The sequence below is a fragment of the Acetobacterium sp. UBA5834 genome (assembly GCF_002435675.1).
In the GTDB taxonomy this organism is placed as follows: domain Bacteria; phylum Bacillota; class Clostridia; order Eubacteriales; family Eubacteriaceae; genus Acetobacterium; species Acetobacterium wieringae.
In genome coordinates this window covers 57,672-115,342 of the sequence record NZ_DJGY01000034.1, presented here as the reverse complement: position 1 = coordinate 115,342, position 57,671 = coordinate 57,672, and the positions used below count along the sequence as shown (strand labels likewise).

Below are 57,671 nucleotides of genomic sequence, written 5' to 3'. Positions count from 1 at the left end.
TCACACTATTATTGTCGAAGAAAAAGTTGACACCTAGAAGCAGCACCCCAACAATTACGCCACCAATAATGGCTCCGATCATTCCGATGATCAGGGAGTTCGGTTTTTTTTCTTTTTTCAGATCGTCGTTCATCGTTTCACCTCAATCTTAGTTGAAGTTCTTTATAGATTAATTGCCTCACTCGCACAGCTTCGCTTTGCCACCGAAAGCTTCACATCGCCATCCAATACCACACCGGAAGCAGTAAGAATCCGGGCAGTGGTTTCATAGGCCAACAATGGATAGTTATTTTCCTGACTAAGGTGGGCCAGCACCAGTTGACGGGTCCCTTCCTGCACCAATGCCAAGGCCAGATCTCCGGCTGTTTCATTGGACAGATGACCAAAATCACTTTTTATCCGTTGTTTGAGGTAGAAAGGATACGATCCGGCTTCCAGCATCGAAACATCATGATTGGACTCCAGCACGACCAGATCACAGCCGCATAATGCGCTGCGCATTTCTGGCGTAATAATCCCCGAGTCGGTGGCGATTCCCAACCGGCTTTTGCCGTCAGATATGACAAAACCGGCTGAATCCGCTGCATCATGAGATGTTTTAAAGGCTTCAATTTGAAGATCCTGAATAATAAAAGGCGCTTCAAAATCAAAGATCTTTACATTATGCTCGGCAATTTTTCCCAAGTCCTTTTTCATTGCTGCCCAAGTTTTTTCATTGGCATAAATTGGCAGGTCAAAACGCCGGGACAAGACCCCAACCCCATGAATATGATCACTATGTTCATGGGTCACCATGATGCCACCGATTTCCCGGGGATCTTCTTCAATGGCGTCCATGGCAGACTGGATTCGTTTTCCGCTGAGGCCAGCATCAATGAGTATTTTGGTGCTGTTGTTTGAGACAAATAAACTATTTCCTGAACTTCCACTATATAAACTGCAAAATTTCAATCCTTGCTCCCTTGTTCATTTTAATATCTTGTAAAATTATTCCATTTAAATGCGCCAAGGACCAGCTGAATTGTTAGGATTATCCTAGCGAATGATGCTTAAACCTGACTTAACCTAACTTTACGGGATTTAAGATAGTCATCGTATCGTGCCCCTAAAAACCTCTAAAGGCAAGCTGGATCTTTCTCGGAAACCCGACGAATAACCGCCCCAAGATTTCGCAGATTTTCCTGAAGATTTTCGTAACCCCGGTCAATATGGACAATTTCAGTGATCTTTGTTTCGCCATCAGCAATTAAACCAGCAATCACCATGGCCGCCCCGGCCCGCAGATCCGTGGTTCGGATTTTGGTGGCAGATAAGGACTTGACCCCGGTAATACTGGCGGTTCGACTATTAATGGAAATATTGGCGCCCATCCGTCGTAATTCATCTACATATTTGAACCGGCTTTCAAAAATACTCTCGGTGATGGTGCTGGTGCCCTGGGCAATCGTCATTAAAACCGCCATCGGTTGTTGTAGATCGGTGGGAAAACCCGGATAAGGCATGGTCTTGACGTTGACTGCCTTTAATGGATGTTTTCCAATAACCCGAATTCCGTCGTCCTCTTCCAGAACGATGACCCCCATTTCGCTGAGCTTAGCCGTGATCGCCTCCATATGCTTGGGAATGACATTTTTAATTAAGATATCCCCTTCGGTGGCTGCTGCGGCCATCATATAGGTACCCGTGGTAATCTGATCCGGGATCACCGAATACTCGCAGCCGTGCATTTCTTCAACGCCGACAATCTTAATAACGTCTGTTCCCGCACCCTTGATGTTTGCTCCCATCAAATTCAAAAAGTTAGCCACATCAACGATGTGGGGTTCTTTAGCGGCATTTTCGATAATTGTTTTGCCATCAGCCCGAACGGCTGCCAACATAATATTGATGGTGGCGCCAACGCTGACAACATCAAGAAAAATATGGGCTCCTCTCAGTTCCGGAGCTTCCATTTTTACCTGGCCATGTTCAATCACCACGGTTGCACCCAAGGCCTGAAAGCCTTTGATATGCTGGTCAATCGGGCGATCCCCGATGTTGCAACCGCCGGGCAGGGGCACAATCGCTTTGCGGTATCTTCCCAGCAGCGCTCCCAGCAGATAATAAGAGGCCCGCATCTGGCCGGTTTCCTCTTCATAGTCTGACACATCATAAGAGATCGGTTTTTCGGTATTGATGATTAAGGTATCTTTTTCTCTATATATTTCAGCTCCCAGTTTTTCCAGAATAACAATCATTTTGTTAACATCTTTAATATCGGGAACATTATCTATTTTACTTGAGCAGGCACACAGTACTGCCGCCGGAATAATCCCCAGCACCGCATTTTTCGCCCCGGAGATCGCAACCTCGCCTTGTAGGGGGTTACCTCCTTCTATAATAAAAGCATCCATATTTATTCCTTTCAGTGCAAATGTATATGCAATATCCAATTGGTTATTATATCATAAGTTTCAGTTTTATCAAGAAAAGTATCGATTTTATGCCGTTTTTTTATCAACAAAGCCGTTTTTCTTATACTCTTTAAGAATTCTTTTCCCAGCTTAATGAAAGCAGGAATTCCTCACAAATTATTTTCAATGTGATATAATAGCTTAACACACTATTTATCAAAACTAAAGATTTTTAGTCGTGAGAAAGTATATTAATCCATAACTTGAGGTAACAAATGAATCGTTTTGAATTAGTTTCCAGCCATGATGACTTGGGTGTGACCCCACTCGAAAATATTTTTATTAATCACTATATGCCAACAGCCCGGGGAGACTACGTGAAGGTCTATCTTTACGGCTTAAAGCGATGCTTTAACCAGGGCCTGACCCCCATCAGCAACGAAGATATCGCCAAAGATCTGAATCTATTGGAAACCGATGTGAAAAAAGCCTGGGACTATTGGGCCGCCGAAAAAATCATCGCCATTGAATACACCGGCACCCGGGATGCCCTGGTCCGTTTTTATAATATCACCGGTACCATTCTTTATAAAAATGAGGCGATCCCCGAGACGACCGTACCTAAAAATATCCAGTCTTCCAATAGCATGGAAGACCGGATTCAACGGATGTACACCACCATCCAGGATATGTACGAAAGCCGGACGATCACAAAAAAAGAAACGTTGCTGTTTAAGCGCTGGCTGGATGACTATAATTTTACTCCGGAAGCGGTAATTCTGATTGTCGAATATTCCATTAACATGATCAATAAAAAAGATCGCACCTTTACCCCGACCCAGGTCGTCTCGTATCTGGAAACCGTAGCCAGAAGTTTTTATACGGCTGAGGTTCGTGATCATATCGAAGCCGAAGCCTATATCAAAAACTCAGCGCATCAACGAACGGCCTATTATCAGATTTTCAAATATCTGGGTATCCAGCGAAATCCGATGGTTTCTGAGCGGCAGATGATGGATACCTGGTTTAATGACTATGGTTTTTCAATGGAAATCATTGTCCAGGCCTTATCCCGCACCAACAAACCCAATATGAAATATATTGACGGCATTCTGAAGAATTGGCACGAACAAGGCTTTAAAACCCTGGAAGATATCAAAAATGACAAGCCAAAACAAAAATTTGCTCATAAAGAGTCCCTTGAACCGATGAGCGATGCCCGAAAACAGGCTTACCTGGATATGGAAGTTGATTATGCCGAGGATTTATGGCCGGAACTGGAGATAAACAATGAAGACCTATAATGAAGCCTATGCCCTGCTGCAAGAAAAGCAGCAAGCCTACCAATTTAAACAGCGACAGAAAAAAGCCATTCTTTATAACCAGATTCCCGAGCTTTCTGAACTGGATAATGAAATCAACCGCTTGGGAGTCGCCCTGACCCGGGCCACCATCGCCAAAGAAATCAATAAAACCGCCGCTATCCGCCAGCAGATGAGTGCGCTTGAAGACAGAAAGAAAACTCTGGCCGGAGCAAAGGCCGCCCTGCTTAACCATTCTTATTATTGCTCCCTTTGTCGTGACTCAGGGATTCTCCCCGAGGGAATCTGTGCCTGCCTGAACCAATGTCTGGCTGAACTCAGTTTTTCCAGTTATGATTTAAAAACCCGGGCTCAGCGGGAAACCTTTGAGAGCTTTAACTCTGACTATTATTCCCAACAGCCGATTGGTTCCGGATCAGCCAGTCATCGTTCCAACGCGCTCAGCATTAAACAGAATATGCTCAAATATTGTCAGAATTTTGAAAACATCGAAGACCAGCTGCTTTTCACCGGTCCGCCCGGAGTCGGCAAAACCTTTATGTCCAATTGCATTGTCAATAAACTCACCGAAAAAGGCTACGGGATTGTCTACGTCACCGCCGCCCACCTGGTGGCCAGCATCCAGGATCAACTGTTCCGGGAAAAGAAAACCTCCACTGAGATTTACGAACCGCTGCTGCTCTGTGATCTTTTGATCATCGATGACTTAGGGGCTGAGTTTTCTTCAGAATATAGTCAAAAACAGCTCTACGAGGTGATCGACAGTCGCCTCAACGCCGAAAAAAAGATGATCATTTCCTCTAATCTGACGGTTCTAAAAATCAAAGAGCTCTATGACGAACGACTTTCCTCCCGAATCTGCGGCCATTTTAAAACCATTCCCTTTCTGGGAGAAGACATTCGCATTCTCAAGGCCCGACGGGGCCGTTCATAAAAGAAGGTGTCCGGATCTTAATTCTGGACACCTTTTTATTGGCAGCGTTTCTGATAAATTTGGGCATTTGAGACCACCGCTTCAAACTGATCGGCTAATTCGGCTGGCAACTTTTGCGTTTGCTCCATGGCCAGATAGCCCCCATCCATCAGCGAATCATGAAACATCCGTAGCACATCAATGCGTTCCTGTTCATTAAAGTGCAGCAGAACATTTTTGCAAACGATCAGGCCAAAATCATTGCCAATGCTTCTCAGGGTCAACAGGTTATGCTTCTGAAAACTTACCGCCCCCCGAATCTCATCGTTGAGCCGATAAAAATCCCGGTTTTCGACCTTGATAAAGTATTTTTCAAAAATTTCAGCAGGAATCCGCTGCACCTGCTCCCGGGGATACTCAGCCTGTCTAATAATCTGATCAAACAGGTCGCTGCCATCAATATCGGTTGCTTGAATCTTCACCTTTTCAAAACCACCCTGGTCCAACCGCTCCCGCAACAGCATCGCAAGGGTGTAAGGCTCTGGCCCCATGGCGCAACCGGCATCCCAGATCTTAATCGTCGGCTTCGACCAAAGTTCCGGGATAGCATGGTTGCAGATCAGCTCCAAGGTATGTAAATCTCTAAAAAAATATGTAAATGCCATCGATTCCTCCCGCTTTTTTTCTGGGTGTCAAAAGTCATGAGCACTGGTCTATTCCCACCGCTACCGAAATTAAATCGTTTGACTATTCCGGCTTTTTCATCCCATATATATCATAAATTTCCTGGGTATATGCACCATCTTGCTGATAAACAATCAGGGGGGCATCGGTTTTTAACCCTGGCTTCCCACTTTTTCGCCCCTCAATCAAAACCAGATTCGCCTCTTTTTTTATTGAAGGATATACAAATTGCAGCTGCTTGACCTCGATTTTATAGAGTCGCATCAATGAAATAATGTCGCCTAACCGTTCCGGCCGGTGAACTAGAAACAGACGCCCCCGATCTTTTAACATGCGTTTACTGAAAATGAGAATATCTTCGATGCTGCATAGAATTTCATGTCGGGAAATTGTTTTTGTTTCGCAATTGTTCTTGAGACCATCCTTTGCCCGCATATAAGGCGGATTACTCACCACGACATCATAAGTGTTTGGTAGTATCTTATCACCTGGCGCTTTAATATCACCTTGGATAATCTGGATCTGCTCTGATAAACCATTAAGAGCCATACTCCGCCTGGCCATTTCTACCAGCGGTTCCTGTATTTCCAGTCCGGCGATCGAAGCCGCTCTGGTTTTGCCATAAAGCAACAAAGGAATAATCCCCGTTCCAGATCCCAGATCGATGATATGAGGAGATCCTTTTACTCGGCGTGAAACGAACCACGATAACAAAACCGCATCCATTCCAAAACAAAAAAATTCAGGATTTTGGATTATTTTCAAATTATTTAACCCTAAGTCTTCGACTCTCTCCCCTTTTTTTAAAAAGTTATCCACAATTAACTCCTCCTAATCGTCGTCATTTCAGTGTTTGCGGGATAATTAACAGCTTTATCCACAATTCCATCGATTATATCCACTGTTTGTGGATAACTATTGCGATTTTTCCACCTTTTCCCTGCAACTCCCTAAACTGTGGGATTTTTTGACCCATCATTTTATAATCCATTTGTTGATTGTTTTTCTATAACTTATCCACATATGCACAGCTAAAAGTTGAAACAACTCATCCCCTGATCAAAATCCCAATAAATAGCGGCTTTCAACTTTCAGCTTGAGAATTACACAGGTCAATCACTGTTGATAAAAAATATTTTTTTGTATTTACTGGCTTTTTTCGATTTTCTCTTTAATGTAAGTAAAATCTTTGCTATAATGTGTAGTTGTAGAGGACTATTTCAAATTTATTGTAATGATTCGCCCGCCTCTAAAAGCTCCTTTATCATCCACGATTATGGTGATAAAGTCAATAACCAAAAAATATTGCATTGAAATTATTAGCGAAAGCGATGGATACTTATGAATAATGACAAAATCCAACCCAACAAATTGGATATTATTCTCGAAAAAAAACAGCTTCTGGATGCCACCATTCAGGAATGTGAAATACGAATTGATGCGAAGCTTGCTTCGCTGACTGATGACGGTTTCATTTCCCGTGAAGTCAGCTCCGATGTTTTTGAAGCATCCATCCAGAATCCCTACCACCCCGGAGAACATTTTCTTTCCGGGGTGGATATTTCAGATGATGACGCTCTCGATCAGGCCGTGCTCAATTCCCGTCCTTTTGAAACTCGTACCAACAGACTGGCCTTTGATGGTGATCACCTTACGAATCCATCACCCCCCCCTAAACCAACGGGTGGCTTTTCGACACCCATTGGGGAAATCGAGGATGATGACGAACTGCCCACCCTGTCAAAAATACTGGGTCGCACCACACCATACGCTTTCGAATCGGAACGGACAACTGCGATCCCCAAGGCATCCGTGGTGCCAACCACAACCGAGCTACCGCAGCCAAATACTGTCGATGCCATTCTCAATGCCAGATTTTCGGAAACTGAGCATGCATCACCTCCTGCTGGATCTGTTTTGGATGCCCAAATGCCTACCCAGACGCCCGAACCGGAATTTACCCAACCAATCGCTCCGGAACAACCCGTTTTAGCAACCGAAACGCCAGCTCATAAAAAACCACCACCCCTTCCCAAGAAAACTGAAACGACTCAAGCGAAAACGAGCAAAGAAAAAAAGATTAAATCTGAAAAAAAAGTAAACCAATCCACCCTCAAAAAGCCCAGCCTAACCGACATGGTTCCGCCGCTTGTTTTTTTCTTTATGGGATTAATGGTTTTTGGTACTTTTCTGATTTTCACCGCTTCCGAGTTTACTTTCATTGATTATTGTGTCGTATTTATTTTGTTCACTTGTCTGATCTTTACCATCGCCATGCCGTATGGGGCTAGTATCTTTTTTATGATTCTACTCCTTTGCAGTTATGTGGTATTGTCACTAATTTCTGTTTTCTACCTGGAGATTCCTTTTGAATTCTATCAGGTTGGTTGGCTGCTTGTAATCCCGATGGTATTATTGAGCAGTGCCTTGTTAATCCGAAAGATACGAGAATTGTTCCGTTTTAAAAAAAATCTCGAACAGCAGCTTGCTTCCTATGATAATCTGGAAGAAAGTCCCGGACTGACCATTGAAAAAGCTTATTACAAGGATCTGAAATATGCCATGGAACGGGCTTCCCGGGGCGAAACCATCCTGACTCTGGAAATGATCACGATTCGCCATCTGGATGAACTCAAAACCATGAATGGCCCAAGACTTTGGGATGAAATTCTCTATAAAACCTTAAAAATCATCAAAACCCATTGCTACAGCACGCACCTGATTTATATCCTTGATGGCAGTGTTTTTAGCATTCTGATGGAAAACACATCGGTCAAAAATCAATTGCTGATCAATCAGGAAATCACCGATGCTTTTAATACCCTGATTTTGGATTATGAAAGCATTGAACCTGAAGTGACGCTCAACATCGCTTCGATTCCCTACACCCGGGATATCGCAAATCCCTTTGACTACCGTGCCCAGGTTCTCAGACATCTAAAAAAATAAAGCAGAAACCGTGTGATCGGCTTCTGCTTTTTTAATTCCCCAAAATGATGAAACAAAAAAAGGATATGCCATGACATATCCCTTTTTATTTAATAAACGATATAGGCTTCCAGATTCTGACGACCAAACTGAATACAGGCATCATAGGAATCCATATAAATATCAACAATTCCTTCGGTAACTGCCCCACCCCGGTCTTCCACTGTATAGGTAGTGCCCATGGCTGGGATATAGATTTTGGTTCCAAAAGGCAGACCACTCCAGGCTGCTACGGTGTGATTGGCTGTTGGCATCACCCCTGATGCCGTGGCATTTCCGGTTGCTGTATAAGCCGTACACTGGATCATCATTTTTACCGCCCCTTCAGGAATGGTATTCGTGGCAGTTGACGGTGTCGCCGCTGGCGGCTGAACCACTGGTGTCTGAGTCACAGGCGGTTCCGTCACCGGTGTTTCCACTGCTGCTGGTGCTTCTACCACTGCTGGCGTTTCCACCACCGGAGCGGGAGTCGCCGCAGCTGCCTTTGTTCCTACTTCGACAATTTCGGGAATTGGGGCTGTGACAATCTCATCATAAATCACTTCCCGTTTGACTTCCACCCCATTCTCGTATAGAACCCGCTCAACCTGGCTCGATTCACCATCAACACCAACCTGAACCACCTTTGTTTTACCTACTTCCATCTCTGGATTATCTTTGTTCTGGGTTGTATAGGTAATCACCTGTCGGCTTGGCAGTTCGTCTATCTGAACCCGGATAACCTTGACCTCTTTTACATCTTCCAATGCGGTTGATTGTCCCGGGACCACCCGATCCAGGTCGCCCAGTTCTATATGATACTCTCCCAGTAAATCACCGACAGTTTTTGCTTCAGACTGATAAATAATGGTTTTCCCATCGAACGACAATTCACCACTGGCTTTACTCTTCACTTCGACAGTATCAACAGTAAACAGCACCGAGTTGGTATCCACATTGACGGTATATTGATCCCCCAGTTCAATGCCGTTATCCTCCAGCACTTCACCAACATTCTGGAACATCCCGCCGCTGAGCACTCTTTCCGTGTCATCAACGGTTACCTTGATCTCCTTGGCAAAAACAAAGGAACTGGCCGTTCCCACCACACAGGTGATGATCACGCTGGCCATCCCGATTTTTAAGATCGACTTTTTTCTTTTATGCGGGCTTTTATTCGCTTTTTCTATCATAAAACCTCCCTATCCATTTCAATCGACAGATTGAAACTCCGTTTCGTTACAATTTCTTTACAAATCGATTGTACTTCATTTCCGAATAATTGTCAAGATTAGAATTTACTGATTGACTTTTCTTAATTTTTCATTTAGAATATATCTAATTAAATAAATATAAACCGTTGATGCGGAGATAACGTTGGAAAATGCCCTTACAGAGAGCGAGGTAAGCTGAGAGCCTTGCAGAACGCAATCCTTCAAATGGACCGCTGAGGGCATGGTCAAAGGCTTAGGCCGAGTATTCCATGACGTGACAACTACGTCAGTGTTGAGGAATATGTTGGTATTCTGCAGAGGCAGGTTTGATCCTGCGAAAAAAGGTGGCACCACGAGTCGTTATACTCGTCCTTTACGTTTAGTAGAGGACGAGTTTTTTGTATTTACAGACCCCCTGTCTGTAATGAGTTAATCACAGTAAGAAAGGAAAATACCATGGAAAAGATACCTTATAAGATTTATTTAAGTGAAGATGAGATGCCCAAATACTGGTTCAATCTTCGGGCCAAAATGAAAGAACTGCCGGAGCCTTTTGTCAATCCCGGTACTGGTGAATACTGCACCAAAGACGAACTACTGCCAGTATTCTGTGAAGAACTGGTTGATCAAGAACTCAATACCACTGATGCCTACATTGAAATCCCCGAAGAAATCCGTGATTTCTACAAAATGTACCGGCCTTCACCGCTGGTTCGGGCTTATTGTCTGGAAAAAAAATTGGATACTCCAGCTGAAATCTACTATAAATATGAGGGCACCAATACCTCCGGATCGCATAAGTTAAACTCCGCCGCCGCTCAGGCCTATTATGCCAAAAAGCAGGGACTCACCTCCTTAACCACTGAAACCGGTGCTGGCCAGTGGGGGACAGCGCTTTCGATGGCCTGTGCCTACTTTAATCTGGATCTGTCCGTCTATATGGTTAAGGTTTCCGCCGAACAGAAACCCCATCGTCGGGCCGTCATGGAAACCTATGGGGCCAAGGTTATTGCTTCGCCTTCTGATACCACGAACGCCGGACGAAAAATTTTGGCAGAAACCCCGGACACCAACGGCTCGCTGGGCTGTGCCATCAGCGAAGCCATTGAGGTCGCCGTCACCACCGACAACTGTAAGTATGTGTTGGGCAGTGTCTTAAATCATGTCGGTCTGCACCAATCAATTATCGGACTCGAAACCAAGGCTGCCTGTGACAAGTATGACATTAAACCGGATATCATCATCGGCTGTGCCGGTGGCGGTTCCAATTTACTGGGACTGATTGCGCCATTTATGGCTGACAAAATTGAAGGTAAAAATGACATTGATTTTGTTGCCGTTGAACCGGCTTCCTGCCCCTCATTAACCCGGGGCCGTTATGCCCTGGATTTTGGCGACACCGGGAAAACCACCCCGCTGATTCGGATGTACACCCTGGGCAGCGGCTTCATGCCATCTCCCAATCATGCTGGCGGGCTGCGCTACCATGGCATGAGCCCGATTATTTCCAAGCTTTACCACGACGGCTATATCCGGGCTAAAGCCTATACCCAGAATGAAGTCTTTGAAGCGGCCACCCAGTTTGCCCGGGTTGAGGGGATTTTGCCCGCCCCGGAATCCTCCCATGCCATTAAAGCAGCCATCGATGAAGCCCTGGCCTGTAAAGCGACTGGCGAAAAGAAAACGATCGTCTTTGGTTTAACGGGAACCGGCTACTTTGATATGACCGCTTACATGAACTATAATGCCGGTAACATGACCGACTATGTTCCCACCGATGAAGATCTCCAAAAAGGCTTTGATAGTCTGCCCGAGATTGAACAAAAATAATTTTTAACCAAATAAAGGCCGCCCGACAATGGAAACTTTCCACTACCGGGTGGCCTGTTTTTTAATTATCGCAAACGTCCCTGTTTTCTCAGGGCCGCTTTAACAGTGGGATAGAGATCAAAATCAGTATGCGGTAAAAAACGGGAGGCGTACATTCGGGAGATAAAGTCGGTGGCGGCACCAAATTCCAGATACTCGATCCGTTCCTGGAGCCTCGCAATAGCATCCATTTTTTCCCCATTGATCAACAGAGCATAAGCGCCCTCCAGGGAACTGTTCCCCAAAAACACAAAGCGTTCCCGGGGTAAATCCGGGTAAAGACCGATGGTAATGGCCGATTCCAGATTGATATAGGTTCCAAAAGCACCCGACACATACAATCGTTCAACATCCATCGGCGCCACCCCCAGTCGTTCCAGTAAATAAGCAACCATCGTGCTGGCGGCGGCCTTGGTGTCAATAAACTGACTCATATCCCGTTGGGTAAACAGCAGTTCTTGACCATTTCCGGATTCATCCTGATTGGCGTAGAGCACCCCGTATTCTCCATCACGGCTGACAATCCGCCGGGATTTTTCGGGATTAAAGCGGCCGGAAAAATCGATCCAGCCATTTAACAGCATTTGGGCAATCAAATCAACAATCCCTGATCCGCAGATGCCCAGCGGCCGGTGTCCGCCGATGGTCGTCAGAACAAGCTCATTCTCGGCAATCACAACCGAATCCACCGCACCGGCGGTGGCCTTCATGCCATTTTTGCTGATGCCGCCTTCCAATGCCGGTCCGGCGGCCCCGGCTCCGGCAACCAGAAAATGCCGATTTCCCAGCACCATTTCGCCATTGGTGCCAATATCAATAAACAGACCCAATTCTTCCTTTTCGTGCAGGCCAGCCACCAGTAAGCCGCTGACGGTATCGCCACCTAAATAGTTTGCCACTGAGGGCATACAATACAGATAGCCACCGGCGTTAATACCCAGCTCCCGGGCCTCCAAATATCCGGTATGGTTAAACACCGGTGCAAAGGGATACTCAAAAATCGGCCAGGGATCAATGCCCAACAAAAAGTGAATCATTGTGGTATTGCCGGAAACAACCATGATAAAGGATTCCTGAGCCGTGATCCCAGTGGTTATTTCCAGTCGCTGTAACAGTTCATTAAAGGTGCTGACAGTTGCCTGCTGGACGGCGATGAGATGATCGGGTTTATTCTTGGCATAAAAGATCCGACTGAGAATATCATCACCATACTGGATCTGATGGTTTAAGATACTCTCTTCACCGAGCACCTTGCCGGTATTTAAATCAACCAATTTCATAGCAACCGAGGTGCTGCCCAGATCAACTGCTAACCCAAAATGCCGTTTACACTGATCACCAGCTTCCAGTTGTATCAGCTCCCAGCTTATCCCGTTATTTACCAGGGTCAGGGTGATTTCCCAATTGGCCTCCCGACACAGCGGATATACTTTTTTGAGCAAGCCACGGGAAAAACGCACTGTCCCAAATTCGTGGGTCAATGCGCTAAGAATCCGTTCCTGGTCACCGATAATGTCGCCATTTCCCGGTGGCGACAGTTTAATAAATACTTTCCTGGTTAATGCCTTAATCTTTTGTTCTCCCATGCCCACCTCATTTAAGTTTTTATTTAGTGGCTTCCACTGACGGTTTCATATCGCCAACCATTGATGCCACCCAGATTATAGACGTTCTGATACCCCATTTTGACCATCTGGCTGGCCGCCCCCTGGGATCTCCCACCACTTAAACAATAAACAAAGACGGTGGTGTTTTTTTCCGGTATGATTTCTTCCACCCGCTGAACCTGACTTAAGGGCAGATTAATGCTGCCGGGAATATGCGCATTGGCATATTCCGCTGCTTCTCTGACATCAAGCAGCACAATCGCTTGATTGGTTTCCAATTGTCGCTTCGCTTCATCCGGGGATATTTTCTTAACTGAATTCCGTGATTCTGATTTTCTTGATAATAAGTTTAACATAATAATTACCTTCCTTGAATAATTTATTGGTGTAAATTTTAACGCTTCTTGTTATGATCAGTTTACCCTCTTTCCCCATTTATTTCTGTGATAATGTCACAGAAATAAAATTTAAAAAAATTTTTCAGCCATTAATCAGCGCCTGTTCACGTAATAAACACTTAGCAATATTATTCTGTTTATATTATAATGAGCAAAAGAGGTGAAGAGGATGTATAAGATATTAATAACCGACGATGAAGAAAAAATCAGAGCACTGATTAAAAAATATGCTATTTTCGAAGGCCATACGGCCGTAGAAGCCGCCAACGGTATGGAAGCGGTGGAGCTGTGCCGTAAAGAAAGCTTTGATATTATTATTATGGATATTATGATGCCGGAACTGGATGGTTTTTCGGCTGTCAAAGAAATTCGAAAAAACCAGAATATTCCTGTCCTGATGCTGTCAGCCCGGGGCGAAGAATACGATAAAATTCACGGTTTTGAGCTGGGCATTGATGATTATGTGGTAAAGCCCTTTTCGCCAAAAGAATTGATGATGCGGATTGATGCCATTATGAAACGAGCCGGCCGAGACCAGTCCCAGGAACACGACATCTTTGTGAAGGACGGCCTGACTGCTGACTTTACTGCCCGAAGAATCCTCATTGATAACGAAAATATTGACATGTCGCCCAAGGAATTTGACCTGATTTTTTATATGATCCGCAACAAAAACATTGCCCTGACCCGGGAAAAACTCATCACCGAGGTATGGGGTTATGATTTTTACGGGGATGACCGAACCCTTGATACCCACATTAAATTACTCCGCAAAAGCCTTGGTGACTATGCCAGCCTGATCACCACTCTCCGGGGCGTGGGCTACCGGTTTGAAGGTTAGACCATTGAAAACATCCAGGACATCATCCCCGAAGAAAAACAGCCCCTTTCAGATCAGCGTCAAATGGAAAATCTTTCTCTTCCTGCTTGGCTTTTGCGGCGTATTGCTGATGCTTCTGTGGTTTTTTCAGGTTGTTTTTTTGAATAGTTTTTACAAAGGTATCAAAATCAATGAAATCAAGGCTACTGCCAGCACCATTGAAAAGAGCATTAATGACGAAAATATAGAAACCATCATTTCGACGGTTTCAGAAAACAATGATATTTGCATCAAGGTGTTATCCTCTTCCGGAGAGACAATCTATTCTTCTCATGTTGTCAAGGGCTGTATTATCCACAGTAAACCGGACTTTGATGAAAAAGTCCTGCATACCCAAGTGACTGACAACAATGGTGAATTGTTTCAATACTACAACCACGATGGTTATAATAAAGAAACACTACCGGAAGCGGCTTCCGATTCGGATCCGGCGCTTTCTGAAAACGCTGATGTTCAGACCAAACCGCCAGCCGAGGAAAAAGAGAAGGATAAGGATACGCTTATTTATTCTAAAACCATCGTTGATGACAACAATCAGGAATTAACCCTAGTGCTTAACTCGATGATTTCTCCGGTGAATGCGACGGTCAATACACTACGGGTACAATTATATTATATTACCGGTTTCATGATTCTGTTCTCAGTAATCCTGGCTCTGGTAATCGCCAGATTAATTTCCCGGCCCATCGAAGCCATCAATAACAGTGCCAAAATGCTGGCTACCGGCGATTATAGCACCCGGTTCAAAGGCACTGGCTATAAGGAAATTGCCGAGCTCTCGGATACCCTTAACTACACTGCCCGAGAACTTTCCAAGGTTGAGCTACTGCGTCAGGAGCTGATTGCCAATATCTCCCACGATCTGCGCACCCCGCTCACCCTAATCAGTGGCTATGCCGAAGCAATGCGCGATTTACCGGATGAAAACAATGCTGAAAATGCTCAAATTATCGTCGATGAAACCAAACGCTTAACCACCCTGGTTAACGATGTAATGGATATCTCCAAGCTGCAAACTGGCAATTTAAACATTCATCCTGCACCTTACAACTTGACTACCAGCCTCGGCGACTCGATAAACCGGATGAACAAACTAATGGAAATGGAAGGCTATACCATCGAATTTATCGCCGACCAGGAGGTCAATCTCGTAGCCGATGAAACCCGCATCTCCCAGGCATTTTATAACCTGCTGACCAATGCCATCAACTATACCGGCGAGGATAAAAAAATTACCGTTACCCAATCCATCTTCCCAAATCCGGCTGATGATCTAACCGACTGGGTTAAGATTGAAGTGTGTGATACCGGCGAAGGGATCGCCGAAGAAGACCTCCCCTATATCTGGGATCGCTATTACAAAGTCGATAAAACCCACAAACGGGCAGTCACTGGCACCGGTCTGGGCCTGTCGATCGTCAAATCGATTCTGGATATGCACCATGGTAATTACGGCGTCACCTCCAAACTCAATGAAGGCTCGGTTTTCTGGTTTACCCTTAAAATTTAACCCGCAAGCAAAAAAGATGCACCTTTGGTGTGTCTTTGATGTTGTCGATAACTACCGTACCGACCAATTGTTAATCTGTTGTTCGCTGCGGAATCGGACAGGCGATGCCATGTCCGCTCCGATGCGTAGGGTCTGACCCCTAGGTCACAACATGATCTAACAATTGTCGGTACTGGGTTATCTCTTTTGACAATCTGGAAGATGCACCTTTGGTGTGTCTTTTTTATTTTCAGAACGTTCACAAAAAAAACACAAAGTTAACAAACGCTTAACAAACTGCTGGCGTATACTTTAGAAAAGCAGCGATAACGCAGAGAAATAACTATAAACGTTACGGAGGTAATACCATGATCACCAAAACATTTAAACGCTATGAAAATAAATATCAATTGAATGAAACTAAGCTCAAACAGCTGATGCCAGTTCTGCTGACGCAGATGAAACCCGACGCCTACACATCCCAAAATGGCAGCTATTCCATTTACAATATTTATTATGATACCGATAACTACGACATTATCCGTCACTCTCTTTCCAAGCCCTATTACAAAGAAAAACTCCGTCTGAGAAGTTATTCCATTCCCAACTCCCCGGAAGATCAGGTTTTTCTGGAGCTGAAAAAGAAAATCGGCGGGGTTGTTAATAAACGGCGGGCTACCCTCAGTCTCAACGAAGCTTCCCGTTTTATTTCAAAGCTCCAATACCCCCGGGAAATCAACACCATGAATCAACTGGTGTTGGAGGAGATTGAGTATTTCCTGAAAAATCATCCGGTCACCCCCAAAGCCTACATCGGCTATGAACGGATTGCCTTTGTCGGAAAAAACGACCCCGAACTCCGGGTGACCTTTGACTACAACTTAAAAAGCCGCCAGCATTGTCTCTCTCTGGAAAAAGGTGATTTTGGCAATTTGCTCATCCCCGCCGATCAATACTTGATGGAGATTAAGATCCTTGGAGCCATCCCCCTCTGGCTGACTCACGCTTTAACCGAACTTGATGTTTACAGCAGCAGTTTTTCAAAATACGGAAAAGCCTATAAGGATTATCGCAAACAGAGTATCGGTAAGCTGATTCCGCTACCCATTTATACCACCAATCAATTGACACCCTGTGTTAATAACTAAAAGGAGACTTACATGATTGAATCACTTTTTTCTACTACCCTGACCGAAACCCTGACCATCCAAACGGCTCTAAGCGTTATTTTTGCAGCATTGGCCATGGGCTTGTTTATCAGCTTTGTCTACACCCGCACCCGGGGCAAAGACGGGTATTCCCCTGGTTTTGTGGTTACCCTGATTATGCTACCGATGATTATTGCCATTATCATTTTGTTAGTCGGCAACAATGTTGCCCGGGCCTTCAGTCTGGCCGGTGCCTTCAGCCTGATCCGCTTTCGTAGTGCCCCTGGCGACCCTATTGATATTTCCTATGTATTTTTTACCCTGGCCGTCGGCCTCGCCTGTGGCATGGGCTATATCCTCTATGGCGCCATCTTTGCCGTGATTCTCTGTACCGTCATGGTCATCCTAAACATCACCAAATATGGCAAACCCAAGGTCAAGAACATGCAGTTAAAAATCACGATTCCTGAAGATATTGACTTTCAGGATTGTTTTGATGACATTCTTAAACACTATACTGTCAGTCATAAAATTCAACGGGTCAAAACCAGCGATTTTGGAGCATTATTTGAAATCATCTATTGCATCTGTCTGAAGGACGATGTCAATCAGAAAGAATTTATTGATAAATTACGCTGCCGTAATGGCAACCTGAGCATTGTCCTCAATACCGAAATCATAGATGAAAAAGTTTATATTTAATACTTCAAATTTGATTCAAATCGAAAACGACAGAAAGCGATATTTAAATCATTTTCTCGTCGTTTTCGTTTTTTATTCCAATCATTGAGAGGTCACTGGCAGATCAGCGCAATTGTTCACGTTATCATTCGTAATAAGATGTACTCTATTGACTTTATTCCCGTTTGATTTATAATGGTAAAGTAAGTTTTTTTATCAGTTCATCTGGATAGGGTTGTTTTCAATGGCGAGAACAACCGTTAAGTTATGCCTGCTGCCTGATAAAGATAAAACTAATTTTCAAGGGGGAAAATTTATGAATCTTCAACAACCGAATGGCAATGATGCCACAGGTACTTTCAACCGATCTAAAAGTGTTGTCCCATGCTCCGGACTCTGTTCACGCTGTGTGGACGGCTGTCGCGGAAATTGCGAAGTTTTCAAGGCCACTTTCCGAGGCCGGGAGCTGATTTATCCAGGTCCCTTCGGCGATGTCACCGCCGGTGGTGATAAGGATTATCCGGTCGATTATTCTCATTTAAATATTCAGGGTTATGCCCTGGGTGCCAAAGGCTTACCCAACGGCGAAGTGGGGACACCCGACAATACCCGCTTCCCCAACGTCAGCACTGAATGTGCCTATGGTTGGGACTCTAAAGTGGCCATGAATGTTCCAATCTTTACCGGTGCTTTGGGATCAACTGAAATTGCCCGGAAAAACTGGGATCATTTTGCTGTGGGTGCGGCCGTTTCTGGCGTAACCATTGTATGTGGCGAAAACGTCTGTGGGATTGACCCACGTCTGGTTCTTGATAAAAACAACATGGTTATTGAAGCACCCGACATGGATCGCCGAATTGAAGCCTACAAACGATATCACAATGGCAAGGGTGAAATCCTGATCCAGATGAACGTCGAAGATACCCGTCTCGGTGTTGCAGAATACATCATCAACAAACACCAGATTGAAACCATTGAGCTGAAATGGGGCCAGGGTGCCAAATGTATCGGCGGTGAAATCAAGGTTAATACGATCGAACGCGCGATGGAGCTGCAGCGACGTGGTTACATTGTCACTCCTGATCCAATGGATCCCGTGATTCAGGCCGCCTTTAATGACGGTGCAATTCACGAATTTGAACGCCACAGCCGGCTGGGCTTTATCAGCGAAGAAAGCTTTATGGCCGAAGTTGAGCGTTTAAGAGCCTTAGGTTATAAACGAATTACTTTAAAAACCGGCGCTTACGGTTTAAGAGAACTGGCGATGGCAATCAAATGGTCTTCAAAAGCTAAAATTGATTTGTTAACCATTGACGGTGCTCCTGGCGGAACCGGAATGAGCCCATGGCGAATGATGGAAGAATGGGGGATGCCTTCTATTTACCTGCATTCAGCCGCCGTTGAGTTTGCTCAAATTCTGGAAGCTCAGGGCGAGCGCGTTCCTGATCTGGCTTTTGCTGGCGGATTCAGCAGTGAAGACGGTGTTTTCAAAGCATTAGCACTTGGTGCGCCTTATGTCAAAGCCGTTTGTATGGGCCGGGCGCTGATGATTCCGGGAATGGTTGGTAAAAACATCGAGCAATGGATGAAAGAAAACAACCTGCCCAAAACAGTCAGCGAATTCGGTTCCACAGCAGAAGAAATTTTTGTCTGCTACGAAGCTGTCAAAGAAATCGTCGGTGCCAAAGAAATTAAAAACATCCCCTTAGGCGCCATTGGGATCTACAGCTACTCTGACAAAATCCGGGTTGGTTTACAGCAGTTAATGGCTGGGGCCCGATGCTTCAATACCGACAGCATCACCCGCAACGAACTGATGTCCTTAACAGAAGAATGTGCCAAGGTCACCAAAATTCCATACCTGATGGACTGTGGTCGGGAAGAAGCCCTTTCTATTTTAAGAGGCTAAGCATAATTAACTGAATGATTTTATCAGCCGTCTGAATTTTTCTTAAAAAAAATTCAGACGGCTGTTTTAATTTGCTATTTTCCTGATCCTTATGTAAAATAAAAGCAATAATTTAATTGGCAATTACGAAACTGCCGTGAGCTTTGCGCACAGTTTCGCACGAAACAATTTTTACACTGTACGGCGGACAGTTCTCTGAACTGTTCGCCTACACGTTACAAAATTGTTTGTGGAAACCGCACCCAAAGCAACCATTGTTCGATGATTTCTATTTCGCAATTGCCTAAATAATTTAATACAAGGAGATCACTCATGGGATTAAAAGATCTATTTAAAGATGTTACCGATCTGGCCAAGGAAAGTATTGATTCAATTCAAGCCGATTTAGCCCTTAAGAAAGAAGAACAGGAACGGTTAAGAGCAGAAATGGACCAACGGATTAAAAGCTATACCGATACCCTGGTGGAACAACTTATTAGTTCGACTGATACTTCGGCCCAGCCCCTGATCAATGCCGATGATGATGCGCTACTCAGCTTTACCAAAAATTTTAGCGAGAAACTGTTAATGCCTGTAAACAGTCCGGTGTCAACAAAAATCAATCTCCACCCCGATGAAGAAAAAGCCCTGAAGAATGTAACCAAAACCTTCCCCGGTTATAACATTCAGGAAAAGTTCCTGTTTCAATTCAAAGATGGCAAGGGACAAACCCTGCTACTGACCACCAGTAACCTTTATTTTAAAATTCTTTTCCCTGAAAACCCGTCCTTTTTTGCGGTGGGCTCAATCCCCCAAGAAAAACTCTTTTGCATCACCATCAATCAGGGCGATGCCCACTGCACCCTGCTGGTTAACGGCATCACCTTGATCACCACTCCAGTGGAAGAAATTAAAACCATCGACATCCTCACCCTGACAGAATACTTAAAGCGCCTGGGCAGTAACGATTTTGTGATTGATGACAATCAGATTGATGCCTTCATCACTGCCAAGCTCGATCCCACGACCCGGGAAATTGTTGCGGGTTTTCTGGAACCGGAGGAAAAGCTGGTCTATTTTGCCTGGGGACTGGGTAGCCTGGTTGCCAAAAAGTTCATCACCTGCACCAGCCAAAAAATTGTTCTTTATGATCGGGAATCAAGTTCTAAAAAAAGTTTTCCCTACGACCAGATCGTGTCACTGACCACCCAGCCCAGTACGGTTTCTTTTCTGGACTTGTCACTGACCCTGGGCATGAACCCCAATGACACCGAGATCAAAACCATTGATGCCATCGAAACCATCAGCATCCTTTATGCCCGGGAAGCCGAGCGGGTCATCCAAATTTATCAGGCCCATAAGCCAGACGCTGCCACTGCAACAACCCCAGAGCAGGCCCCAACTGAACCAGGCCAAACCGAAACCACCGAGCCGACAGCCGAAGACCCGATTGCGATGATCGAAAAACTGGCCGGTTTAAAAGAAAAAGGCATTATCAGCGAGGAAGAGTTCAATCAGAAAAAGCAGGAATTGTTGGTTAAATTATAAGCTTGTCTCCGCTTTATTTTGATGCCACCTAAAAAACCGAGAACCGCACTTTTACGTGCGGCTCTCGGTTTTTTTGATTTTTAAACTATTTCGGTTAACATCGTCAAGCAACCATTCCCAATAACAGTTTGCAGGCTAATTACAGACCAATGTTGATTTTCACCGCTTAGTACTTATCCATTTCCATCGCATCCAGTATAATCTGGGGCTGATTCGACTCTACTTTAGCACGGTTATTAATCGGAGCGGTGTTTTCTTTTTGGCGCTGGGACTGTTCCTTAAGCTTAAAGGCTCCAACCATGGCCTTAAGCATTTCGGCCTGACCGGTTAATTCTTCGCTGGCGGCAGCACTTTCTTCTGCTGTTGCCGAATTGGTTTGCACCACCTGAGAAACCTGTTCAATCCCCTGAGTGATCTGGGCAATTTCTGAGGCCTGATCATTGGACGCCTGGGCAATATTGCCCACCAGGCCGGTTACCTTCTCAATTTCATTTAATATTTCTCGCAGGCTTTCCGCCGTTTCATCAGCAATCCTTGTCCCAACCTCGACCCGTTCCATCGAACCTTCAATCAGTCCGGTGGTTTCCTTGGCAGCTTCGGCACTGCGGGCCGCCAGAGTTCTGACTTCTTCGGCAACAACCGCAAAGCCTTTGCCATGTTGTCCGGCCCGGGCCGCTTCGACGGCCGCATTCAAGGCCAGGATATTGGTCTGGAAGGCAATATCATCAATAACCTTGATGATTTTTGAAATATTGTTTGATGATTCATCAATGTCACCCATAGCCGAGATCATTTTGCTCATCTGTCCATTCCCCACCTCGGCATTTTTACGAACTCGCACCGCCAGCTCGTTGGCCTCATTAGCCCGGCTGGCGTTTTGTTTGGTTTCACCAGCCACTTCTTCGATGGAAGCAGTCAGTTCCTCGATCGAGCTGGCCTGCTCGGTGGTTCCCTGGGCCAGCGCCTGACCACCATCAGAAATCTGTCGGGCGCCAATCTCCACTTGGGCAGCAGCCACATCGATATCGGACATGGTGCTACTCAAGCTGGCACTGATGCCATTTAGGGCTTCCTTAATCACCAGAAAATCCCCGGAATAGGTGGAGGTGATCTCCTGATCCAGATTTCCCCGGCTCATTTCTGCCAGCGTAATGGCAATCTCATCGACATAACGTTTCAGATTCGCAATGGTCTGATTCATCGCTTCTTTAATGATGGCATGGTCGCCCTGATAATCGCCGCTCATTTGAGTATTGAGATTTCCGGCTGCCAATTCTTTGAGCGTTTCGGAGGCCTCGTTGATGGGATGAATCACGGCATCCAGGGTCTGGTTAAAGCCAGCAATGACTTTTTCGTACTCCCCATTAAATTTTGTCTGATCCCCTCTAAAACTCAGATCTCCCTTAACGGCAGTGACCGCCATTTTTTGAGTTTCAGCCACCAGTAGAACAATGTTCTCCATCATTCCAATCAGACTCGGTATCAGGGTATCCTCATCACTTCGTTTACCGATGGCTTTTAGTTGCTGTAAGTCACTGAGTTCACCGGCCTCAATATGGTTGGCAATCGCAACAATTCGAACCAGCTGATCATGAACGGCATTAATGCCATTTCCGATCTCACCATAAATCCCCAGGTATTGATTCTCAATTTTTTGACTGAGATCATTCTGGCTCATCAATCCCAGGATCCGGTTGCCCTCCTGAAGTGCTCCCAGTCCTTCAATGCAGGCGTTGATGCTTTGTTTCAGCTTATCAAAATCACCCTGATAGGCTTTATTGATTTTTTCGGGAATTTCACCCTGACCAATACGGTTGACATATTCAGCAGCAATGTTTAAGGGTCCCACAACCGCATCCAGGGTGGCATTCACCCCTTTTACAATATCCCGAAAGCCCCCGGCAAATGCTTCAGCATTGCCTCTGGTTTCCAGTTTTCCCGCCACGGCTGCCTGAGACAATCGGGTTGCCTCGACGATCAAGTCGCGAATCGTCTTAATGGTTTGTTTCAGGGCTGGGGTGATTTCATCCAGATCATCTTTTTCTTCCAGATCAGCCGACACATCCCCAGCTGAGATCTGGTTCATGGTGCCAATCACAACGTTCTGAAGATCATCGGCAAACTCATCCATGGCCATCGCCATTTCGCCAATTTCATCCTCGGATTCCAGATTCAGGCGAATCCCCAGATGCCCCTTACCCATTTCTTTAATCATATGGTTGACACTGGCAATCGGCTTTGTGATGGATGTCGACAGTTTGTATAAAATAAATCCCAAGACCAGAAAGACAAACAATCCCGCCAGGGCGATCAACAGAATATTTTTGGTGATGGCGGCTTGAACACTGGCCATGGAATAACCGATGTTCAAGGCCCCCTGGAGTTCGCCATTGATGACAACCGGATATATCACATTATAAACATTGGCGTTTTCCGTTTCATTAAATAATTCCTGCGCAATCATTTCACCATCAAGAGCGACCGTTTTTATAACTTCATCATCCTGATAGCTTTTGCCTATATTGTCTTTGTTGCTGTCTGCCACCCCGACTAAATCTTTATCAATAAAACTGGCATAAACAATGTTTTCATCCGCTACCAATTCATCAATCAACGCCTGGTAGCCGAATTTTTCGGTCAGTTCCAGCACCCGATCGGCTGATACCCCAGCCTGCACAAATTCGCCGGTATTGCTCCTCACATAACCATACTTAAATAAGTTTCCCGTTTCGCTGTCGGCCCGGATTTCTTCCATCAGTTCCGGAGCCCCGCTGACCATAAACTCATGGATGGGATGATCTGCCGGTACAGTCCAGCCCAGATATTCACCATAGGCGGCCGTAAAAATGGTTCCTGCCGGATTATAGAGGTAAATGGGATTAATCCCGGTTTGCTGGGATAACTGGGTTAAGTATTCGTCGTTGACCCGATCACGGTTGGCAAAAATAATATTTCCGACACTGCGAATCTGCGCCTCCAGCATTTCATTCATGGTTTTAACAGCTTCGGTATTATCCTCGATCCGACTGACAAAACGCTGGGATGACGAAAAACCATTTTCCCGCATCTCCGCCAGTAAGCTGTCCCGGGTCAAATACGATGAAATTGCCCCAATCATCAAAACCCCGATAAGCACGCAGATCAGCGGCACAAACAGCAGTTTTACTTTAATCGACTTTCTTTTCTGGTTACTTCTTTCTTCCATCTCCGATTACCTTCTTCTTATTTGATTATTTCATCCGATCATTGATCGTTTCGGGACACAATTTAATTGTTTTTCTCGCTGGCAAATGCCTTGTAGATGGCCACACACATCATGATAATAATCAGTAAAAACGGCAGGGCCATAATGATTGAGGTATTTCGCATGGCAACCAGGCCACCACTAAAGAGCAGAACGATCGCCATCAGGGAGAGCAGCGTCCCCCAGATAATTTTAATGCGGGTGTCCGGGTTTAAATCGCCATTTCGGGAAAACATCCCGATGACAAAGGTGGCGGAGTCGGCAGAGGTCACAAAAAAAGTAATAATCAGAATTGTTGCCACAACGGAGATTATGCTCCCCAGCGGCAAATGGGCCAGGGTCGCAAACAAGCCGATTGTCACATCACTCGTCACTTTGGCGACGATATCAACTCCGTCAAAAATTTCAAAATACAAGGCCGTTCCGCCAAAAACCGTAAACCAGATACAGCAAAAAATCGCTGGTAGAATAATGACGCCTAGAACAAATTCTTTCACTGTCCGACCCTTCGATATTCTGGCGATAAAGGTTCCCACAAAGGGGCCCCAGGACAGCCACCAGGCCCAATAAAAAATTGTCCAGGTACCAATCCAGGGATCTTTTTCAAAGGGTGATAAGGCCAGACTCATGGGCAGCAGGTTCTGCAGATAGCCGCTGAGACTGACAAAAAAAGTATCAAGAATAAACACGGTGGGGCCAAAGATAAAAACAAACAGCAAAAGCAACACGGCAATAATGATATTGGTGTTGCTGAGTATTTTTATTCCCTTGTCCAGGCCGGTGGTTGCTGAAATCAAAAACATAATGGTGATCACAATAATAATAACAACCTGGGTCGTGATATTGTTGGGGATATTAAATAAGGTGTTTAAACCGCCGTTAACCTGCAGGGCACCCATTCCCAGCGATGTTGCCACCCCGATTACGGTTAATATCAGCGCCAGGATATCGATTACATGACCAATCGGCCCCTTGCTTTTTTCTCCTAAGAGGGGGTAGAGGGTGGAACTGATCAGGCAGGGCATTTTTTTTCGGAAGGTGACATAGGCCAGAGCCAGTCCGACAATCGCATAGATCGCCCAGGGATGAAGTCCCCAATGCAAAAAAGCGTAGCGAAACGCCATCATCGCCGACTGATTTGAAGACGGTTCGATCCCCATCGGTGGTTGGGCATAATGAAAAACCGGTTCGGCGACGCCCCAGAAAACCAGGCCAATCCCCATCCCAGCGCTAAAGAGCATGGCAAACCAGGAAAAGTTGGAATACTCGGGACGGGCATCGTCATCCCCCAAACGGATTTTTCCAAAGCGGCTAAAGGCCAGAAAAAGCGAAAAAGCCAGAATCCCCAGCACCGTTGCCAGGTAAAACCAACCCAGATCATTGGTGATTATTCCAAACAACTGACTGGTAGCGCCCAATAATTGCTCCGGGAATAAAAAGCCAAAAATGAGAAACAACAGAATGAGTATAATTGAAACGTAGAATACCATCTTGTTCACTTCCTTTTGATGCCAGAAAGGTGCCAAAATTAAAATCATTCTGGCACCTGTTTCGGCAATGTTAAATTATTTTATCATAGTTTTTAAGAATAATCTAGGCTAATAATTGTTTACACAGTTCAACCGCTTCATCAGCTGTTTCGGCCCAGCCATCAGCGCCAATGTCTTCGCCCCATTTAGCACTGGTCGGGCCACCGCCGATAATAATTTTGTACTTGTCACGAAGATTATTATCATTGAGGTACTCAACCAATGTTTTTTGCGATTTCATGGTGGTGGTCAGCAGGGCGCTGGCAGCGATAATTTTTGCTCCCACTTCGTCCGCTTTAGCCACAAAATCTTCGGCTTTCTGATCGATCCCAATATCATAGACTTTAAAGCCAGCCGAGGTCAGCAGGGCTCCGACAATATTCTTGCCGATGTCATGAATGTCCCCTTCAACGGTTCCCAGTACAATTTTACCCTTGTCTTCATAACCGCCTTCGCCTTCACCGGCAGCCAGCACTTCTTCAAGAACATCCATCCCGGCTTTCATGGCATCTGCCGCCATCATAACATCTGGTAGGAACGCTTCGCCATTTGTCCAGGCTTTACCCACTTCTTCAATCCCCCCGATAAAGCCCAGCTGAACGGCCTGTACCGGGTCTACTTTTTCAGCGATGACTCGTTCAGCCAACTCAACCGCTAAATCTTCATCACCATCCACAATTGCATCTTTAATTTCATCAAAAATTGTACTCATTATTCTTCTCCTTTTTACCTTTATTATTGTTATTTAATCAATTCTTTGGTTCGTTTTTCAATAAATGCTTCAATTTTGGCTTTCACGTCAGCATCCAGTTCTGGAGCAGTGTAATTTGCCAACACTTCCTGCCATCGGGCTTTGGCTCGCTGGTTGGTATCCAACCCATCTTTGGCCCACGCATCAAATGACTGTCTGTCACTTAAGGCTGGTCGGAAGAATTCGGTTTTAAAATTCTTACGCGTATGTTTCTGAGTCAGGAAATGTCCGCCTGGTCCTACAGTCTTAATGACGTCAAAGGCCATTTTTTCATCGCTATCACAATCAAAACCTTTTAGGTAGCGCAATACCATACCGGCGATTTCATCATCTACCATGAACTTTTCATAAGACATGGCCATGTAATATTGCAGAATCCCGGCTGTATGTAACACAAAGTTGACGCCGGTGGTGCTGGCTGCAAAGAGAACCATCATCGATTCATAACCGGCCTGGGCATCAACGGTTTTAGCATCACTCAAACCGCCGCCCCCACGACACGGAACACCATAGAACCGTGATAACTGGGCACTGGCTGATGCGAACAAGGCATTTTCCGGATTACCAATTGATAATGAACCGGTTGACATATCTGAGGCGGTAGAAGTTGATCCATAAACAACTGGAGTCCCGGGGTTGATACACTGAGCCAGGGTAATTCCTGCCAGAACTTCCGCATTCTGTAATGATAGCGCCCCTGCCATGGTAGCTGGTCCGGTTGATCCGGCCATTACCAATGAAGCAATAACCATTGGCTGTCCCGTTTCAGCGTAGGCCATTAAACCACCCAGCATTCGATCGTCATATTTAAGCGGTGTCACCGAGTTGATCAGGCAGATCAGAGCCGGTTTTTCTTTGATCACATCCAGTCCCCCATGAAGAATGGCGGTCATCTCGATGGAGTCTCTGGCAAATTCATAGCCAGATGAGCTACCCATAAAGCACTTGTCCGAATTGGTGATATGGCTGTAAGCCATTTTAAGATGACGGATGTCATCGGGCACATCAGTCGGTTCAACAACTGTCCCGCCGGTCATATGGATATTTTTGCTGGCACCAGCCAGTTTTACAAAATTATCATAGTCGGCCATGGTCGCATCGCGTTTACCACCATCTGCATCATAAATAAAGGGAGCGCCATAACCCGGCATGTAAATGGTATTACCATCGCCACAAACCAGATTGTGTTCAGGATTACGGGCATGCAGGGTAAACTGAGCTGGGGCCTTTTCAACCATTTCTTCGACAAAGTCCGGTTCCAGAAAAACGCGGTGTCCTTCGACCCGTTGACCATGTTTTTTGAAAATTTCAATGACCGGATCATAGGAGAACTCAATTCCAATTTCCTTTAGAATCTTCATACTGTTCTTGTGAATCTTGTTAATTTGTTCATCCGTTAATACATCAAATTTTGGTAACATCTAAAATACCTCTTTCTTTATTTATTCTTGACCTTCCACAGCCTGTTGTGCGCTGCCAATGTTGTTCAATTCGTTACTGTTTATCAGTCCCTGGGTTTCATTGTAGTCGGCCTTCAACGCTTTTAATATACTGACGCACATGACCAGCATGACCAGCATATAGGGGAAGGCGGCAACAATTGAAGCGGTTTGTAAAACTTTTAATGCTGATGTTCCACCAACCAGAATCAGCACGATGGTAATGAGACCCTGGGCAATCCCCCAACCGCCGCGAAGCTTTTTATCCGGATCCATATCGCCGCCGGAAGTCAGCATTGCCAAAACGTAAGTGGCTGAATTGGCCGCGCCAACAAAACAGACAACAATCAGGAAGATCGCCAGGATCGAGGTGATTCCGTAAGCTGGCAGCTGTTGCAGCAATGCATAGAGTCCAGTCGTATAATCTGCACCGACGGCAGCTTCAATGGCGCCATTGGTTATTGCGTTTAAATTAAAGGCGGCACCACCATAAATGGCAATCCAAATCAGTGAAAAACCGGAAGGCAGAAGGGATACCGCAATAACAAATTCTCGGATCGTACGGCCTTTCGAAACCCGGGCGACAAACTGTCCTACAAACGGTGCCCAGGCAATCCACCATGCCCAATAGAAGACGGTCCAGCCGTTAACCCACTCAACATTTCCCATCCAGAAGGTTTGTCCCACCAGGTTTTGCAGATAGGCGCCCAATGAATTGGTAAAATTATTTAAAATATAAACACTGCCACCAAAAACAAAGATAAATACCATAAAGGCGATTGATAGCCAGATTTTAATATCTGCCGCCAACTGCATGGCTTTATGCAAACCGGAAACAGTCGCCAATGTAAAGATGGCTGTCATAATTGCAATGATAATCGAAATGGTCATTGGTGTCGCTTCAATGCCCCAGATGTAGTTAAGTCCAGTAGCAATCTGGCTTGATCCAAAACCAAGGCTGGTTGCGACCCCAAAAATAGTGGCAAAAACAGCCAGAATATCAATTGTTTTACCAATCGGTCCTTTTACCTTATCACCAATCAAGGGATAAAAGGCCGAACTGATCAGAAATGGCATGCCTTTTCTGAATTGGAAATAAGCCAGACCTAAACCACCGATGGCAAAAATGACCCAGGGGTGCAATCCCCAGTGGAAGAATACGATTCGCATCGCCAGCTCCTGAGCCGCCTGCGTTCCGCCTTCACCCATTGGCGGGGTCAGATAATGCATAATCGGTTCGGAAACCGACCAGAAAACCAGACCAATCCCCATTCCGCCTCCGAACAGCATCGAAAACCATTGAAAATTCGAAAACTCCGGTTTGTCGTCATCTTTTCCCAGTTTTATTTTTCCAAAGGGACTGACCACTAAACCGATGGCAAAAACGATAAAAATCCCCACCGCTACTAAATATAACCATCCAAAATTCGTTGTAATGATTGCAAACAGCTGATTAAAAACGGCGCTTGTGCCTTCAGTAAAAAGTAAGCTTAATAATACAAATACTAATGCAATCCCCGCAGAAACATAGAATACGGTTTTATCCTTCATCTTGGCTGCTGGTTTTTTTTCTTCCATCACACGTAATCCTCCTTCTAAATTTGTTTTTAGAAATTTTTTAGAATATTTTCATCAGTGGTGTTTCCAGGGTGCCCAGTTTTGTGCCGGTAATCTTATTGCAATAGGCCATCATCGCATCCGTAGTAGCAGCTGCCTGATATACCCAGGCGGCATTAGCCATTGGTCCGTATAAAATAAAATCGGCGCCATGGGTCAATGGGAAGGTAAATACCGAAGCGCCTGCCGCTTCAAAATAAGGGCTGCCTTTGGAACGCATTTTTTTCCAGAGATATAAAGCATTCGAGGAGGCACAGCCACCCGGCAAACCATACTGTTCTTTAATATCGCGAATCGCCATGGCAGTCCAGCTGCTGCTGGCAACATCCAACACACCGGGGTCAATCAGGAATTGTTCCACGCCAGCTCTTTTTGCTTTGGTCAGCAGGCCCTCATGCTTTTCATCACCAACCAGCAATTTTACCCGTTTTGCCGGTTGCAGACTTTTCTTACTAAAGGCCAGAATAACAGCTGTTTTAACACCACACTCTTTTAACACTTCCAATTCTTCTTCGGTGCAGCTTTCTTCCAGCGAATTATAAATAATTCTGCTCATGGCAGCTTCATCTTTAGCAAAGTGTTTAAGGGTATCCATTCGAACTTCCGGACTGGGACTATCCAGTAAAATTGGTGAAGATGTATTCTTTAATACAAACTCGACATGTTTGGTCAATGCCACCTCGGTGTCGCCAAGGACATCCACAATTCTAGGATTGCCAGTTTCTGCTGACAATTCCGCTTCAGCATCCAGTAAGGCTTTGGCTGCATCTTCATCAAAGACACCTTTTTCTGAATCCTTAATAATTTTATGCCCCCGATAAAAAATACTGCCAATTAAAACCGTCGGATACTCCCCCGGTTGTCCACCAATTTTGGTGCCATTAATGTCGTAAACAAATTGATCTGTAGTAAATCTAAACATTTTGTACTCCTTCTAAAATAAAACTTAATAATTGCGAAATTCACAAACAAAAAACAAATCGCCCTTCTCCCCTAATCATCAGACCTTATGCGATGGCTTCTGTTTTTCTTTCTCGTAGTCGTATCGATTACAACTGCTTTTTTCTCCTTTCTCATATATTTACGAGATGTCGTGTTTGATCTGCCAATATGTATCGCAATTATCGTGCCAAAACAGCAAAATACGTTATATTCTATTTATAGCCATTTTTGACCATTCGTAATGTATTCTTTTTTTCAGAAATGAAAAGCGACCCGTTTATTTTTCATTTTTGAAAAATCCCGATAATTTTCTTTTTCACTTGAATAACAGACGATTTTGATTTATCATCAGTTCATCGATGAAAACGATTTGTATCAGGCGGTACTTTCCCGGCACGATAAAATCGCACTAAATAATAAGGAGAACATATCTTAGGATATGTGATAGGAAAATAATGATTACCAATGCATTTAATCACAGTCCGGAATATCAGGCGTATCTGAAGACCCTCTCCAGCGAATTTTTTCTGGATATTCTGGAGAATAGTTTTATTGAGGTGACTGTTACCGATAAGGATGGCAATGTTCTCTATGCCAATCCGGCCTGTCTGGAATACCATGGCATTTCCGCCGAAAAAATGTGGAAGTTAAATTTCTTGACTTCGTTTCAGGGCTTCTGGACCCCTCCTTCGACGGCAACTGCCATCAAAAAAAAACACACCATCATCTCCCGCCAGCGTTCCCTGCTTACCGATGAGGAACACATCACCATCACCACCCCGCTTTATAATCCCGATCACGAGTTGGTGATGCTGGTTTACAATACCTTAAAACGGGAGTCGTTTGTGGAATTTGACCTGGACTATCTGAATCCTGAAAAAGAAACCGATGACGATAACGAACTCAAAGCGCACAAAGGTTCCCGTGAGGAACGAACCAAGGCCAGCAACAACATTGTTGGCCGCAGCTACATCCTCTACCAAACCCTGCATAAACTGAAGAAAGCGGCCAAATCCGATATCCCGATTCTGTTATTGGGCGAAAGCGGGGTAGGTAAGAGTCTAGTTGCCAAGTTTATTCATGATTGCAGCCCCCGGAAAACCAACCCGTTTATTTCGATAAACTGCGCTTCCATTCCTGATAACCTGATTGAAAGCGAGCTCTTCGGCTATGTCCCCTATGCCTTCACCGGTGCCAGTCCCAAAGGAAAAAAGGGTCTGGTGGAAATGGCTGATAACGGCACCCTGTTTCTCGATGAAATCGGCGAATTGCAGCCCAATATCCAGGTTAAACTACTGGATTTTCTGGAAAACAAACGCTTCACTTCGGTCGGTGGCTTGGAATCCAAAACCGTCAATACCCGGATTGTCACCGCCACCAACAAGAATCTGGAGGATCTGGTCGCTAAAAACAGCTTCCGGGAAGATCTCTACTGGCGAATTAACGGCATCACCCAAACCATCCCCTCACTTCGGGAACGACGGGACGATATTTTTCCGATTGCCCAGTATTATTTGAAAGAATACAATAAAAAATACAATCAGAACAAGGTTTTCTCAAATCCGGTAATCGAATCGCTGATTCAATACGACTGGCCGGGAAATGTCCGGCAATTGAAAAACGCCGTGGAGCAGATGGCAGTAATGAGTCTTGGCAGTGTTATCGGCATTGATAAACTGCCCGAACAACTGAGTTCCTTTTTCGCCAATGAGGGAATTAAAAAAAGACAGGTCATTTTTGATGACCTGGTTGAGAATTACAAACGGGGACTGATTGAAGATTATTTTGAGATCTACGGCAACATCAATGACCTGGCCGATTCTCTGGGGTTAAGCCAGACGACAGCTTATCGCCTGGTGAATAAATACATCAAAAAATAACAACACCATAAACAGGGGGGCTGAAAAGCTCCTTTTTTGGTGTTGTATTTAAGTGGGCCGACCCCACCAAGTCACGGTTTAATATGCTGTTTAAAATACCAGGGAACGATCCTTTGACCAGAACGATTTCTTATCCCAACTAAACTCGACATCGGCATGAATCTCGGTAAAATAATTCTGGATCAACCCATTCAAAACATCCAGGTTATCAAACCGATTATCTTTATCCATCGATTCAATCCACATGCTCTGCCCGCCGCAGGCATCACTCAAGTGCACCTTATACGCCAAATCCCGTTCTGTAATACGCCTATTTATCTCACTGATATTATCCCAGGTAATAATCATCTCCTGACACTCCTTCCCATAATGATTTCTTATAAGTTCATCTACCCATAAAAACTGCTTTTATTCATAAAATTTTTATTGCCAATTCTTTTTTTAGCTGACAAATGGCCGACTGGTCGATCCTGGTGCCGCCGCACCTTTAGGGACAATGCGAATTTCGATCGCCTCCAGTCGCAGAGACTTTCCCTGAGTTCCGGAGCTACCGCCATTTTTGGCCCAATCCAACCAGCCGTAATTCTGGCTGTGAACCCGATAATAGACATCGTAGCTGGTTGCCGCAGCGCCGGTCAAACGAATTTGAATCGCCTCCAACCGCAGGGATTGGCCAAAGGTTCCGCTGGTTTGACCATCTCGCTTAAAACCCTGCCAACCAATGTTCTGAACATGGGTCTGATACTCAATACCGAGATCATTGCCCAGATTATTCATTTTTATCTCAATTCCCTCCAATCGCAGGGATTGGCCTGATGTACCACTGCTCTGACCGTCACTTTTCCAGTCCTGCCAGCCGATATTCTGGACGTGGGTACGATAGGTCGACCCCACTGTGTCACTTGAATGAATGGCTGCCACCGCCAAACCCAACTGAATCAACCCACTACCATAGTAAGGATCGCTACCGGTTGTTCCCAGATCCAGGGCTGTACTTTTTAGAAGCGTTTCAACCGCTTCGGCATCGAGACTGGCATCCGCTGCCATCAATACTGCACAGGCGCCAGCCACAATCGGACTGGAAAAAGACGTACCACTGGCATATTCGTAGCCGCCACTTCTGGCGGTGGTTAAAACGGATTGGCCTGGGGCCACCAAATCCACCCGATCATTATACTGAGAAAAGGAAGCCCGGTTGTTATCCTTGTTTGTAGCACCTACCGATATAACATGGTCATAAGATGCCGGATAGGCATATTGTCCCACCCGGGAATTCCAGGACTCACCTTCGTTACCTGATGATGCCACCACTATTTTACCGGCGCTGACCGCCTCACTAACTGCTACCGCCAGTGAAGAAAAGGTTCCGTATCCGCCAAAACTCATATTGATGACCTTTACCTCCGGCCGCTCTGCAGCCGAAAGAATGGCAGCGCAAATATAGGCCACATCCAGCTGAGTATCCCCGCTATACATCCCCCCGGTACGGTAAGGGGCAATTTTAATATTGGCCAAACCGGAAATTCCCGCTGTGCCAATTCCATTATTGGTAACCGCCGCAATACACCCACTGACAGCAGTACCGTGGCCAGCCAGATCCACCACGTTTGTCTTGCCGGTCACAAAATCATACCCGGCCACCGTGTTGCCAATCAGATCCGGATGATTGACATTTAATCCAGTATCAATCACAGCCACTACCACCGGGTCGGCATTGGATATCTGGTTCCAGATCTGATCGGCACCGATTCGTTGAAACTGCCAGGCCGAACCATTGGTCACGTAAGGATCATTGGGCAATGATGTCACTTGAATTTTGTCGTTTTTATCCACCGTCAGGACATTGGGATTCTGGGCCAGATCAGCCATCAGCGCATCCACATTTGTTTTATCACTGACTTCGATCAGATCAACCCGGTTCGATAGCTGCTCTCCAGAAGCCACCTCCTCGGTAGTCAATGCCAGCTCTTTAACATTGTCTTCACCACTTTTGGCGTAAACAATAATGATTTGCTGCTCCAGATTTTCGTTGGTATTCACTTCCGGCAGCTGTTCCATGGTTTCAATCTCGGTAGGTTCCCCATCACCGGATTCCGCCCCGTCACCCCCTGGCGCACTCATTTCCACTGGCCTTGTCGTCATAATAGACTGAACTGCCGGATTAACTGAATCTTCTGCGTGGCTCGTCGCTGGAAACAACAAACAAAAAACGGTCATGATTGCCAATCCTCGTTTTAATATGCCAAATCTCTTATTCATGATGTCCTCCTGCGCTGTTTCTGGCGTTGGTTTTGTTTACATTATCATTCATGATGTAATCCTTTACTCTTCTAATACTCATGCCATTTAGGATATATTACTATAACATAAATACTTTATTTTCTGCATCATTTCAGACAATGCTTAAAGATTTTAATATTATATTTGCTTAAACGGAACGATTTCTTTTGTAAATCAAACATCATAAAATTATTCCATATATTTTTAACATCACTTACTCTTAATACTGTCTTAAAGCGCCTCACATTATTGAAAGGGTCGCCAAAAAAAGAATCTACATCCATAGACTTTTCTTCATATCATTTTGTTTCTTAATATCTTATAACCAGCTTTATGTCAGCCTCACAATAATCCGATGCAGTACATCCACCGTTTCTTCCAGGTTTGTTGAAGCATCTTTGATATGATGATAAACTTCCCGTTTCTTTAGAGCCTCCATGGGGTCGGTTCCAGCAAATACAAACACCATGCCATCCATATAGAGTTTTTCGATTTCCCGGTGGGTCGCTCTCATTTTGCCCACCGCTTCCTCAGATTTGCCATGGTTCTTTTTAAGATCTTGAACCGCCTCAGCAAAAATTTCCACGCCTAAGTTTAACTGTTCCACCATACTGATGATGGTTTCATTGGCTTTGACATCAAAGGTTTTCATGGAAATCAGCGTTGACTGCGCGTATTTAAGAACCCGGTTCATCCCTACCGATATTGAGTAGATATCCCCCCGGTCAAAAGGCGTTGCAAATGCTTCCGTCAGATTTTTTTCCATTTCCATCCGGATTTCATCCGCTTCCTTTACATATCGGGTCAATGCTTCACAATCCGATTCTGCTGAGCTTTTCAACCAATCATATAAGGCACCTACCCCCAATGCATTGCTTTGGGCCTGCATAAACAGCATCTGATGAAAATGATATTTTATTGGAAAAATCCGATCAATTATATTTCTTTTCTCCATTATGTTTTTCTCACTTTCTAAATCACATTAAAAATAACTGTTGTTATGGTATAAATAAAGGCGGATACCAAAGCCGACAAGGGAATGGTAATACACCACGCTACCAGAATTTCTTTAACGATACCCCAATGAACCATTTTATATTCATCGCCAGCACCTACTCCCATAATCCCACCAACGACAACATGCGTTGTTGAAACCGGTGCCCCAACCAGGTTTGCCCCTAAAATCGAACTTACCGAGGATAATTGCGAATTTAAGCTATGCAGCGGTTTAATATCAAAAATGCCCCGTCCCAGCGTCTTCATGATACTCCATCCACCCAGCAAGGTGCCCATGAACATGACAATTCCACCACTGACCCGAGCCCATAGCGGTGCCGAATGAACAACCGTGCCGCTCCAGGCGGCCAGAGCCAATGTGAATAGCCCAATAATCTTTTGGGTATCATTGGACCCATGGCTGTAAGCAAGACCCGCCACGATGAACCACTGAATTTTATTGATCCGCTTATTGATGGAAACCCTGGCATTACGCAACAGCAGCTTTGTCATTTTTTCCAGAAAAAAGGCAATCGCAAAACCAATAACCGGAGACAAAAACAAGGCCATAATCACTTTTACAATACCGGTGATTTGGTGGCTGTCACCAATCAGCTCTGCCCAGCCCCATAAAATATGTTCATAACCAGAAGATACAATCACAGCACCAATGATTCCGCCGATGAGTGCATGGGTGGAACTGGAAGGCAACCCCAATTTCCAGGTTATTAAATTCCATAAGGTCGCTCCGAAAACTGCCGCAAAAAGAATCGTCAATAAAGCAGCATCGGTTGGCAGATCAATCAGCTCTGATATCGCATCAGCCACCAGATTCCCGCCGACTACCGCCCCAATCAGACCAAAGATAGAGGCGACCGCAATGGCTTGTTTCGGGCTGGCGGCTCCACAATTGATAAAGGTTGCCACCACCGAACTGGCATCGTGAAGCCCATTTGTCAATGCAAAAACAAGGCCGATTATAATGACTAAAACTAATATGATTGTGGCACTTACTGATATCATTTCTCCACTCCTGAAATCTTGCGAACATTCAACCTAATTTTATTTTTATTACCATATCAGCAGCCGGATAAGATGCCATAGTAATTACCCGATAAAAAATATCTCAAGCTGCCAAAAGACAGTTTGAGATATTGTTCTCATTAATCAAAAAACATCACATTACTGGTGGTTCCATCCGTTAGAAAGACTGCCTGAAGCATGGTTCCATCCTGGTTAACCCAAACCCTTATATAGCTAACCTTATTATCTTCAAAGGGAATCTGCGTTGCACTGGTTTCGGTCCCATCGCCGCCGAGGATCTTTTTGACTTCGTCGTACGTCGCTCCATCAGGAATACTCTCTGCCTGCGCCTCGGTTACCGGCTTTGTTGTTAGAAAAGCCAGATCTTCGGTCATCGGATAAAACAAGGTTTTACTGGTAGCCAATCCATTTTCGTCAAACAAAACACTCACCCCAAAACCGGTGTTATCATTCACATATGCAAAGCTGTTTTTCATTTGGGCACTTTCGGTCGGAAGCACACCCAATTCGGCATCGACCTGTTCCTTGTTCTGATCTAATTGCACCTTATCATAAAACTCATAAACGGTATCTCTTGAAACATTAGATTGACCGGTAGTACTGCCACTATTTGTATTTCCGCCGCATCCTACCAGAACGGACACCAATATCATCACGACGCCCAACACAAGCAATAACTTAAGTCTATTCATTCCATAACCCTCGTCTTTCTTAATTTCAGGATTGAATCAGCTTCAAACTTTCGGCTGTTAGTTAATTATATAATTTTTACCCGAATATGTACATCTTAAATCTTAATTCGCTTCTTTTTATCTTTTTGTCTTGTTATCATTTCAATAACTCAGCACAGTCTCCATACAAATAAATTAGACATGGACGACGTTTCATTTTTTATGCTATTATATCCTTATACTACAAAAGAATGAGGACAGCCACCATGAATACCAGAGATAAAATCTATAATACCGCCAAACGGCTATACCTGGAAAACGGTTACGCCAACACACCAAACACCATGATCGCCAAAGAAGCTGGAGTCAATCTGGGTTTGGTCACCTATTATTTTAAAACCAAAGACATTATCGCCAGTGATATGCTCAATTACAATTATGAGATGCTCTATTCGCATTTGCTTAAGTATCTCCCCACGGATGATGAATTGTTACAGTTAATCACCTTTTTTAAATTACATTTTAAGCTGACCGGAATTGACCCGCACTATGACCGCTTTATTTACGAAATGAATAAATTCGATTTACTTGAAAAAGCCACCCGGGATGGCAATCTTTATGAACTATATAAAACATTGGTTGCCCAGAACAATCAAATTGCCAGCTCCGACAAAGGTCTCACCCTGGATTGTGCTGTAACTGCCTCTTTTGGAGTAATTCGGGCCTTAACCATGAAGCAGTACGAAAAGGAAATCCAAATTTCAAAAGAAGAAATTTTCGATCTCTGTATCAATCAGATGTTTTACTCGCTAAAAATTGATTCGAATCATTTGCTAATTAAGTCTCTAATCAGCTCAGCCAACTGTACCATTGATCGATTGCTCGAAGAATATCCCCAATTAACGCAAGTAAAAAATTATTTGTATATCGAAGATGCCGCTATTGTTCGCAAACAATAGCGGCATCTTTTATTTTTTGTTTTATTGAGATATTAATCGTTTTCTTAAGGCTTTTTTTGGTTGTTTATTTTTATTTTACGAATTTAGTTGACTTTTTGCGATCGATCATATATATTGTAATTGCTCGCAAGCAATTACAATATTGGTTGTAAACGTGTTCGTTTTACTCATCACTTTAATGTATTTGACGATTCGCTTACGCACACACGTAAGCATCGCTAATAAAAACACCACACAAGGAGGAAAATATGTCAAAAATTCAAGAAGTCAAAGCAAAGGTCGAAGCTGGAAAATCAAAACTGGTCCCCGGACTGGTACAGGAAGCACTCGACGAAGGCAGCTCACCTGCAGAAATTCTCCAGGCCATGGTTGATTCCATGGGCATCGTTGGGGACAAATTCTCATCCGGCGAAATTTTTGTCCCGGAAATGCTAATTGCTGCCAAAGCCATGTCAAAAGGCGTGGAAGTATTAAAGCCACTGATGGCTGGCGATGGTTCCACCTCGCTGGGCACCTGCATCATCGGTACGGTTGCCGGTGACCTTCACGATATCGGTAAAAACCTGGTTTCGATGATGATTGAAAGTGCTGGTTTTGATATGGTTGATTTGGGCGTTGATGTCCCTGCTGATACCTTTGTTCAGGCGGTTAAAGACAATGCCAATGTCAAACTGGTGGCCTGTTCCGGTCTATTGACCACCACCATGCCAGCCTTAAAAGAAGCAGTACAGACCATTAAAGCCGCTCATCCGGAGATGAAAGTGATTGTTGGCGGCGCCCCGGTCACCCCGGAATATGCTGCTGAAGTCGGTGCTGATGGTTATGCCCCTGATGCCGGTAGCGCTGCCGTTAAAGCGAAAGAGCTGGTTACCGCTTAAATTCATCCTTCTTAAAAAATTAATTACAACAATTCCAAAAACCTAACATTTCCACCATTCTATTAAACATACCAAAATTTCAGGAGGTATTATTATGTTAACAAAACGACAAAACTTAATGGAAACCATCAAAGGCGGAAACCCCGATCGCTTTGTCAATCAATACGAGTTTATGGATCTGATCATGGAGGCTCCCATGGATTTACCGCTGGCACCTGCTCCTGGTACACGAGTAAAAAACAAATGGGGCATCACCTTCGATTGGCCTGCCGATCAAATCGGTTCATTTCCCATGCATGATGACGAACACAAGGCCTTAAAAGATATCACCGATTGGAAGAACCAAGTCAAAGCTCCGGCCATTGAAACCTCAGAAGAAGCCTGGGCTGCTGCCGTTGCCCATGCCAATTCAGTTGACCGCAACGACAAATTTGTCACCGCATTTTGTGCTCCTGGTATTTTTGAAATGACCCACCATCTGATGAGCATGGAAGATGCTCTGATGGCTTTGTACGAAGAACCCGAAGCCATGAAAGAACTGATCGATTATGTTGTTGAGTATGAATTGGCTTATGCCAATGAATATCTCAAACATATTCAACCCGATGCTTTATTCCATCATGACGATTGGGGCAGCCAAATCTCTACATTTATCTCTCCGGCAATGTTTGATGAGTTCATTCTGCCTGCCTACAAGAAAGTCTACGGCTTCTGGAAAGCCAATGGTGTTGAACTGATTGTTCACCACAGTGACTCCTATGCTGCGACGCTCGTTCCAGAAATGATCGAAATGGGTGTTGATATCTGGCAGGGCGTTATGACAACGAACAACGTGCCAGAATTGATCAAAAAATACGGTGGTCAAATTTCGTTTATGGGCGACATTGATAGCGGCCGGGTTGATTTCCCTGGCTGGACCCGTGAAAAAATTTATGAAGATGCGAAAAAAGCCTGCGAGGAATGTGGCAAACTCTATTTTATACCAAATTTAAGTCAAGGATTAAATATCAGCTCGTTCCCTGGGGTTTATGAAGCTACCAGCGAAGTGATCGACCAACTCAGTAAAGAAATGTTTTAAAATAGAAAAAATAAATTAGCTCTATCGGAAGCAAACTCAATGGGTTCTGTTTCATGATAGAGCTATTATTATTGAATAAAATCTTAAAAAAACATTTATCCCGAACCCATACATCGTTGAGATTTAATCAACGTAATCTGTAAATGAATACAGGGCTTAACTGTGCGGTTTTGGCATACAATTGAACGCCATTCAAAAACACTGATTGCATTAATTTGCAAAATACATTATAAAAAAAGCGCCATTTATTCGATTTGATCAATAAATTTTTGTGGTAATTATCTGTCTTTATAGTATAATTATAAGACTCCATCTTGTCTATAACAATCGGGGATTTTTTAAGCTTAATATTTTACTAATATTTCTTTCGCTGACGATGGATACTTATAATATATATAGAAGGAAATAATAAATTCCCGTTTTATAATAATAAATACTATTGAATGTTTACTCAACCAATAGTATTCTGGTCATAACAAAAGATTTTTCTGAGGAAGGTTAAAATGCGTATGAAACACACTAGTTTACCACCAAAGCAGGGACTTTATGATCCCGCTTTCGAACATGATGCCTGTGGTATTGGAGCGATTGTCCATATCAAAGGAAAAAAATCCCATGATATTGTAAAGCAGGCCTTAACAACACTTGTCAATTTACAACACCGTGGCGGTCGGGGCTCCGAACAGAACACTGGCGATGGTGCCGGAATTCTGATCCAGATCCCCCACCAGTTTATGGAAAAAGCTTCGATTAAAGAAGGCTTTACTCTGCCCCAACCTGGCGACTATGGTTTGGGGATGTTATTTATGCCCACCGATGTCAATGAAAGAAACCAATGCGAAAGAATTCTGGAAGACATTATCATCGAAGAGGGTCAAACCCTGCTGGGCTGGCGTGATGTTCCGGTGGATCTTTGTGATCTGGGAAAAACCGCCGTTGACAGTATGCCTTTCCTCAAACAGGTGTTTATTCAAAAAGATGCGGCTTTAACCGATACCATGGATTTCGAGCGCAAGCTTTACACCATTCGAAAACAGGCTGAAAAGAAAACAAAAAAAGCCGGACTATCCTTTTACGCTGCCAGTTTTTCATCCCGTACCATCGTCTATAAAGGGATGCTAACCGAAGATCAGGTCGGTCAGTTTTATCTGGATTTACAGGATCCCGATGTGACCACTGCCATTGCCATGGTTCATTCCCGTTTCAGTACCAATACCTTCCCCAGCTGGGAAAGAGCGCACCCCAACCGCTATGTGATCCATAACGGTGAAATTAATACCCTTCGAGGCAACGTCAACTGGATGTACGCCCGTCAATCCCTGCTCCAAAGCGAGCTTTTTGGCAATGAGCTGGAAAAGACCTTCCCGGTTGTTGATGTCGATGGTAGTGACTCGTCCATCTTTGATAACACCTTTGAATTTTTGAGTCTGACCGGACGTTCTCTGGCTCACAGTGCCATGATGATGATCCCTGAACCCTGGGCCAAGCACCAGACCATGAGTCCTGAGAAAAAAGCCTTCTATAATTACCACGCCAGAATGCTGGAACCTTGGGACGGACCTGCCGCCATTGCGTTCACCGACGGTGTTCGCCTGGGTGCCGTTCTTGACCGTAACGGCCTCCGTCCTTCCCGCTACTATGTGACCAAGGACGACATGGTTATTCTTTCCTCAGAAGTCGGTGTTTTAGACATTCCCCCTGAAAACATTCTTTGCAAGGAGCGTTTAAAACCAGGACGAATGTTGATGATTGACACTGAAAAAGGTGAAATCATCAACGATGAAGATCTGAAACACGCCGTTGCATCGCAACAGCCTTACGCCGAATGGCTTGAAAAACATAACATCCCGATCACCAAATTACCAGAACCAAAGACAAAGTATGTCACTGATAAGGCAACCCTGATTCAGCGTCAAAAAACTTTTGGCTACACTTATGAAGATTTAAAAGCATTGATTATCCCAATGGCTAAAGACGGTGTTGATCCGATTGGTGCAATGGGTAACGATATTCCACTGGCCGTTTTGTCCGATAAATCCCAGGTTCTGTTTAATTACTTTAAGCAGATGTTCGCTCAGGTAACCAACCCGCCAATTGATGCCCTGCGGGAGGAATTGATCACCGGAACGGAAGTCTATCTCGGCGGCGAAGGTAACCTGATTAATCCATTGCCCGAAAGTTGTCACCAGATCAGTCTGGATATGCCGATTCTTAGCAATGAAGATCTGGAAAAAATCCGGCAGCTTAATGATCCCCGAATTAAAACCATTACCTTATCCACCTTGTTTGAAAGCAATACCGGTGGTGACGGTCTGGAAAAAGCCCTGAACGACATTTTTGCTGCCGCTGATCAGGCAATTGCTGACGGCAATACGATCATTGTCCTTTCTGACCGGGGTGTCAATGAAAAAATGGTTCCCATCCCATCGGCACTGGCGATTGCTGGTCTCCATCATCATTTGGTTAATAATCTGACCCGAACCCGAGTCAGTTTAGTTGTCGAGTCCGGCGAACCCCGGGAGGTTCATCATTTTGCCGTACTGATCGGCTATGGCGCCACCGCTGTTAATCCCTATCTGGCTTTCGAAAGCGTTGCTGATCTGATTGATCGTGGCATGTTAACCGATGTAGCCTATGAAAAAGCGGTCAAAACCTATATCAAAACCGTCAGTAAAGGGGTCATCAAGGTTCTGTCAAAAATGGGTATCTCAACCATTTTAAGTTATCATGGTGCCCAAATTTTTGAAGCCGTGGGGATCAACTCCGAAGTTATTGATAAATACTTCACTCGAACCCCTTCGCGAATCGAAGGGATTGGCATCAACGAAATCGCCCGGGAATCACAAATGCGTCATGATGAGGCCTACCGTAATCCCTTTGGCGATGCCAATGCGCTGGAATCCGGCGGTAATTTTCAATGGCGGGCCGATGGTGAATATCACACCTATAACCCCGAAGCTGTTTATAAACTGCAAACTGCCTGCCGAAACGGTGATTATCAGACCTATCAGGAATACACAGCTCTGATTAACGAACAAAGCCAACGAACCTGTACGTTAAGAGGCATGATGACTTTTAAAGATCTTGCGCCGATTTCCATTGATGAAGTTGAATCCGTCGAAAGCATTTGTACCCGCTTTAAAACCGGAGCGATGTCCTACGGTTCATTAAGCAGCGAAGCCCATGAATGTCTGGCCATTGCCATGAACCGGATTGGTGGCAAGAGTAATACCGGTGAAGGCGGTGAAGATCCCGAAAGACACATTCCTCTGCACAATGGCGATTCCCGACTCAGTGCCATTAAACAGGTGGCGTCCGGTCGCTTTGGAGTGACCAGCCACTATCTGTCCAGTGCCCAGGAAATTCAGATCAAAATGGCCCAGGGTGCAAAACCAGGGGAAGGTGGACAATTGCCTGGACGTAAAGTTTATCCCTGGGTTGCCAAGACCCGCTATTCAACACCTGGTGTCGGCTTGATTTCACCACCGCCACACCATGATATTTATTCCATCGAGGATTTAGCCGAGCTGATTCATGACTTGAAAAATGCCAACCGTGAAGCCAGTATCAATGTCAAACTGGTTTCTGAAGTTGGTGTTGGAACCATTGCCGCTGGTGTTGCCAAAGCAAAAGCCGATGTGATTCTAATCAGTGGTTACGATGGCGGTACTGGCGCCTCACCGCGAACCAGTATCCGACACGCCGGTTTACCCTGGGAACTTGGACTGGCGGAAACCCATCAGACGCTGGTACTCAATAACCTGAGAACCCGGGTAAAAGTTGAAACGGACGGTAAACTGCTTACGGGTAAAGATTTAGCGGTGGCAACCTTACTGGGCGCTGAGGAATACGGCTTTGCGACTGCACCACTGGTTATTCTTGGTTGTGTTATGATGCGGGTCTGCCACCTGGATACCTGCCCGGTTGGGGTGGCAACACAAAACCCTGAGCTACGCAAGCGATTCACGGGTGATCCTGGTCATGTTGTTAACTTTATGAAATTTATCGCCCAGGAACTGCGGGAAATCATGGCCGAACTCGGTTTTCGAACCATTGATGAAATGGTTGGCCGTTCCGATAAACTGGAAATGAACAAAGCCATTGATCATTGGAAAACCAAAGGGCTGGATTTCTCCAGTATTTTATACCAACCAGCCATTCCAGAAGGCGGCGGTTTATATTGTCAAATCAAGCAAAACCACAATATCGAAAAATCCAAGGATCTAACCGAACTCCTGGCACTCTGCCAACCTGCTTTGGAAAAAGCTGAAAAAGTGGTCATTAACACCACAATTAAAAATGTCAACCGGGTTGTCGGTACCATCGTCGGAAATGAAGTTACCAAACGCTATGGTGAAGCTGGTCTTCCTGAAGACACCATCACCATTAACCTCAAAGGTTCTTCCGGACAAAGTCTTGGTGCCTTTATGCCCAAAGGCATGACCATCAAGCTGGAAGGTGATGCCAACGACTATTTCGGTAAAGGCTTATCCGGTGGAAAAATGGTCATTTATCCACCTAAAGAAGCGACCTTTGTTCCAGAAGAAAACATCATCGTTGGAAATGTCGCCTTTTACGGCGCCACCGAAGGCGAGGCTTTTATTCGAGGTGCCGCCGGTGAACGTTTCTGTGTAAGAAACAGCGGTGTTACTGCCGTTGTTGAAGCAGTGGGCGATCATGGTTGTGAATACATGACCGGCGGAAAGGTCGTCATTCTGGGAAAAACCGGGCGAAATTTTGCCGCCGGAATGTCCGGTGGAATTGCTTATGTGCTGGACTTGGATGAAAACTTCTGTGAATCCTGCAATGCTGAAATGGTTGATCTGGTAAAAATCACCGATGCGGTCGAATTGGCTGAGCTTAAAGAGTTGATCATCAAACACCATGATTATACCAACAGCTCACTGGCTCAAAAAATCCTGGATGACTTTGATCACTACGCAAAACAATTCACCAAGGTTTTACCTCGAGATTATAAACGGATGCTGGATGCCATGGAACGGGTTAAAGCCCTCGGTCTTACCGGCGATGAGGCCTTAATGGCGGCTTTCGAAGAAAATAACCGGGATCTGTCCCGGGTAAGTGGAAACTAGAGAGGAGGTAAACAATTATGGGAAAATCAACAGGATTTTTAGAATATAACCGGGAAGTGCCCAAGGATCGGGAACCTCTTGAACGGATTAAAGACTGGCAGGAATTTCATTTAGAGCTGCCGGAAGAAAAACAACGTCTTCAGGGCGCCCGCTGTATGGATTGCGGCGTACCCTATTGCCACTCTGGCATGATGATTGCTGGCGGTGCCTCTGGCTGCCCAATTCATAATTTAATCCCTGAATGGAATGATATGATTTACAAGGGGTTGTGGAAAGAAGCCCTGATTCGACTGCTTAACACCAATAATTTCCCTGAATTCACTGGCCGGGTTTGCCCGGCTCCCTGTGAAGGGGCCTGCACCGTCGGCTTAAACCAACCACAGGTAACCATCAAAACCAATGAGTGCACCATTATCGATCATGCTTTTAAAGAAGGCTGGATTACGCCAAACCCGCCAAAACTGCGAACCGATAAAAAAATCGCCGTGGTGGGCTCCGGACCAGCTGGTCTGGCCTGTGCGGCGGAACTCAATAAAGCTGGCCATAATGTTACAGTTTACGAGCGGGCCGACCGGATTGGGGGACTGCTGATGTATGGTATCCCCAACATGAAGCTGGATAAGATTGCTGTCGTTCAGCGTCGGGTTGACCTGATGACCGCCGAAGGAATCAACTTTGTCACCAGTACCGAGGTCGGTAAAGACTACGCCATTGCCGATTTAAAAGCCGATTACGATGCGGTGGTTTTATGTGGTGGCGCCACCAAACCCCGGGATCTGCCAGTGGAAGGCCGAAATCTTAAAGGCGTTGATTTCGCAATCAACTTTTTATCAGCCAACACCAAAAGCCTGCTGGACTCCAACCTGACTGATGGTAATTTTACCTCTGCCAAAGACAAGCATGTGGTCATCATCGGGGGTGGCGATACTGGTACCGACTGTGTTGCCACCTCAATTCGTCATGGCTGTAAAAGTGTGCTGCAATTGGAAATCATGCCCAAACCGCCGACCTCCCGAGCAGAAACCAATCCCTGGCCGGAATGGCCCAAAACCTACAAGCTGGATTATGGTCAGGAAGAAGCAGTGGCCCTGTATGGCAGTGATCCCCGCCAATACTGTACCACCACTAAAAAAATTGTCGGCGATGCCGAAGGCCATGTTATAGAAGTCCATACCGTCGAAATTGAGTGGATTGCTGATGAAAACGGACGGATGACCATGAAGGAAATCCCCGGAACTGAAAAAATTCTGCCTGCAGATCTGGTTTTACTGGCGATGGGCTTTCTGGGACCGGATGACCTGCTGGTTGACCAACTGGGTCTGGAACGGGATCCCCGCTCCAATGTCAAAGCCGATTACGGTGTTTACCAAACCAGTGTGGACAATATCTTTGCTGCCGGTGATATCCGTCGAGGCCAAAGTCTAGTGGTCTGGGCCATCAATGAAGGCCGTGAAGCCGCCCGAGCCTGTCACAATTATTTAACTAAAAAATAAATTGCTCCATAACGCATCTAAAACAGCCACAAAATCCGCACTGGATCGTGTGGCTGTTTTTTTAGGTTCATCTTAATCTTTGGGTGAGTGTTTTAGACAATCACAATCTCACCTTCCAATATGCCGGCACTGTTTTCTTTTTCAAAATAGTTAAAGAGAGTCGTTCGGATGTCCTGAACCACTTCCAGGGTGTAGCCTTCCAATCCATAGTCGGCCATATTTGTTGTGATCCGATCAATCTGATCCGGGCTATAAACTTCCCCAATCAAATCCAGTCGCAGATTTTTTCTTTCCGGGTCAATGGTTGCTCGCATGGTGGTGGTTGTCGACGAATCGACTTCAGCATTCACAAATGATTGAACCTTACCCGTAAGATGCTGGTTCAGTATCGAATCAATCGACACATAGATTGCGGAAACCGCTGCCGGAATGGTGATCAGAATCATCCCAATAATGATCCCCCGCTTTAAAATTTTATTGAAGCGCTCTTTAACCACCGCAGCTTGCTTGAGCTGCAACAGCTTACAAAAAGCAAAGGTTGCCAGCATAATAAAAAAAGCATTAATCAGAAATAAATAAGCCGCCGGGAAAATATAATCCGGGTTGCTGTTGGCGATGCCATAGCCAACGGTACACATTGGTGGCATGAGTGCAGTGGCAATGGCAACACCGGGAATGACATTGGTTTTTTCTTTTCTAGTTATTCCGATGACCCCGGCGGTTCCACCAAAGAAGGCAATCAGCATGTCAAAAAAAGAGGGCCCGGTTCTGGCGATCAATTCACTGGTAGCCTCATGAATCGGGGTCAGCGAGAAATAAATGGAAGCGCCAATCAGGGCAATAATAATCTGAATCATAAAATTAAGGGCGGCGTTTCGTAGCAATAACCCGTCATAGGTCGCCAGACTATAGCCCATGGCAATGATCGGATTCATCAGCGGTGATATGAGCATCGCTCCAATAATAACCGCCGTTGAATTGGTGTTTAAACCAACCGAAGCGACAATAATGGCACAGAAAAGAATAATCAACGGGGCACCCTTTAGCTTCACACCAGCTACAATACTTTCGTGGATAGCATCGGCACCCATCTGATCGGATCGGATATCAAATAAACCATTTTTAAGATAATCAATCATGCTAAATCTCCCAATCTCATTTGCTTATTGTCTTTTATTACCCAATCGAGCATTAAACAAACCTCACTTTTTTATGATTATCAAAAAACTGACTTCTAAACTCCACCCATTTTCTGGCGCTCATTTTTATAGATCCGTCCAACCACAAAAAAGCTGAAAGCCGATTCCACAATTAATTCTGTAGAATCGGCCTCAGCTTACAATCTCAGTTGTCATTTTTTGGGACTCACCCCTTTCTGCTTATCAAAAATCTTCCGCTTCGCATTTCCAATGTAAATAGTTCACTTGCTCCAGGGATTATCTTACTTTTTATTTCGCTTTTACGATCCTTTTCTGCCGTTTTTGCATTGGGGATTTTTTATGAAATAAATTTCTGAACAATCTGTTCTCTCGTCCAAATTTCTCCCGTTTGTTACGCTGAATTTCAATTGAAAATCATCTTCTCTTCTCACGTTGATTACCTATTCTTGATCTATTATTTTTATTATGAACACATCGTTTTAATGTGCTGATCATAATGTCAATACCGATCGCCAATAAATCTGACTGTGATTAACGATGTACTCCTCAATTCTTATGACTTTAAGAATTTTTCCACCGTAGAGTGTAAGATCGAAAAATCAGTTCCTTGAAGTTTATCTCTGATCTTCTTTCAATCTGATAAGCTTCTCCCTGATTTTTTCATTCAGTTAAGTGATTCTTTACTTTTCAATGATCCTGTCATTAAATTGGAAAAGGATTTGGTTGATCCTTGATTCAATTATATTGTATCATGTTTATGGCAAAAGTAAACAACTACACTGTAAACGTTTGTAACTCTTTTGTAAAGAATTAATCTGGCTTTATTATGCCATTTTTAAAAATAATGCTTAGATTTTTTTTTTAATATTCATCGCCTTTTGTTAATAAATTCCTTCATTATGGGTATTAAATAAATGGCTATTCTTTCAAAGAGAGGTGTTGTAATGGTAAGAGTTGAAGACATTAGTATGAGCTACCAAGTTTATGGATCCGGATACCCTCTGCTTTTAATAATGGGTTATGGTGGAACCATGAACCTGTGGGAGGAACGGTTTTTACGTTCGCTGTCAAAAAAATACAAGGTGATTGTCTTTGACAACCGCGGCATGGGTGAAACCAGTTCAGGTCATAAGCCTTTTACAATTGAACAGTTTGCTGAAGACACCTATGAAATGCTGGTTGCATTAAAGATAGAAAGTGCCCATGTGCTGGGATGGTCCATGGGGGCATCAATTGCTCAGGAGTTAGCCTTAAGGCATCCTGAAATTGTTAACAAACTGATTCTATACGCTTCACTTTGTCATCCGGAAATCTTTCCTCCTGAACCAAAGGTTCTTTTCCGGCTTGAAAACACACTGGGAATTCCCTCTGAAAAAGGTTATGAGTGGCTGCGACTGATCTTCCCTCCTGAGTGGATAAAAAATAATCCGGATCGCATTCGGGAAATATTTCATCGCCCGCTGGGGGTTATGAATCCTGATTCGATCCTGAAACAAGCTGATGCGATCAACAAGTGGGAAGGTTCCTGTAATCGCATTCCTTTTCTAAAACACGAAACTCTGGTTATTGATGGTAAAGACGATTTGATTCTCCCTTCCGAAAATGCCGAATATCTGGCCAGTCGATTGCCGAACTCCAAGCTCATTTTGATCCCCGAAGCAGGACATGGCTTAATGTTTCAAAAACCGGATAAATTCACGTTAATCATTAATCTATTTCTTGACTGATACAACCGGTTCGTCCTTTAAATTTTGCAAACTCACAGCAACGCTGTTCCATAATAGATAATTCATTGCATGACTTGAGGCTGGTTTCTAAACGAAGAGACCAGCCTTACTTATATATCTTTTTTTCTGGCTATCGGTTTATGCTAAAGATTTCCTCACAGACCGGATTTTTCTGCATAATTCCAACAAATAACGAAACAATATCGGGATCAAACTGTGAACCCGCATTTTTCTGAATTTCAGCTAAGGCATTTTGGCAATTTGTTGCTTTTTGGTAGATTCGGTTCTCAGTCATTGCATCATAGGCATCTGTGATTGCGATAATCCGTGACAACAGCGGAATCTCTTCTCCGACTAGGCCTTTCGGGTAACCACTACCATCCCAATGCTCGTGATGGCAAAGAATATACTCAGCGATCGATACCAGCTCTGGTGAAGCGCAAGCAATACGATAGCCAATTTCTGGGTGCTTTTTCATTTCAATCCATTCTTTTTCAGTCAGTTTTCCAGGTTTTGCCAGAATCCGATCATCAATTCCGACCTTGCCAATATCATGAAGTGTCGCCAGTAATTCCAGATTGTCCAGTTCGATTTGGGAAAGATTGAGGGCTTGACCAATCATTCGCGACAAAGCCGCCAAGCGTTCAGAATGCTCCTCGGTTTCATGGCTTTTTTCATACATCGTCGCTTTGATTGAAGCAATAATAGCGCTATGTGAGCTGCGTTGCTCCAGTAGTTTGCGCTGGTTCATGTATAATTCAGCTCTTTTGATGGTTTCCTTCAAATCGCCATGGGGTTCTTCTTTTGTTCCCGAACCCAAGGCCACATTAATATGAAATGCCTCATTCAAAATCCGCCGATTATGTTCAGCAAAACTTTGCTTTATTTCTTCCATCTGTTTCAGCGCCGCTTCCCGGGATGTTTTTGGCATCAGGATGCTAAATTCATCACCTCCGGTTCTGGCAACTATTTCACCCTTCTGACAACTGTTTTTCATGATCCGGGATGTTTCAATGATCATCCGATCTCCAGCTTCATGGCCAAAGGCATCATTCATCAGTTTAATCCCATTGATGTCACCAATTATAATTGAAATCGGCAACTGTTCATTGATGTTAATCCGCTTTTGCTCTTCCTCCCAAAAGAGACGATTGTACAACCCCGTCAGATGGTCATGATAACTTAAATATCGGTATTTTTGCTCACTGGCTTCCAGACTTTTTTGGGATCTGATGATGATTTTTGCTTGTTTCTCAAGCCCCTCATAAATGATTTGGATAACAAATAACAAACCAATTCCCAGGATCTGACTGCTGATGGCAACGATCGGCCATCTTGATCCGTAATCAGCAATGGCAAATTCATTGAAAAAACTGCTGAACAACAGCACTGTAATAACCAGAAAAGCAAACAGATTAAAAGCAATAAATTTCAAAACCCATTTTTTATCCAGCAGCGACCCGGATAACACCAGCACCACTGTTACACATACCATTCCGGCTCCCATGGGTCCAGCCACAATCAGCACCAGCACACTGGCAAAATAGCCGGTCAGCAGGAAAAAGAGTTTTTTGATTCGAAGATTGATCTTATGATTAAGCAGAACAAAGACGGAGACAAAATACAGTAAAAACTCCATAACCGATACCACATACTTGCCTTCCTCATAAAACAGATAGGCACCGTAAAAGAACAGAATCGGCCCCAACAGAATAAAATAGAAGGTAATATCATAAAATAAATGATTCTTTAGATAATTGAGATCCCGATCTCGATTCCCCTCTCCGTTGTTTTTTATATTATAAGTAATGGCTCTCAGGTTTTTTAACCGCATTTTTATGAAGCCCATCATAACAGCAATCTTTTGTCTGATTATCTGATTCATCCTTCATAACCCTTTCAACACATACTGGAACTGTCATATTTCTATAGATATAAATGCTTAGTAATTTGATACCCCCTGTTTATACGTTTAGTCACCTGCCTTTTTAAATATCCCATTTCTGATCGTTTTTAAGCATTAAAAAACCGCCAATTGTTCATTGACAGACAATTGACGGTTTTTTATTTACTATACTTTTTCAGCAATGGTTCGAATTAACTCTTCTGAAGCTTTCCATCCCAGGCAGGAATCAGTAATGGATTTGCCATATACCCCACCATCGACTGGCTGGTTCCCTTCTTCAATGTAACTTTCAATCATCAGACCCTTCACATACTTTTTCAAGCTGGCGTCATAATGACGATTACGCAGGATTTCCCGGGCAATTCGGGGCTGTTCACAAAAACGCTTGTTGGAGTTGGCATGATTCAAGTCAATGATAACGGCCGGGCAGGAAAAATCCCGCTTTTCATATAACTTAATCAGATGCATAATATCTTCATAATGATAGTTGGGATAGTTGCGTCCATGCTGATCCACCGATCCGCGCATAATCGCATGGGTCAGCGGATTTCCATTTGTTTTTACTTCCCAACCCCGGTAGATAAAGGTGTGCCCTGCCTGAGCGGCCTGAATGGAATTCAGCATTACTGTAATATCACCACTCGTCGGGTTTTTCATTCCCACCGGAATTTCCAGACCCGAGACCGTTAACCGATGTTTCTGATTTTCCACCGATCGGGCCCCGATCGCCACATAACTGAGCAAATCTTCCAGGTAGGCATAGTTTTCGGGATATAACATTTCATCCGCACAGGACAAACCTGTTTCTTCAATGGAACGGATATGCAATTGGCGAATGGCTTTAATCCCCTCAACCATGTTTGCCTCTTTGTTTGCATCCGGTTGATGAAGCATCCCCTTATACCCTTCGCCGGTGGTTCGTGGTTTATTGGTATATATTCGCGGAATGATGATAATCTTATCGGCCACTTCCTTCTGAATTGCACTTAAACGATTCACATAATCAATCACGGCTGTTTCATTATCTGCTGAACAAGGCCCAATGATTAAGATGAAGCGATCGTCCTTTCCTTCAAACACATCTCGGATCATCTGATCCCGCTGGGTTTTTATTTTTTTGCCCGTTTCAGATAAAGGCATCATTTTCAAAATTTCACTGGGTGAGGGGATTTCCTGGATCAACTCAAAACTCATTTGTTACTCCCTTTTTCACAATTTTTCGCCAAAATTTACCCCGATCTGACCGCTGCCGGTAATTCTGACCGTTGTATCGACACTTTTAGTTTGTATTTATTATAGTGATTAATGCTCCAACTGACAAGGATTATTATTGATTCCCTGCGCATCCCAGATTGGAGGGTTTTCTGGAACCATTTTTTGATTGTTATTGGACATGACGACTGCCACTCGAAAGATCTGATCATCTGCTTCAAATCGAGCTTCGCCGTCATACTTTTGGGCAATGGCCGTCACCGACACAATTCCAATACCTGATGACTGCTCTCTTTTCCGGGAAAGGAAAGTGCCGTTTTTCATCGGGATTATCCCACTAAAGCGATTGTCCACCGTAATATATAACTTGTTGCCAATAAACTGCGATGCCAGTTTAATCATCTTTTCCCCTGAGGTGATTCGCCGGTTGGCTTCCAGGGCATTTTCCAGAACATTTCCAAAAACCACACATAAATCCGTTTCATCAATTTTTAAATCCTGGGGCACCATTGCTTCAATGGTAAAATCAATCGCTTCGAGCTTACAAATATTGGCGTAATAGCCTAATATGGCATTAACGGCATCATTGCTACAATACAAAATATCTGCGATGCTCAAACGGTTCCCCAGTAATTCGGCGATGTAGCTTTCGGCCTTGTCTCCATTTTTTTGTTGGATTAATCCCAGCACCGCATTTAGATGATGCCGCAGGTCGTGCTCACCTTTGCGGGTCTCTTCAATACAGACCCCAAATTTCTTGTAATATTCAGACTGAAACAGCAATTGTTGTTTGATGACTTCATTACTTTCAGACAGAATCATGTTTTTCTGTGTTTGTTCCAGCATTTCAATGACTACATAATAAATCAGGTAAAATCCTAAAAACGAGACCAGATTAAACACCAGAAACTGCCATTGGGCAATCAAAGCGGGATTCATAGCGGCAAAGGCTAGGCTGATAATATAATAAACCATCGGAATAATCCAAAGGTATCCCCATGCCTTGTTACGGGTCGTCATCACCTGAGCAACTTTTTTTCTGAAGAAAATCCATACCAACGGATAAGTCAGGGCCAGGATCGCACATTGAAACAGATTAAAATAAAAAGAATAGGAGGTTTGAACATAAACCCGGTGCAATCCATAAGTCAGATAGGCAACCTCCAGAAACTTGGCCATATTGACAATAAAATCGGCATAGCTTTTAACCAGCAGGCCGACAAACAGAAGTTTAGCGGGGGTTCCTCGAACCATTGCCGTATAAACTCCGAGGTAGAGCAACAGAAAAAAAACACTGTGGAAAAAACGCAAACTGTTCCAATCCGGTACCCACTCAATGATCACGATCACCGAGATGATGTTTAAGACCATACACAAGGTTCCCGCTACGATCACCGTTTTTTTCGAATACCGGAGCTGCTTCCAGACTGGTATAAAGGCTAAGATAAAATAGGGGCCGATCGACAAAACAATTCCCCAGATAATATTCAAATTACTGGTTGACACTGGATTCACCTCTGACTTTTGCGAAGATAAAGTCCAGATACTTTTGGCGGACCGCTACGCTGCTGCTGCGGGGGATTCCCACCCGATCACCATTCTTCATAATGAAATCAGTGGTGGTGTAATCCTCAACCTGATTCATATTAATGATGCTGCAACGGTGGCAGCGCAAAAATGGTGTGCCGCCTAGCATATTTTCCAACTGAGATAAGGGCAAATAGGTTTTAATTTCTTCCTGAGCTGTATGAATAACCGAAATCTTATTAAACACCTCCACATAAATAATATCTTTAAGACGGATGGCAACTTCCAGTTTTCCATTGGGAATGCGAATCGCTTGTCCCCCCTCCGCCAGCACTACCTGACAACGATCTAATGCTTCAAAGATTTTTTCTTTGGTGATGGGCTTGATGATGTAATGCTGGGCTTTTAACTCAAAGCCTTCGATGGCAAAATCTTTGCTTGAGGTAATAAAAACCATTTGGCAGTCTTCACCTGAATTTCGCAGCCTTTTCCCAATTTCGATACCGTTGCCTTCTTCTAAATAAATATCTAAAAAGACGATGCTGAATGAATTTGGCTGGTAATGGGCCCAAAAATCCACCGCCGTCGAAAAAAAAGAGATTTCGAAATCACAGCAATTAATGGCACTGTATTCTTTTAAATACCACTCAATTCTTTCCTGGTGTTCCTGTTCATCTTCACAAACTGCTATATAAACCATGCTGTCCTCCATCTGACCGTTGATTCATTAACTGTTTTTTGATAATTTTATCATATTCAATCCGATTTCACAATTTATTTGCAACTTTCCAGACAGCGTGAAACGGCTATTTTCACCGTGAATTTGAATTGTTATCACATTTGTTTGCTGTTATGATTGTCTTATGTTAAATTTATTTATGAGGTGAAAAGTATGAAAAAAATGAAGTTTTTCAGTATCCTAATGGTTTTTGCTCTGTCGCTGTTTATTTTTACCGGCTGTAGCGGTTCATCATCTTCTGATGATTCCGATGATGCCACCGTTTATTCTCAGGATTTTACCATTGTTAATGACACCGGGATCGAGATTTACGCAATCTATGTTTCTCCCACTGGTGAAGCCAGCTGGGGTGATGATCTCCTGACTACTGATACGTTGCCAAGCGGAAGTTCAACGGACATCGTTTTTGATACCGAGGTTGAAGAACAATACTGGGATTTGATGGTTGCCGATTCGGCAGGTACCACCGTTGAGTGGTCGAACATTGATTTGTTCTCAGTTTCCGAAATTACCTTAAAAATTGAGAACGGCAATCCCACGGCTACCTTTAAGTAAAATTCAAAACCCGCTGAGAATCAATAAAAATTCTCAGCGGGTTTTTTAGTTCTATTTTTGAGTCGTTTTTCTTAAAACATTAAGGCGCTCATTTTATCAATGGCTTCATCGTTTGATTCATAAACACCTGGGAAGCAGCCAAAATTCAAACCATGGCTGGCCCCCGGAATAAAGTAGAGTTTACCACATCGTTCGCAGGCTTCCTTTGTTTTTTCAAAAACAATCTCCGGTGTCCAACCTGGGAAGTCAATGACACCACTGTCAATATCGCCCATAAAGGAGATTTGACCACCATATTTTTTGATCAGTTCTGGCACATTATTGGTTGTCATAACCCCCTGCCAAATGTCGATTCCCATTTCAATCATCGCTGGAACCAGGTTGGCGGCATAGGAATCGCTATGATGAACAATCAACTCTACCCCGTTATCCTTGTAAAAACCATAGATTTTTTTATAAGCCGGAACAAAGAACTCCTCAAACATTTCCGGTGATACAAACGAAGAACGTTGGCTACCCCAGTCATCATGATGGAAAATACAATCGGGATGGAGGCGGCTAACCATTTCTTTGGCATAAGCCAGTTCATACTCAACCAGATAATCAATCAGATCATGCATCGCTTCGGGTTCTTCATACAGGGCCATCAAGGCATCTTCCATGCTCATCAGATGATGGGTCATTTCGAAGATTCCCGGCGCTACAAAGGCAGTTACAAATTCTTCATTGCGATCGACGGCATTCGCATGAGCAACCGCTGCTGCCCAGGCTTCATCTGACGTTTCCACCGCTGGTGCTTTTACCTGACTGCGCCAATCGGTGATATCTTTTAAAACCTTGTGCGCATCATCATGAATCGGAAAACCACCCAATTGACCTTCCGGCCAGGTAAAGGTAATTCCCCAGCCATTTTTTATTGTCTGTCCCGGCCCGCACATGGCTCCGATGGGCGCTTCCATAATCAAATTCATAAACTCATATTGTTTTACAAAGCGATCGGGATTTCCACCTTTAATGGTTTCCAGTAAATTCTGTCTTTTTGTCAGCATTCTAATACCTCCTAAAATTATATGGATCGTTGTGAACCTGCCTTGAGCAACGCCCGCTTGTTCTTTTAAACCGATACTGTTATGCGGTTACCAATTCTTTGGCTTTAACTGCCGCACTTCCGGCATCAGGAGCATAGCCATCAGCACCAACTTCAGTTGCGTACTCTGGCGTAACTGGCGCCCCACCAACGATTACTTTTAAATCCGGATACGCCATTTTAATCGTCTGAACCGCTTCTTTCAAGGCTGGCATGGTCGTCGTCAACAGACCGGAACAGGCTACCAGCTTGACATTTGCATTATCCTTTACTGCTTGAACAAAGGTATCAGCCGGGACGTCAACGCCCAGATCGACCATATCAAAACCGGCACTTTCAATCATCATCGAAACCAGGTTTTTACCGATATCATGAAGATCACCAGCCACCGTTCCGATAACACAAGTACCCAGCGAAGCTGAACCGTCACCAGCCATCAGCGGTTTTAACACTTCTACACCTTTAGACATGGCTTTAGCGGCAATCAGCATTTCCGGTACAAAGATTTCCCCGGATGAGAATTTATCCCCGACCACACCCATTGAATCCACCATGGCCTGAAGAATTTCTGCCGGTGCACTGCCTTCATCTAGGGCTTCCTGAACCAATACCGGAACCAGCTTTGACTTTCCAGCTTCAACCTTTGCTTTTACTTCTTCGATTTTTGACATTTTTTCCTCCAATTTTAAAATCGATTTATGATATCTGGATGATATCGGTTATATTAACGATTCCACGTGTGTGCGTGTAATCCCTAATTTCTGATACGATGACGTAACGACTGATGCTAGTTTTACAACTGTTAAGTTCTCAAATAGCCGTTATCTCGGGAATGTGATAGCGATTACATCGCTTGACTGGAT

At 44.3% G+C, this 57,671-nt stretch carries 44 protein-coding genes (1 of these 44 only partly in view); 18 read left to right on the top strand and 26 right to left on the bottom strand.

The annotated features are described in order from the left end of the window. From B3F51_RS07555 to B3F51_RS07545, 3 genes are all read right to left on the bottom strand, one after another. Positions 1 to 133 carry the start of a S1C family serine protease gene (locus B3F51_RS07555; protein WP_286946406.1) on the bottom strand. 971 nt of this gene lie to the left of the window's left edge, so 133 of the gene's 1,104 nt are visible here — the first part of the coding sequence; it begins with the start codon at positions 131 to 133; its stop codon lies beyond the left edge, outside the window. 29 nt (positions 134 to 162) lie between these two features. After that, complete coding sequence (locus B3F51_RS07550) at positions 163 to 951, bottom strand: MBL fold metallo-hydrolase (protein ID WP_286946403.1); 789 nt, start codon at positions 949 to 951, stop codon at positions 163 to 165. Positions 952 to 1,115: 164 nt separating this feature from the next. Then, positions 1,116 to 2,393: a UDP-N-acetylglucosamine 1-carboxyvinyltransferase gene (locus B3F51_RS07545; protein ID WP_148638385.1), complete on the bottom strand. Its 1,278-nt coding sequence runs from the start codon at positions 2,391 to 2,393 to the stop codon at positions 1,116 to 1,118. 275 nt (positions 2,394 to 2,668) lie between these two features. Between B3F51_RS07545 and B3F51_RS07540 the strand changes: the two genes are divergently transcribed. Together B3F51_RS07540 and B3F51_RS07535 are read left to right on the top strand one after the other, a co-directional pair. Next, positions 2,669 to 3,697 carry a DnaD domain protein gene (locus B3F51_RS07540; protein ID WP_070370222.1) on the top strand — a complete coding sequence of 343 codons (1,029 nt, stop codon included), beginning with the start codon at positions 2,669 to 2,671 and terminating at the stop codon, positions 3,695 to 3,697. After that, positions 3,684 to 4,649, top strand: coding sequence for an ATP-binding protein (locus B3F51_RS07535; protein ID WP_286946402.1), 966 nt, complete (start codon positions 3,684 to 3,686; stop codon positions 4,647 to 4,649). The genes B3F51_RS07540 and B3F51_RS07535 overlap by 14 nt, the downstream gene beginning before the upstream one ends. A gap of 35 nt (positions 4,650 to 4,684) precedes the next feature. Here the strand turns inward: B3F51_RS07535 and B3F51_RS07530 are convergent, their stop codons facing one another. Together B3F51_RS07530 and B3F51_RS07525 are read right to left on the bottom strand one after the other, a co-directional pair. Beyond that, positions 4,685 to 5,293, bottom strand: a complete 609-nt coding sequence (locus B3F51_RS07530) for a CheR family methyltransferase (RefSeq protein ID WP_286946401.1) — start codon at positions 5,291 to 5,293, stop codon at positions 4,685 to 4,687. 82 nt (positions 5,294 to 5,375) lie between these two features. Then, entirely contained in the window at positions 5,376 to 6,131 is a 756-nt protein-coding gene (locus tag B3F51_RS07525; protein WP_286946400.1) for a tRNA1(Val) (adenine(37)-N6)-methyltransferase, read from the bottom strand. A gap of 522 nt (positions 6,132 to 6,653) precedes the next feature. Here B3F51_RS07525 and B3F51_RS07520 point away from each other — a divergent pair. Further along, positions 6,654 to 8,261 (top strand): hypothetical protein, encoded by a 1,608-nt coding sequence (locus tag B3F51_RS07520; protein ID WP_286946399.1) that lies wholly within the window; start codon positions 6,654 to 6,656, stop codon positions 8,259 to 8,261. An 89-nt stretch (positions 8,262 to 8,350) separates the two neighbouring features. Here the strand turns inward: B3F51_RS07520 and B3F51_RS07515 are convergent, their stop codons facing one another. Next, positions 8,351 to 9,472 carry a 3D domain-containing protein gene (locus B3F51_RS07515; protein WP_286946397.1) on the bottom strand — a complete coding sequence of 374 codons (1,122 nt, stop codon included), beginning with the start codon at positions 9,470 to 9,472 and terminating at the stop codon, positions 8,351 to 8,353. A gap of 477 nt (positions 9,473 to 9,949) precedes the next feature. On the opposite strand from B3F51_RS07515, the gene B3F51_RS07510 reads away from it, so the two are divergent. Next, complete coding sequence (locus B3F51_RS07510) at positions 9,950 to 11,323, top strand: TrpB-like pyridoxal phosphate-dependent enzyme (RefSeq protein WP_286946395.1); 1,374 nt, start codon at positions 9,950 to 9,952, stop codon at positions 11,321 to 11,323. A 65-nt stretch (positions 11,324 to 11,388) separates the two neighbouring features. Here B3F51_RS07510 and B3F51_RS07505 read toward each other — a convergent pair whose 3' ends face one another. Next, complete coding sequence (locus B3F51_RS07505; protein WP_286946394.1) at positions 11,389 to 12,948, bottom strand: ASKHA domain-containing protein; 1,560 nt, start codon at positions 12,946 to 12,948, stop codon at positions 11,389 to 11,391. Positions 12,949 to 12,971: 23 nt separating this feature from the next. Further along, positions 12,972 to 13,325, bottom strand: a complete 354-nt coding sequence (locus tag B3F51_RS07500; RefSeq protein WP_286946392.1) for a rhodanese-like domain-containing protein — start codon at positions 13,323 to 13,325, stop codon at positions 12,972 to 12,974. Between the two features lie 211 nt (positions 13,326 to 13,536). Here B3F51_RS07500 and B3F51_RS07495 point away from each other — a divergent pair, with 211 nt between their 5' ends. The 6 genes from B3F51_RS07495 (at position 13,537) to B3F51_RS07470 (ending at position 21,001) form a co-directional block, all read left to right on the top strand. Continuing rightward, the gene (locus tag B3F51_RS07495; RefSeq protein WP_286946389.1) at positions 13,537 to 14,208 is read left to right on the top strand and encodes a response regulator transcription factor; all 672 of its coding nucleotides are present in this window, start codon (positions 13,537 to 13,539) and stop codon (positions 14,206 to 14,208) included. 139 nt (positions 14,209 to 14,347) lie between these two features. After that, on the top strand, positions 14,348 to 15,757 hold the full coding sequence (locus B3F51_RS07490; protein WP_286946387.1) for a sensor histidine kinase: 1,410 nt from the start codon (positions 14,348 to 14,350) through the stop codon (positions 15,755 to 15,757). Positions 15,758 to 16,104: 347 nt separating this feature from the next. After that, on the top strand, positions 16,105 to 16,884 hold the full coding sequence (locus B3F51_RS07485; RefSeq protein ID WP_148638371.1) for a polyphosphate polymerase domain-containing protein: 780 nt from the start codon (positions 16,105 to 16,107) through the stop codon (positions 16,882 to 16,884). A 12-nt stretch (positions 16,885 to 16,896) separates the two neighbouring features. Continuing rightward, the gene (locus B3F51_RS07480) at positions 16,897 to 17,586 is read left to right on the top strand and encodes a DUF4956 domain-containing protein (RefSeq protein ID WP_070370233.1); all 690 of its coding nucleotides are present in this window, start codon (positions 16,897 to 16,899) and stop codon (positions 17,584 to 17,586) included. Positions 17,587 to 17,881: 295 nt separating this feature from the next. Beyond that, positions 17,882 to 19,474, top strand: coding sequence for an FMN-binding glutamate synthase family protein (locus B3F51_RS07475; protein WP_148638369.1), 1,593 nt, complete (start codon positions 17,882 to 17,884; stop codon positions 19,472 to 19,474). Between the two features lie 312 nt (positions 19,475 to 19,786). Next, a complete protein-coding gene (locus B3F51_RS07470) occupies positions 19,787 to 21,001 on the top strand; it encodes an SHOCT domain-containing protein (protein ID WP_286946383.1) in 1,215 nt (404 codons plus the stop codon). 166 nt (positions 21,002 to 21,167) lie between these two features. On the opposite strand, the gene B3F51_RS07465 is transcribed toward B3F51_RS07470, so the two are convergent. From B3F51_RS07465 to mtgA, 6 genes are all read right to left on the bottom strand, one after another. Beyond that, positions 21,168 to 24,206, bottom strand: coding sequence for a methyl-accepting chemotaxis protein (locus B3F51_RS07465; protein ID WP_286946381.1), 3,039 nt, complete (start codon positions 24,204 to 24,206; stop codon positions 21,168 to 21,170). Positions 24,207 to 24,268: 62 nt separating this feature from the next. After that, positions 24,269 to 25,735, bottom strand: a complete 1,467-nt coding sequence (locus B3F51_RS07460) for a glycine betaine uptake BCCT transporter (RefSeq protein ID WP_286946379.1) — start codon at positions 25,733 to 25,735, stop codon at positions 24,269 to 24,271. Positions 25,736 to 25,838: 103 nt separating this feature from the next. After that, the gene (gene mtgC, locus B3F51_RS07455) at positions 25,839 to 26,486 is read right to left on the bottom strand and encodes a glycine betaine-specific corrinoid protein MtgC (protein ID WP_228878302.1); all 648 of its coding nucleotides are present in this window, start codon (positions 26,484 to 26,486) and stop codon (positions 25,839 to 25,841) included. 29 nt (positions 26,487 to 26,515) lie between these two features. Beyond that, positions 26,516 to 27,946, bottom strand: a complete 1,431-nt coding sequence (gene mtgB, locus B3F51_RS07450; RefSeq protein ID WP_286946376.1) for a glycine betaine--corrinoid protein methyltransferase — start codon at positions 27,944 to 27,946, stop codon at positions 26,516 to 26,518. Positions 27,947 to 27,967: 21 nt separating this feature from the next. Then, positions 27,968 to 29,542 carry a glycine betaine uptake BCCT transporter gene (locus B3F51_RS07445; RefSeq protein WP_286946373.1) on the bottom strand — a complete coding sequence of 525 codons (1,575 nt, stop codon included), beginning with the start codon at positions 29,540 to 29,542 and terminating at the stop codon, positions 27,968 to 27,970. 40 nt (positions 29,543 to 29,582) lie between these two features. After that, positions 29,583 to 30,503, bottom strand: a complete 921-nt coding sequence (mtgA, locus tag B3F51_RS07440; RefSeq protein ID WP_286946371.1) for a [methyl-Co(III) glycine betaine-specific corrinoid protein]--tetrahydrofolate methyltransferase MtgA — start codon at positions 30,501 to 30,503, stop codon at positions 29,583 to 29,585. 475 nt (positions 30,504 to 30,978) lie between these two features. On the opposite strand from mtgA, the gene B3F51_RS07435 reads away from it, so the two are divergent. Beyond that, on the top strand, positions 30,979 to 32,403 hold the full coding sequence (locus tag B3F51_RS07435; protein ID WP_286946369.1) for a sigma-54 interaction domain-containing protein: 1,425 nt from the start codon (positions 30,979 to 30,981) through the stop codon (positions 32,401 to 32,403). Between the two features lie 90 nt (positions 32,404 to 32,493). Here B3F51_RS07435 and B3F51_RS07430 read toward each other — a convergent pair whose 3' ends face one another. The 5 genes from B3F51_RS07430 to B3F51_RS07410 all read right to left on the bottom strand — a co-directional run bounded on the left by B3F51_RS07430 (position 32,494) and on the right by B3F51_RS07410 (position 37,415). Continuing rightward, positions 32,494 to 32,751, bottom strand: a complete 258-nt coding sequence (locus B3F51_RS07430) for an RDAC family protein (RefSeq protein ID WP_070370243.1) — start codon at positions 32,749 to 32,751, stop codon at positions 32,494 to 32,496. 93 nt (positions 32,752 to 32,844) lie between these two features. Then, complete coding sequence (locus B3F51_RS07425) at positions 32,845 to 34,662, bottom strand: S8 family serine peptidase (protein ID WP_286946367.1); 1,818 nt, start codon at positions 34,660 to 34,662, stop codon at positions 32,845 to 32,847. A gap of 352 nt (positions 34,663 to 35,014) precedes the next feature. Beyond that, positions 35,015 to 35,638, bottom strand: a complete 624-nt coding sequence (locus tag B3F51_RS07420) for a DUF47 domain-containing protein (protein WP_070370245.1) — start codon at positions 35,636 to 35,638, stop codon at positions 35,015 to 35,017. A gap of 17 nt (positions 35,639 to 35,655) precedes the next feature. Further along, positions 35,656 to 36,702: an inorganic phosphate transporter gene (locus tag B3F51_RS07415; protein WP_286946366.1), complete on the bottom strand. Its 1,047-nt coding sequence runs from the start codon at positions 36,700 to 36,702 to the stop codon at positions 35,656 to 35,658. 140 nt (positions 36,703 to 36,842) lie between these two features. Continuing rightward, positions 36,843 to 37,415, bottom strand: a complete 573-nt coding sequence (locus tag B3F51_RS07410; RefSeq protein WP_286809746.1) for a hypothetical protein — start codon at positions 37,413 to 37,415, stop codon at positions 36,843 to 36,845. Positions 37,416 to 37,660: 245 nt separating this feature from the next. Here B3F51_RS07410 and B3F51_RS07405 point away from each other — a divergent pair, with 245 nt between their 5' ends. The 5 genes from B3F51_RS07405 (at position 37,661) to B3F51_RS07385 (ending at position 46,895) form a co-directional block, all read left to right on the top strand. Then, a complete protein-coding gene (locus B3F51_RS07405; protein WP_286946365.1) occupies positions 37,661 to 38,353 on the top strand; it encodes a TetR/AcrR family transcriptional regulator in 693 nt (230 codons plus the stop codon). A 248-nt stretch (positions 38,354 to 38,601) separates the two neighbouring features. After that, entirely contained in the window at positions 38,602 to 39,231 is a 630-nt protein-coding gene (locus B3F51_RS07400; RefSeq protein WP_070370249.1) for a corrinoid protein, read from the top strand. A gap of 94 nt (positions 39,232 to 39,325) precedes the next feature. Continuing rightward, entirely contained in the window at positions 39,326 to 40,309 is a 984-nt protein-coding gene (locus B3F51_RS07395) for a uroporphyrinogen decarboxylase family protein (RefSeq protein WP_070370250.1), read from the top strand. Positions 40,310 to 40,818: 509 nt separating this feature from the next. Beyond that, entirely contained in the window at positions 40,819 to 45,402 is a 4,584-nt protein-coding gene (gltB, locus tag B3F51_RS07390; RefSeq protein ID WP_286946417.1) for a glutamate synthase large subunit, read from the top strand. A gap of 17 nt (positions 45,403 to 45,419) precedes the next feature. After that, positions 45,420 to 46,895: a glutamate synthase subunit beta gene (locus B3F51_RS07385; RefSeq protein WP_228878285.1), complete on the top strand. Its 1,476-nt coding sequence runs from the start codon at positions 45,420 to 45,422 to the stop codon at positions 46,893 to 46,895. A gap of 92 nt (positions 46,896 to 46,987) precedes the next feature. On the opposite strand, the gene B3F51_RS07380 is transcribed toward B3F51_RS07385, so the two are convergent. Then, on the bottom strand, positions 46,988 to 48,034 hold the full coding sequence (locus tag B3F51_RS07380; RefSeq protein WP_070370252.1) for a DUF389 domain-containing protein: 1,047 nt from the start codon (positions 48,032 to 48,034) through the stop codon (positions 46,988 to 46,990). A gap of 965 nt (positions 48,035 to 48,999) precedes the next feature. On the opposite strand from B3F51_RS07380, the gene B3F51_RS07375 reads away from it, so the two are divergent. Then, a complete protein-coding gene (locus B3F51_RS07375) occupies positions 49,000 to 49,782 on the top strand; it encodes an alpha/beta fold hydrolase (protein WP_286809783.1) in 783 nt (260 codons plus the stop codon). 130 nt (positions 49,783 to 49,912) lie between these two features. Here the strand turns inward: B3F51_RS07375 and B3F51_RS07370 are convergent, their stop codons facing one another. From B3F51_RS07370 to B3F51_RS07355, 4 genes are all read right to left on the bottom strand, one after another. Further along, positions 49,913 to 51,667: a bifunctional diguanylate cyclase/phosphohydrolase gene (locus B3F51_RS07370; RefSeq protein ID WP_070370254.1), complete on the bottom strand. Its 1,755-nt coding sequence runs from the start codon at positions 51,665 to 51,667 to the stop codon at positions 49,913 to 49,915. A 186-nt stretch (positions 51,668 to 51,853) separates the two neighbouring features. Then, positions 51,854 to 52,882, bottom strand: a complete 1,029-nt coding sequence (locus B3F51_RS07365) for a 3-deoxy-7-phosphoheptulonate synthase (RefSeq protein ID WP_286946364.1) — start codon at positions 52,880 to 52,882, stop codon at positions 51,854 to 51,856. 108 nt (positions 52,883 to 52,990) lie between these two features. Beyond that, on the bottom strand, positions 52,991 to 54,406 hold the full coding sequence (locus B3F51_RS07360; protein WP_286946362.1) for a sensor histidine kinase: 1,416 nt from the start codon (positions 54,404 to 54,406) through the stop codon (positions 52,991 to 52,993). Next, a complete protein-coding gene (locus B3F51_RS07355) occupies positions 54,393 to 55,127 on the bottom strand; it encodes a LytR/AlgR family response regulator transcription factor (RefSeq protein WP_286946360.1) in 735 nt (244 codons plus the stop codon). The genes B3F51_RS07360 and B3F51_RS07355 overlap by 14 nt, the downstream gene beginning before the upstream one ends. A 192-nt stretch (positions 55,128 to 55,319) precedes the next feature. Here B3F51_RS07355 and B3F51_RS07350 point away from each other — a divergent pair, with 192 nt between their 5' ends. Beyond that, entirely contained in the window at positions 55,320 to 55,721 is a 402-nt protein-coding gene (locus B3F51_RS07350) for a hypothetical protein (RefSeq protein WP_250933748.1), read from the top strand. A 71-nt stretch (positions 55,722 to 55,792) separates the two neighbouring features. On the opposite strand, the gene B3F51_RS07345 is transcribed toward B3F51_RS07350, so the two are convergent. Next, on the bottom strand, positions 55,793 to 56,770 hold the full coding sequence (locus B3F51_RS07345; RefSeq protein WP_070370258.1) for a uroporphyrinogen decarboxylase family protein: 978 nt from the start codon (positions 56,768 to 56,770) through the stop codon (positions 55,793 to 55,795). Between the two features lie 79 nt (positions 56,771 to 56,849). Continuing rightward, a complete protein-coding gene (locus tag B3F51_RS07340) occupies positions 56,850 to 57,479 on the bottom strand; it encodes a corrinoid protein (protein ID WP_148637165.1) in 630 nt (209 codons plus the stop codon). Between the last annotated feature and the right edge of the window lie 192 nt (positions 57,480 to 57,671).

Coding starts and splice junctions, on each gene's coding strand:
- B3F51_RS07405 (WP_286946365.1), top strand. CDS start 37,661: ATGAATACCAGAGATAAAATCTATAATACCGCCAAACGGCTATACCTG.
- B3F51_RS07340 (WP_148637165.1), bottom strand. CDS start 57,479: ATGTCAAAAATCGAAGAAGTAAAAGCAAAGGTTGAAGCTGGAAAGTCA.
- B3F51_RS07540 (WP_070370222.1), top strand. CDS start 2,669: ATGAATCGTTTTGAATTAGTTTCCAGCCATGATGACTTGGGTGTGACC.
- B3F51_RS07395 (WP_070370250.1), top strand. CDS start 39,326: ATGTTAACAAAACGACAAAACTTAATGGAAACCATCAAAGGCGGAAAC.
- B3F51_RS07385 (WP_228878285.1), top strand. CDS start 45,420: ATGGGAAAATCAACAGGATTTTTAGAATATAACCGGGAAGTGCCCAAG.
- B3F51_RS07460 (WP_286946379.1), bottom strand. CDS start 25,735: ATGGTATTCTACGTTTCAATTATACTCATTCTGTTGTTTCTCATTTTT.
- B3F51_RS07365 (WP_286946364.1), bottom strand. CDS start 52,882: ATGAGTTTTGAGTTGATCCAGGAAATCCCCTCACCCAGTGAAATTTTG.
- B3F51_RS07480 (WP_070370233.1), top strand. CDS start 16,897: ATGATTGAATCACTTTTTTCTACTACCCTGACCGAAACCCTGACCATC.
- B3F51_RS07475 (WP_148638369.1), top strand. CDS start 17,882: ATGAATCTTCAACAACCGAATGGCAATGATGCCACAGGTACTTTCAAC.
- B3F51_RS07380 (WP_070370252.1), bottom strand. CDS start 48,034: ATGATTGATTATCTTAAAAATGGTTTATTTGATATCCGATCCGATCAG.
- B3F51_RS07495 (WP_286946389.1), top strand. CDS start 13,537: ATGTATAAGATATTAATAACCGACGATGAAGAAAAAATCAGAGCACTG.
- B3F51_RS07515 (WP_286946397.1), bottom strand. CDS start 9,472: ATGATAGAAAAAGCGAATAAAAGCCCGCATAAAAGAAAAAAGTCGATC.
- B3F51_RS07485 (WP_148638371.1), top strand. CDS start 16,105: ATGATCACCAAAACATTTAAACGCTATGAAAATAAATATCAATTGAAT.
- B3F51_RS07430 (WP_070370243.1), bottom strand. CDS start 32,751: ATGATTATTACCTGGGATAATATCAGTGAGATAAATAGGCGTATTACA.
- B3F51_RS07505 (WP_286946394.1), bottom strand. CDS start 12,948: ATGGGAGAACAAAAGATTAAGGCATTAACCAGGAAAGTATTTATTAAA.
- B3F51_RS07535 (WP_286946402.1), top strand. CDS start 3,684: ATGAAGACCTATAATGAAGCCTATGCCCTGCTGCAAGAAAAGCAGCAA.
- B3F51_RS07370 (WP_070370254.1), bottom strand. CDS start 51,667: ATGAATCAGATAATCAGACAAAAGATTGCTGTTATGATGGGCTTCATA.
- B3F51_RS07445 (WP_286946373.1), bottom strand. CDS start 29,542: ATGGAAGAAAAAAAACCAGCAGCCAAGATGAAGGATAAAACCGTATTC.
- B3F51_RS07425 (WP_286946367.1), bottom strand. CDS start 34,662: ATGAATAAGAGATTTGGCATATTAAAACGAGGATTGGCAATCATGACC.
- B3F51_RS07500 (WP_286946392.1), bottom strand. CDS start 13,325: ATGTTAAACTTATTATCAAGAAAATCAGAATCACGGAATTCAGTTAAG.
- B3F51_RS07510 (WP_286946395.1), top strand. CDS start 9,950: ATGGAAAAGATACCTTATAAGATTTATTTAAGTGAAGATGAGATGCCC.
- mtgC (WP_228878302.1), bottom strand. CDS start 26,486: ATGAGTACAATTTTTGATGAAATTAAAGATGCAATTGTGGATGGTGAT.
- B3F51_RS07420 (WP_070370245.1), bottom strand. CDS start 35,638: ATGGAGAAAAGAAATATAATTGATCGGATTTTTCCAATAAAATATCAT.
- mtgB (WP_286946376.1), bottom strand. CDS start 27,946: ATGTTACCAAAATTTGATGTATTAACGGATGAACAAATTAACAAGATT.
- B3F51_RS07355 (WP_286946360.1), bottom strand. CDS start 55,127: ATGGTTTATATAGCAGTTTGTGAAGATGAACAGGAACACCAGGAAAGA.
- B3F51_RS07400 (WP_070370249.1), top strand. CDS start 38,602: ATGTCAAAAATTCAAGAAGTCAAAGCAAAGGTCGAAGCTGGAAAATCA.
- B3F51_RS07530 (WP_286946401.1), bottom strand. CDS start 5,293: ATGGCATTTACATATTTTTTTAGAGATTTACATACCTTGGAGCTGATC.
- B3F51_RS07470 (WP_286946383.1), top strand. CDS start 19,787: ATGGGATTAAAAGATCTATTTAAAGATGTTACCGATCTGGCCAAGGAA.
- B3F51_RS07435 (WP_286946369.1), top strand. CDS start 30,979: ATGATTACCAATGCATTTAATCACAGTCCGGAATATCAGGCGTATCTG.
- B3F51_RS07410 (WP_286809746.1), bottom strand. CDS start 37,415: ATGAATAGACTTAAGTTATTGCTTGTGTTGGGCGTCGTGATGATATTG.
- B3F51_RS07465 (WP_286946381.1), bottom strand. CDS start 24,206: ATGGAAGAAAGAAGTAACCAGAAAAGAAAGTCGATTAAAGTAAAACTG.
- B3F51_RS07545 (WP_148638385.1), bottom strand. CDS start 2,393: ATGGATGCTTTTATTATAGAAGGAGGTAACCCCCTACAAGGCGAGGTT.
- B3F51_RS07520 (WP_286946399.1), top strand. CDS start 6,654: ATGAATAATGACAAAATCCAACCCAACAAATTGGATATTATTCTCGAA.
- mtgA (WP_286946371.1), bottom strand. CDS start 30,503: ATGTTTAGATTTACTACAGATCAATTTGTTTACGACATTAATGGCACC.
- gltB (WP_286946417.1), top strand. CDS start 40,819: ATGAAACACACTAGTTTACCACCAAAGCAGGGACTTTATGATCCCGCT.
- B3F51_RS07345 (WP_070370258.1), bottom strand. CDS start 56,770: ATGCTGACAAAAAGACAGAATTTACTGGAAACCATTAAAGGTGGAAAT.
- B3F51_RS07375 (WP_286809783.1), top strand. CDS start 49,000: ATGGTAAGAGTTGAAGACATTAGTATGAGCTACCAAGTTTATGGATCC.
- B3F51_RS07350 (WP_250933748.1), top strand. CDS start 55,320: ATGAAAAAAATGAAGTTTTTCAGTATCCTAATGGTTTTTGCTCTGTCG.
- B3F51_RS07415 (WP_286946366.1), bottom strand. CDS start 36,702: ATGATATCAGTAAGTGCCACAATCATATTAGTTTTAGTCATTATAATC.